Here is a 57,530-nt window from a genome sequence, read left to right on the forward strand (position 1 = left end):
TCGGTGCGACTTTTCCTCGATTTGGTGCGACTCTCAAAATTCGGTGCGACTTTCTTTGATTTAGGAGCGACTTTTCCGAATTTCGGTGCGACTTTCCTTGATTTAGGAGCGACTTTTCCGAATTTCGGTGCGACTTTCCTTGATTTAGGAGCGACTTTTCCGAATTTCGGTGCGACTTTCCTTGATTTAGGAGCGACTTTTCCGAATTTCGGTGCGACTTTTCCTCGATTTGGTGCGACTCCTGAAATTCGGTGCGACTTTTCCTCGATTCGGAGTTAATCTTCGGGGATCAATCCATGTCTTGAGAGATCAAGCTTTCCCGTAAGCTTAACTTGCCTCAATCATTAGAGAAAGGTGGTGATTTGGCTGATAATCAGCCGCAAGCCGAAGAAAACAAATAACGCGCCAAGTATGTAATCAATGACCGGGGTGTTCGCCACCTTGAGCCAGCGTTTGACGAAACTGCCAAACAAGCATACGAGGCCGAGAAAAAACACGGTGGAAAACAGGCAACCTGAAGCATAAAGAATGGGTCCGCTGGCGTCTGTCCATTTTTTCAGAGCCATTGCTGAAGCAAATATCCCGGACCAGAAAATTATCGACATTGGGTTCAGTAGGGTAATCTTCAGTCCTGAGAAAAAACTGTTACCGAGCACTGCTTCGCCTGACTCTGAACGCTGGCGGGCATTGCGTATCATTCGAATGCCCCAAATCAAGAGGACGACAGCACCTGTCAGACTGATTATCAGGCGCAGTGCGGGAAAATGAAAGAGCGCGGTCAGCGTTGTCATGGAAAGCGCGATATAAATGCCGTCTCCTAGGGTTACGCCGAGGGTCATCTTCATCCCTTCTCTGAACCCGCGCGTCAAAGCGACATTAATCACGCCGAAAAAAACAGGGCCAATCGAAAATTGCAATAGCATGCCAAGCCCAAAACCAGAAATAAAAGACATATTCATCCAGCCTCCTTGATGCAGGAAAGTGCGATCAGCGTATTCGTCCGGCGGATACCGCTTATCTTTTTCAGATAACTGGATAGAAACGTCTCCAGCTCTTCAGTGCCAGAACTTGCGACTTTGAGTAGATAATCATATTCGCCGGCAAGATGGTGGCAAGCGAGTACATGCGTCGATTGCAACACCTTTTCGGTAAATTCCGGGATTGCTCGCGGCGAATCGAGTGTAACGAAAATAAATGCCATTAGCGGTCTACCCACTTTTTTTTGATTTAGACGAACTGTATAGGATTCAATGATCCGCTGCTGCTCCAATTTGCGAATCCGCTCGGAAACAGCTGGCACTGTCAAATGAATATGACGGCTGATTTCTGACAATTGCATCCGAGCATTGCTCTTTAATAAATCAATGATTTTTTCATCTATTGCATCCATGGCAACGGACCTTTCTTAATATTTTCAGATAATTATACCTATTTTCATCATGATATTAAATAGGTATCGGTAATAAATTAATATTATTTTTTTTTATAAAAATATAGTTTAAATATTTAAGTGTTAATTTTCCTAGATAGATCAAGCCCTCGAACCTGATGACTCACGCATGAATTCACTAGATTTTAAAAGATGTCTGTTGTTTGGTTTCTATTATTCATGCTATGATGGAAGCGGTATATCACCTATTTTCGTGAGAATCGAGAGATGAACAGATTGGAAGTTTATGTGGCGCGTCAGCCTATTTTTGACAGAGAAATGAATCTTTATGGCTATGAGCTGCTGTATCGCAAAAGCGAGAACAATTTCTTTGAAGGCATTGACGATGACCGAGCGACAGCTGCCGTACTGGCAAACTCTGTACTCGTGATGAATTTTAACCATTTAATTGACAGAACACGTGGTTTCATCAATTTTCCTCAGAATTTCCTGACACATGAACTGCCACGTCTGCTCCCGCCTCAGAAAGTGGTTGTTGAAATACTCGAAACCGTCGCCGTCACAAAGGAAGTCATTGCCGCCTGCAAAATGCTGAAGTCTTACGGTTATACGCTGGCGCTCGATGATTTTACGCTGCATCCCGATTATTTCACGTCGGGTCTCATTGATCTGGTGGATATTATTAAAATTGAATATCCGCGCATTAGTCTATCGGACCAGCAAGCCTTGATCCAGCGCTATCAGTCGCGCATCCTTTTCCTTGCGGAGAAAATTGAGTCCGCTGAGGATTATGAACAAGCAAGAACTATGGGTTATAAATTGTTTCAGGGCTATTTCTTCAGCAAACCGATGATTCTCAATCGCACGGATATTCCCACGTTGAACGAATCCATTCTCAAATCTTTGCGCGAATTAAAACGCAAGGAACCCGATTTTTATAAAATGTCGAAATGGCTAGCAGGCGATGTTGGCTTATCTTATAAGATCATCCGCTTGTCCAATCTCGCCGGTTATGGCAGTATTCTCCCGATTCGCTCCATCCGTCAGGCCTTGGCGCGAATCGGTATTTCCGATCTGCGGCAATGGATGAATGTCATGCTTCTTCAGGATCTGAAAAGCGCCGAAAATAACGAATTAATCAAAATGTCAACGATTCGCGGAAAGATGCTGGCGCAACTCGCCCATGAATGCGGACAAGAGAAGCGCGAACCCGTTTTCCTGATCACCGGATTGTTCTCATCACTTGATGATTTGTTGAATGATTCGATGGCGCATATTGTCCAAAAGCTGTCGTTGACTGATGAGGTGAGTCGCGCCTTGCTTGGTGAAAAAAACGACTTGCGCATGCACCTTGACGCGCTGCTTTCTTTTGAACGGGCGGATTGGCCGAGTTTGGGCCGCTATCTCAATGAATCGGAAATTCCGTTTGAACGCTATATGCAGATTTATTTAAATGCCCTGAATTGGCAGCAGACGCTGAGCTTTTAAGCGGTCGAATGGTGCCTCAACTCGAAAACAGGCGTATTTTCGCGCCCCGTTTTCCACGCAAAATCCACCTAAGATAAACTTGGCATAGCCAAGTCTTTTTTTGCAAAAATTACGCTCCGGTTGCTCGCTTGCCGCGGGCGCCGCGCGTCTCCTCAGACAAGCGAGAATCTGCGGGGTCTCACTTGGCTCGCTTTTCCCGCAGGGTCTCGCACCTTCGCTCCATTTTTGTGCAAAATCTACATACACTTTATCTTAAAAAAAAGGCCCAGTCCCACTTGAGGACTGAGCCTTTTTGATGATTGCTTTACTTTTTGTAAACTTTGACCAGTTCGTTGCCGGAATCTGTTGCACCGGTTTGCGGTGCGACGGCTGCGAATTCATTTGTATTGGTTACAAGAACCATCGTTGTACAGTCAAAGCCGGCTTCTGCAATCTTGTCTGGTTCGAAGGTGCCGAGAAGCTGGCCTTTGTGAACCGTGTCGCCAGCTTGTACGGAAGCCTCGAAATATTTACCGTTCAATTGAACCGTATTAATCCCAATGTGAATCAGCACTTCTGCACCGTCTTCCGACTTAAGCCCGTAAGCATGTCCGGTCGGGAAAACGACACTGACTTCGCCATCAACCGGGGAAACAAGTTGACCGGTCGACGGAACAATACCAACACCTTTACCCATCGCTTCGGAGCTGAATACCGGATCGTTCACTGTCTTCAGGGCAACTGCTTGGCCATCAAGCGGACTGAACACTGTATCCACGAGTTGCAGGCCTGTCGTATCAACAGCCGGTTCTTCTTCAACTGCTACCGCGGCTTCGCTTTTCGCCGCTTGTTTAGCGTTTACCGCAGCTGTCTTTTTCTCGGTTAGGCTTTTCTTACCGGAAGTGACTTTGGCAAACAATTTCTCAGTATTGCTTTCATTAAAGCCGAAAGCGAGAACGAGCGCAAAGGACGAGAGCCACGCAATCACACCAGCAATTCCGGCCATCATGACACTCGAGTTGTGCCCGATAAACAGCGGCATTTCGAAGATGTTCATAATCGGTGTATATTGGAAACATTTTACTCCAGCAGCACCGATCACGGCGCCACCGATCGCACCGCCAATCAAACCGAAAATAAATGCTTTTTTATACTTCAAATTGATACCGTATATCGCTGGCTCTGTAATTCCGAAGAAGGCACTGATCAAGGCGGAAATGGCGATTTCTCGATTTTTCAGTTTCTTCGCCCGAATAGCTGCAGCAGTGACCGCGCCGAACTGGCCGATTACCGCAACGAACATGACTGCGAGCAAAGTATCATAGCCGTAGGCTTTGATATTGATCAGAGAAATTGGCAGGATTCCCCAGTGCAGACCAAAAATAACAAAGATTTGGAACGTGCCGCCAAGGATAGCGCCTGCGACAAGCGGGCTCAAATTATAAAGAAATTTATAACCGTAAGCCAGTACCATGCCCAGGCCATTGCCAAGTGGTCCGATGATGAAGAACGTCAGCAGACCAGCGACAATCAAAGTAAGAAAAGGTACAAAGACAAGCTGCATGACGTCTGGAATATGTTTTTTAAACCAGCGTTCGATATAGCTTTCCAGCCAAATGGCGAGGATCGTCGGAATAACTGCGCCGCCATAAGTTTTGAAATTAACGGCATAACTTCCCAAATGCGTTAAATCAGGAATTTTCGCGTCTGTCAGCGGATAAACCATCGCCGCAGCAAGAGCTACTGCGATAAATCGGTTGGTATTAAACTTATCCGCGGCCGTAATCGCAATAAATATTGGAAGAAAAACAAATACGCCGGTAGCCAACGCATCAATACTGATGTAAATCGGTGAACGGGCCGGCAGCAGATTAAACGTGGCGATCAAGATTGCAAGACCTTTGAGTACACCCGCCCCTGCCAAGACGGAGATAAATGGCGTAAAAATACCAGACAGAACAGCGACAAATTTTTCAAACCATTTTTCTTTCTCGGCGGCTTCTTCGACTGGATCAGTGCCGTCCGCACGCAATCCCGTTGACGTTTCACTGTCAACCGCGCTAAAACGATACGTATCCATAATTGTATCAAAGACTGGGACCACTTCGTCGCCAATAACCACTTGATACTGTCCGCCGGCGCTGACCGCGGTTAAGACCTTCGGCAACTCTTCAAGTGCCGCTTTATTCGCCTTCGACGTGTCTTTCAGGCGAAAGCGCAGGCGGGTGGCGCAATGAATCAATGAATTCACATTATCTTTACCCCCAACGTTGGCAACAATATCATTTGCCAACTGGGTGTAATCTTTCTTGGCCATCTCATATCCTCCTATAAAACGTTTGCAAAATATATTTTACATTATGAGGTTTATTTTATCAAAATTTTTTTCATATTGATGTGACGGCAAAGTGACCGTTTCCGGTGAAAAACACCGAGTACTTATTTGTTGCAAATAGGCTCTGGCTGCTCGCTTGCCGCGGGCGATCCGTGAGCCTCCTCAAACAGGCTAGAATCTGCGGGGTCTCACTTGGCTCGCTTTTCCCGCAGGCGTCTCGCACCTTCGCTGTAATTTTTCTTGGAAAATCATATCCGTTCTTTTTTGTCGAGAAAAACGAGATACTTTCTTGTAACAATTACGCTCCGGTCGCTCGCTTGCCGCGGGCGATCCGTGAGCCTCCTCAAACAGGATAGAATCTGCGGGGTCTCACTTGGCTCGCTTTTCCCGCAGGCGTCTCGCACCTTCGCTGTAATTTTTCACGCAAAATCATATCCGTTCTTTTTTGTCGAGAAACACAGTGTACTTATTTGTTGCAAATAGGCTCTGGATGCTCGCTTGCCGCGGGCGATCCGTGAGCCTCCTCAAACAGGCTAGAATCTGCGGGGTCTCACTTGGCTCGCTTTCCCGCAGGCGTCTCGCACCTTCGCTGTAATTTTTCTTGGAAAATCATATCCGTTCTTTTTTGTCGAGAAAAACGAGATACTTATTTGTAATAAATAGGCTCTGGCTGCTCGCTTGCCGAGCTTTTACCCTACCACCGGTTGCAGCAATTTTTTTATAGTTTTTCCTGAAACAGTTGATTTATGTTCTTTTAGAACCTTAATGGCGTGTTATCTACCGGTTTGATTTACCCGTTGACTTGCTTCAGCCATACCTAGCAACGATCCAATGGCCGATCGACTGAAAACCTAATTTTTCATAAATGCGTCCGGCATCCGGGTTGTCATAAAATAGACACGCGGTCTTGTGTTCCGCGCGGAGTGCCGCAAGGATTTTAATCAGACAGCTTGTCGCCAGACCTTGGCGCTGATAATCTGGAAGCGTGCAAACCCCAACAATCATCGCTGCCGATCGTGTTTCCGCGCTCGTCGATGCCGCACTAATCGCCCGATCATCTTTTTCTACATAAAAAGAACGCGAAATCCCTTTCTCCATATTTCGCTGCAACAAGTGGTGATCTTCTGAAAGGGCATGGAACGCCGGGATAGAAGCACGAAGGCGAACCATTTTTTCTGCCTCTTCAGGAAACAGCATACGAACGTCTTTCTGCTGTCCTTGCCCGTTCAGTGGCAGCGCCGCCTCCCGTTGCGCGTAACAGCACGTCTGCTTGGTCTTGAGTGGTTGCCAGATATAAGGCATCACCTGGCGCACCAGCATGTCCAGACCGGAAAGCTGTCTCATCCGTCCGTCCAAATTAATGATGCGGCCCCATCCCTCGGCATCTAGCTTTTCAAGCGATGGTGCATAGGGGATAAAATGATTAAAATAGCGCATCAGTACCGCAACCAACTGGCCATCCCCGTTGAAATCACCCCAGAGCGTCACTGGATCGTCAAATCCGTACGCTTCAATATCGCCGATGATAAAAAGATTTTCTGCCGGCTGTCTGTTCAAAAGTTCAAGAACCGTCTCTTTATCCGCGTTTGCCAATTTTCGAATCATTTATATCCCCCGTTTCTGCCCAAATTCCTGTCCCAGCAACCGCCAGGCATTCTTTTTATTTATTTTAGGCATCTTGATTTCAGAAAAAAGTGAGAATAAGCACAGCACGATTGCTCGATTTTCTATGTTTCATTAAGATTAATTTTTTCAGATCCAATCAATAATTTATAATTTTCGTGGACCAAGCTGTTATAATTTAATTGGAAAATTTCTGAGGAAAGGACAATGTGCGATGCGTGTTCTTTTGGAACAACCGGTCTGGCGAGTCATCGATCAATCGTCTTTTGGACCCTCTTTTGATGGAAAACAATCTTTTGCGATTGACGATGCGCTGTGCGCGTCCTGCGGCAGCGGACTTGCTCCGGCAACTGCCCGGTTGTGGGTTCATGACCAAACGATCATGCTTGGTATTCAGGACACACGCCTGCCTCATCTTGCCGACGGGCTTCGTGTCCTGCAAAACGCCGGGTATCGATTCGTTGCTCGGAATTCCGGCGGACTCGCCGTTGTTCTTGATCGCAATGTACTCAATCTCTCGCTGGTTTTTTCAGAGAAAGATCGCGCGCTCTCCATTGATGAGACCTACCAAGCGATGGCCGATTTAATCGAAGAATTGCTCAGTCCGTATCATCTTCAGCCGCAAACGGGTGAGATCACCCATTCTTACTGTCCTGGGCGCTATGATTTGAGTTGCGACGGGCGTAAATTCGCCGGAATTTCGCAACGCCGCGTCAAGAAAGGCATCGCCGTCCAAATCTATCTTTGCGTCGCAGGCAGCGGTTCGGCACGCGCCGAGCTCATTCGCGCTTTTTATCAGGCAGGTTTGCAAGGCGAAAGGACGCCATTTGTCTATCCGGATATTTTCCCCGAATCGATGGCTTCACTGGAGGAACTCTCCGGACTGAAGCTGACCGTTGCAGAAATTTCCGCAGCGTTGCTACGCATTCTTCGGACACACGGCCGGCTTTCGGCTGAATCACTGACGCAAGAAGAAACACAATTGTTCGGCTATTATTATGAGCGGATGATTCGTCGGAATGAAAAAGCATTTAACAGTCTCGGAGAGTAATTGCTGCCACCTGAATCTGCCCATTGCAAGCGAAAGATTATAAAAAGCATAAACCGGAAACCCTTTTAATACCCATCACAATCAGCGCTAGCCCCGGAAATTTCACCGCATAGAGAGGAAGCAGTAAACACCATGAATTATGTTGCACGAAGCGGGTTTGCTCTGTCTGCATTGCTTATCGGATTGAATCTTGCTTCATGTTCTTTAATGAATCCCAATGCACAAATTGACCAAGCCTCTACTGTCAAACACGCTCAGACAGCAACGAAATTAGAAGCGACCAAAACCACTCCAAAAAAAGTCCAGGAAAAAAAGGTGACCGTGAACTGGAACAAGCCATCTGGAGGTCCTTATCCGAAACTTAAAAGCGGCGAACCTATCTGGATCGACGTGTCGATTAAAGACCAACGCGTCTATATAAAAGACGGCGACAAAACGATCTATACGATGATTGCTTCGACTGGTCTCGATACCGATCCGCAAACAACGACGCCAACGGGTACCTATTATATTCAAGGCGAACGCGGTAAATGGTTTTATTCGCCGCGCTACAAAGAGGGTGCTGAATACTGGGTTTCCTGGAAAAATCATGGCGAATTCCTGTTTCACAGCGTGCCAATGAATGAAGATAAAAAGGTTCTCGCGGCAGACGCCGCACGGCTCGGGGAAAAGGATTCTCATGGCTGTGTGCATTTGACGGTACCGGATGCCAAATGGATCTATGAAAATATCGCCTACAATACAAAAGTCGTGATTCATTAATGAATCACGACTTTTTTCTTTGCATCCATTCTATGCTGCTTTAAAAGGCTGGGTTCGGCAGCGCTTGCGGCAGTAGTCTTGCGGCTAGGTGCTTTAACTGTTTTGTATGCTCGCCTTCGATAACAATCAAGCAATCCTTGTCCTGTGAAAAGGTAAGGAGTAACACGGAGAGCAGCTGCGGCAGCTTATGAATTTGTTCCAAATAATTTTTCCCAGAGACATAGACGGTCACGCCTAATTTTTCGCAAGCTTTGTAGAAATGGATCATATTTTTCAGGCGAAAGGCGTAGGGACGCGCTTTGAAAGAGAAAATATGTTTCAATAGAATTCCCCTCGAATCTTGAATAGTTTTGGTAATATTGTCCTTATCGCACAATCTGATCATAGCGCGACAATATGAACGAATGATTAAATTCAGGTATCTTTACAAATAAATCGTAAAAATACTGTTTTTACTCGGCAACAAGACGACTGTTCCTCGGTTGTCGACGTTATGTGACTGATCTAGTCCTTGTTTGTATCGAATGCGCTCCGGCTGCTCGCTTACCGCGGGCGATCCGTGAGCCTCCTCAGACAGGCTAGAATCTGCGGGGTCTCACTTGGCTCGCTTTTCCCGCAGGCGTCTCGCGCCTGCGCTCATTTCTTACGCAAAAAACATGTTGCAATTTTATGCCTCGGCTGTTGATCGGTATGCGGCTGATGTCCAGTCCTTGTTTGTATCGAATGCGCTCCGGCTGCTCGCTTGCCGCGGGCGATCCGTGAGCCTCCTCAGACAAGCTAGAATCTGCGGGGTCTCACTTGGCTCGCTTTTCCCGCAGGCGTCTCGCGCCTGCGCTCCTTTCTTACGCAAAAAACATGTTGCAATTTTATGCCTCAGCCGATGCCTAGCGCTCTACTCTGTCGATGTTCATGCCTACTCTGTCGATGGTGCATCCTACTCTGTCGATAGTGCGTCCTACTCTGTCGATGCTACGCCCTTCTCTGTCGATGGTGCGTCCTACTCTGTCGATGTTACGCCTTACTCTGTCGATGTTCATGCCTACTCTGTCGATGGTGCGCTCTACTCTGTCGATGCTACGCCCTACCCTGTCGATGTTCGGCTCTACTCTGTCGATGTTCATGCCTACTCTGTCGATGGTGCGTCCTACTCTGTCGATGGTGCGCTCTACTCTGTCGATGTTCATGCCTACTCTGTCGATGGTGCCCCCTACTCTGTCGATGCTACGCCCTACTCTGTCGATGGTGCCCCCTACTCTGTCGATGTTCGGCTCTACTCTGTCGATGCTACGCCCTACCCTGTCGATGTTCGGCTCTACTCTGTCGATGTTCATGCCTACTCTGTCGATGCTACGCCCTACTCTGTCGATGTTGTGCTCTACTCTGTCGATGTTGTGCTCTACTCTGTCGATGGTGCGCTCTACTCTGTCGATGGTGCGTCCTACCCTGTCGATGTTACGCCTTACTCTGTCGATGTTGTGCTCTACTCTGTCGATGTTACGCCTTACTCTGTCGATGTTGTGCTCTACTCTGTCGATGCTACGCCTTACTCTGTCGATGCTACGCTCTACTCTGTCGATGTTACGCCTTACTCTGTCGATGCTGTGGCTGACATTGGGATCTCACTATCTGATTTTCGTCCAGAAAGCGGATGAGGAAAACTTGACGTGACCCAATCCTTTTTCTGATTTCTTTTCAATTGATTGCTACTGCAGCTGCATTTTTCGCATAAATCCTATTCAAATTGAAAAAAGTCCTGATGCAGCAGTTCACATCAGGACTTTTTCATATTTTCCAAGATCGCTTAAGCTTTAATATCGCGTCTTGTAAAAAAGACCCAGCCCACGAGCACGAAGACGCTATAATAAACTGCGAGCACGGCGATCGAGAAACCGAGGGTCATCTCGCTACGCAGGGGCACACCGTTCGTATATTGCGTTAAGTCTGTATTGGCGAACAGAATATATTTTACCCAATCAAAACGACTGAGGAGTTGTACAGCGATTGGACCGGCCATCATCATGAAAATTGAGAGACCTATCGCGAGTCCGCCGTTCCGGAAGACAGCGGCAATCAGTCCGGCTGCCGTGACAGTCATCACCAGTGACACACAGTCGAGCAGATAAGTTTGCCAGACGGCCAAGGTCCAACTTGTTTGGTGTACCACGCCATTTGAATAAACTAGATGTGCCTCAGAAGCGCTATCGAAACCGAAGCAAATGCCGCCGACAATCCATGAAGCGACAAAGAGTACGATCAAGCTCAGGACAGTAAATAAAAGTGCGGACACATATTTAGAAAGCAGAATCTCCGTCCGGTAAATCGGCCGGATCAGCAGCAATTTAATCGTTCCTGAATCAAATTCACTGGCGATCGACGTCGCCACGACAATAACCGTGAATACACCAATAATTGTGATCATATTGCCGGCGACTGCCATAACAAACTGCCACAACGTTTCGCTCGATGACGGTTTGAGATTATGCTTGATTCGGTATTGATTGATCGCGATGTTCTTTTTAAATGTTTCATAGACCTGTTTATCGGCTTTGAGTGAAGGCAGTTGTTTTTTATCCTGGTTGATCTGCGCTTGAAGTTGCTGTTTCCAATGCGTCGTTGCCGTAGTGCTTGGCTGTGGCGTATTGAAACGGAGAATCATGCCAACGAGAAGAACAAGTCCGATTAAAATCGCGATCATGACTTTAAATGAACCGCGGCGATAGATTTTCATATTTTCATTTTGAAGCAAGCCAGCGAATTTATTCAACACTTTTCCCTCCCGTCACTTCAAGAAAGCGTTGCTCCAGTGATTTCTTCACGGCAACAACCGCATAAATTTTGACTTTCGAAAGCACTAACGTGTCAATAATAACTGGAATCTTCTCTTTTTCGAGCGTCATCTCTAGCGTATCGTCATCGGCAAGCACCGCTTCGAGCGACAATTTGTCTTTGATAACTTTTGCTGCAAACGCACAGTCATCGACTGTGAGCCGTACCGTTTGGCCCCCTTCGTTGACAAAGGTGTTGACTGTCTCAACGCCAACCAGTTTTCCTTTTTGAAGAATGCCAATGCGATCGCACATCAACTGCATCTCCGACAATAGGTGGCTGGAGACAACCACGGCCACATGCTCTTCACGTGAAAGTTGGTGCAGATAATGACGCAGATCATGGATGCCTTGGGGATCAAGACCATTTGTCGGTTCATCAAGAATCAGGACAGCGGGCCGATGTAGCAATGCCTGCGCCACGCCAAGGCGCTGCCGCATCCCGAGCGAGTATTTCTTCACCTTGTCGTGAATACTGTTTTCCAAGTGTACCCGTTTCACGACCTCGTCAATCCGCTCCTTGTCGACGCCGGAAACCATCCGCGCATAGTGGACCAGGTTCTGGTAGCCGGTCAGAAATTTGTACATCTCCGGGTTTTCAACAATCGCCCCAACCTGGCGAATCGCCTCCTTGAATGCCCCGCGTATGCTGTGTCCTTGAATATAAATATTGCCTTTTGTCATCCGCATCAAGCCGACAATCATTCGGATCGTCGTTGTTTTTCCGGCGCCATTTGGTCCAAGGAAACCAAATACTTCGCCGCGGTTAATTTCAAAGCTAAGATCATCAATAATCGTTTTTCGACCGATTTTCTTCGTCACATGCTCAAGGCGCACGGCCGGATCCGTGGTGGTGTTATTGCTCATAATTTTTCACCATCCAATCGACTAAATTTAATTTTTCTTTGTCTCTGATCGATTCGATACGCTCTGTTGCCACAACGGTGCCGTCTTTGAGCAGAATGACCGTATCGAGAAGTGGTTCAATTTCCGCAAGCTCGTGGGTCGTCAGAATAATTGTTTGTCGCTCGAGATCAATAAAGGAGAGCAAACCACGAATAATCGACTGCCGAACCATCGGGTCAAGTCCGGAAAGCGGTTCGTCCATTAAAATGAAGGGGACATCACGAGCCAGCGTCACGACAATCTTCAGACGAGCGCGGCTCCCTTTCGAGAGATCCTTCACTTTCTGCGCACGATCCAGTTTCATAAATTGTAGAATTTCTTCTGCTTTCTCGCGATTGAAATCGCTGAATGTCCGTGCATAGAAATCTACCGTCTGTTCAACTGTAAAAAAAGAATAATAGGCATCCAGCTCAGATAGATAGGCCACTTTAGCGCAGATGCGCCGATTGGCTAATTTCCCCTCGACAAGCACAGTTCCTTTGCTCGGCCGTATCAGACCTGCAATCAGCTTGAGCGTTGTCGATTTCCCGCTACCGTTGGACCCAATTAAGCCGATAATATGCCCTGGTTCTATTTGCAGGTTGACATTATTCAATGCCTTCTTGACCAGATAGCGTTTTGATACGTTTTCCAGCTGGATCATGATTGACCCTCTCCCCCTTCATTCTGTTTGAAATAATCGTTCAGACTTTTCACAATTTCCGCCTCCGTGCAGCCGATATCCTTCATTTGACGGACAAAATGATTGATGTGACGGCAGAGCAGCGCACGGCGCATCTGCTCAAGAATCTCAGGATCTTCTGTCACAAAGGTTCCCTGTCCTCTTTTTTTCACTGTTACACCGGATTCTTCCAGTTCGTGATAGGCGCGTTGCACCGTATTCGGATTGACCCCTGAGTCAATGGCCAATTCCCTGACAGACGGAAGCCTGCTGCCTGGTACTAGCGATCCGCGAATAATTTTGTTCTTGATGCGTTCGCACAACTGCAGATAAATCGGCGAAGACGGGTTAAATGGTTCTATCATATCTGTCACTCCTCATTACCGCATCGCTCTCATGAAACCTCAAGCCAGTGGTCCATAATCCAAGCAGAAAGGATGAATAAAACCGTTATTAAAAGGCCTTCAACAACAAAACTGCCAAAATAAATCGGAGTATGGAAAGCGTTGCCGATCCAGAATTTTGAAAAGCTGCGCGGCAGCGGTGCCCAATTATTGACCAATTTCAGCACGCCCCAGTCATTGAGCTTTTTCAGTAAATAAATGGCGGCGATCACTAGAGCAATCCCAATTAGGTATGCCCATTTCCCGGTTCTTGTCCGCAGGCTTGCCACAAGCAGCCAGAGAAGAATGGTCAAAATACCGAGGCCAAGCGCCACCCCGTAAATATAGATGACAACAATCACAGCTGCCCTGTAGCTATGCAAGTGTCGTAAATGCTCCTGGATCGTTATCGAATACAGATAGCCCATCCAAGTATAGGCACCTGCAATCAGTAAAGACGCGGTCATATTCACTAAACCAGCTGCCAACTTGGCTGCAAGTAGCTCGCTTCCGGGCAGCGGACTATGCAGCCAGAGATACATTGTCTTTCGCTCCAAGAAGGCGTTAAACAGCATATACCCACATAGATAGAAAGAATGAAAGACAATCAGCATAATACCTACGTAGGCAATCGTATCCAAACGATAGCTTCGATAAGCCACATAAATACCCATACCCATCAACAATATCTCAAACAAAAGAAAGGTTAAGAAAGTCAGTCCACTGAGTCTGAGTTCTTTCTTAAATAGAGCGATCCATGCCATTTCTTCTTACCTCCATCATTCACGTGTCTCTGTATTAGTTAAATAGTACACTGAACGTGTAGATCTGTCAATGGCCACTCTCGACCTGCCAACGGCCCAGTGTCCGAATGACGGCCATTTAACGATAATTTTTGGCTGAAAAAGCCAGTAAGAAAAGCTTGGCAAGTCTTTGTTTTGCAAAAATTACGCTACAGTCGCTCGCTTGCCGCGGGTGCTGCGCGTCTCCTCAGACAAGCTAGAATCTGCGGGGCCCACTTGGCTTGCTTTCTCGCAAGGTGCCAGCGCACCTCCGCTTCATTTTCTCGGCCTTATCTATAAAAAAAGACGGCGATCTTATGCATCCCCGATCGTCGTCTTTATTTCTCGCTCTAGAAGGCTGTTTTTACAATTTTTCAATTCCAAGCATTGTGCTAATAATATTGGAAATAATTAATATCAGAATAGGGATCGATGTATAAAACGCGACAAAGGCAGCCTTATTGGGCCGGTTCTCCCTGAACCAAGCACGAATCGCCAGGCGATAATGCCAAATCAGCCAAATGGCGACGGCAACAGGCAGAATAGAGCATACGAGATTCAGACTTGTACCAATCAAACCGGAGCTCGGCACAAGGTCAGAGAAAAGCTCGCCCAATGTGTTATTCGCGATATGGATCAAGATGGTGAGCTTGATCGAATATGTTTTCGCCAAATAGCCGAATATCAGACCAATGCCGAATGCATAGGGAAGCTGGATGATATTTTCATGCATCAGGCCGAAAAGAAGCGCCGAGGTGACAATGGCAAAAAAGCTTCCGAACTTCTCCAGACTGCGGAGGATAAAACCCCGGTACAGAAATTCCTCAAGAACAGGGGCAATAAGACAAGTGTAAACAAGCATACTGATCGTCGTTGAGCCGTCCAAGACTTGTTCAGAAGGTTTCGCCGTAAAGCCGATCGCATGCAGCAGGGCATCCGTTGGGTAGCTAAGCAGTCCGAGTACCGTGTTGACGCCGAGAACGAGAAAGAGCGAGACAAGAAAGACTTTCACCGTTATCTTTTTATTTCTTGCTGTGAGGTCGTCTGTAAAAAACCGCTTGCGCCGGAAACAGAGAATCGGAATGAATGCAAAGATAACTGCAAAAATCATCGGCCAGCCGTTTTGAGACAATTTATTCTCTAATTGATTGAGATTGACATGTGATCCTTGGATCTGATAAGCCGCTATCGCGGCACCGATTCCGTAGGCAAAAACAACGAGCAGCAGGAGAAGATGCTGGGCATTCAGAATCCAACCGAACCCGCGAATCCCCTTCTTGATGGCGCGTCTTTGTTTCGTTTTCTCGCTCATCTATCCAACCCCAATCTAAGAAAAGCTTGGCTTGGCCAAGACCACTTTGCTTCGGGCACTTGGTTGCCATGGGCGCCAGAACGCCTTCGCTGTATTTTTCGCGCAAAGTCTTATACATTTTTAACTAATGAGAAAAACTTAACTTAGCCAAGTGTTCTTTTCAATAAATGTGCTTCAGGCACTCGATTGCCGTGGGACTATAATTGGCCCAAAGGGCATCCCCACGCCCCGCATCGATTTGCTCTTCTCCCTATGCTATAATGAACCGAAGAAATCCGTCAAATAGGAGTTGATCACTTTTTTATGCTTGATTATCAGCAAAAGTTAGCCATCATTGCGTCTTTCCCAGAACTTTCGCGAAAAGAAGTTTCGCTTGGACGCGTCAATTTTCAATACAGCGGCAGTGCGTCAGAAAAAAAGAACGTTGTCTATCACTTGCATCCAAACGGCAATGGTTTTGTCTATGCCAAGGGTCTCGACGGTTATGATGCCGACAGCAAGGGAATGGTCAATATTCGTGAGTTTTCAGAGGACGAGCTGCGAACGATTTTAAAGCAAGCGATCCATGCGCTCTCACCTGAAGGCGTCTATGAGGTAGCCACCCAGGGCGGGGTTGATCGCGAGATCTGGTCAACCCGCAGCGGACAACAGCTGCAAATCATCTATGAAAATGAGCTTTGGAATGTCTATGCCGGCGACTTGCTCGACGGAACGTTCCGAACGTATAACGAAGCCAAAGAATATTTGATTGAAGAAGGCTTCCATCCGCTTTCTTAAAAAATACGTGAATGACTCGCTACCCCATCCAAAGACTGTCCGCTGCGGGCAGTCTTTGTCTCTATTCCTTACATTTTGAAAGATGTAGTTAAGGCTTCGCTTGCGATCATTCAAAAGCAAATACCTTTGCTCGTTAGAAAAATTTGGCGTAGCTAAGTCTTTTTTCAACAATTGCGCTTCGGCTGCTCGCTTACCGCGGGCGCCGCGCGTCTGCTCAGACAAACTAGAATCTGTGGAGTCTCACCCGGCTCGCTTTTCCCGTAGGCATCTCGCTCCTGCGCTCCATTTTTTGTGTAAAATCTTATACATTCTTATCGCTTAAAAAAATCATCGAAAGAAAGGTCCTTCGATGATTTTAACGTATTCATTTTCGCTGCATCAATAGTGGAAAATACTTTTGGGACGGCCTTTTTTATTGCCACTCAGACGTGATGATGTTCCAAGGCCATGATCGCTTGTTTGGCTGTAATCAATGCCAATTTATAGACGTCATCGGCTGAGCAGCCACGCGACAGATCGTTCACCGGCTTATTCAGGCCTTGCAGAATCGGTCCGACTGCCGTATAGCCGCCGAGGCGTTGCACCATTTTATAGCCAATATTTCCGGCATCGATATTTGGAAAAATAAAGACATTGGCCTTGCCGGCGACGGGTGATCCCGGCGCTTTTTTATCGCCGACTGCCGGAACGTAAGCCGCGTCAAACTGCAACTCGCCGTCAACGAGCAACTCAGGATGTTCCGCTTTGACAATCGCGAGCGCGTGCGTAATTTTATCGACTTCCGGCCCTCTGGCTGATCCTTTCGTCGAAAAACTGAGCATGGCAATACACGGATCAATGCCAAATGAACGCGCCGTTTCTGCAGATTCAACCGTAATCTCAGCAAGGGTTTCGCTATCCGGCGAAATGTTGATCCCGCAGTCCGCGAAAACAAGCTCTTCGTTTCCCTTGACGAGAATGAACGCGCCGGATATACGCTTCTTTCCCGGTTGCGCTTTGATGATCTGCAGTGCCGGTCGAACCGTATCCGCTGTCGAATGCGCCGCGCCGCTAACCAGGCCGTCGGCTTCGTGCATATAAACCAGCATCGTCCCAAAATAGCATGGATCGTTCAGCCATTCCGCCGCCTGTTTGGCATCGGTCTTTCCCTTGCGCCGCTCAACCAATGCCTGAATCAGCTTCGGCATTTCCGGTTCATTCTGCGGGTCGCGCAATTTCAAAAGATCCTTATCTGCTAGGGCGCGAATTTCAGCGTCCATCGCTGTCTTGCTGCCGATCAAAACTGGAACAATCAATTCTTCTTCAGCCAGTTTCTTAACCGCGCAGATAATCCGCTCATCGTCACACTCCGGAAAAACAATGGATGGTTTCTGAGCCTTGACTTCTTCCTTCAATTTACTAAACAAATCTGCCATTTTCTTAAAAGCCTCCCATAGAATTATTTTGCCGGGCAACGTTGTCTTTATCTCACGTGTCCTAAAAAAACATCCGCATCATAATACTTATGTCTAGTATAAACCAATTTGATGATCAGAGCTGAACAATATTACAGGCGTTACGCGTCGAATCCTGTATTAAAGATATGTTATAGTTAGGAGGTGAGTGAGACAAAAGGAGTGAATCGAATGGCAGAAGCAGCGGAAACACTGGATGGGTGGTATTGTCTTCACGATTTCCGTACCATTAATTGGACTGAGTGGAAAGCATTTTCATCCGCTGAAAAACAGGAGGCAATCGCCGAACTGAATCAACTTTTTTCGGATTGGGATCTGAATCATCAGGTTCATGAGGGGAGCTACGGCATCTATTCGATTCTCGGACAGAAAGCCGATTTTGCTTTTATGCTCCTTCGTCCGACGATGGAAGAATTGTCTACTATTGAAACACAGTTTAATAAATCGAAATTTGCTGAAATCACGGAACCTGCCTATTCGTTTGTTTCTGTGGTCGAATTAAGCAATTATCTCGGATCCAAAAATGGTGATCCGTATGCGCATCCGCTCGTTCAAAAAAGACTGAAACCGACGCTTCCGGATATGGGCTACTTTTGCTTCTATCCGATGGATAAAAAGCGCCAGTACGGCGACAACTGGTACATGCTCCCGATGGAAGAACGCAAAAATCTGATGCGGAGCCACGGCCAAATCGGACGCAGCTATGCGGGAACGATTACTCAGATTATCACTGGCTCCGTTGGCCTCGATGACTGGGAATGGGGCGTAACTTTGTTCGCCAATGACCCGTTGCAATTTAAAAAGATTGTTTACGAAATGCGTTTTGATGAAGCGAGCGCGCGCTTTGGCGAGTTCGGCCCGTTCTATGTCGGCCTGCATCAATCGCCGGATGCTTTCATTCAATCGCTTTCGCTTTAATCGCGCATCGATAAACTGCGGATGTCTCAAAAGCCGATTTTTCGACTTTGGGACATCTTTTTTATTTTATGCAGTTAATCTGTTCTAAATGTACGTCTGGGGCTTGTTTACCACAGCCAGGGCTGGACCTCCTCCGACAAAGCGTCTGCAATGTCGCTGCAAATTTTCCAATTCGCTTCCCCTAAAAAAGTAAAATCCTGTAGCTCGCTTAACCATTTATAATTGTCCCGTTTACCGGGTAGTTTAAGGATGAAGGGTAATCAAACCGGCTTTTTTTGAGATTCTCCCTCCGCGCGATGGGAATAAAGCAGCCGCCAAAAGGAGCGAAACAAATGGAATTTTATCATGGAACCCCATACTGGCCGACAATGGAGAGCCAGCCGTCATCTACTCTTCAGTCCCGTCTTCCCGCCTCCCACTATGATGTGCTGATTGTTGGCACGGGCATGTCCGGGTCGTTATGCGCTCTGACGCTCGCACGCAGCGGTCTGCATCCGGTCATGCTGGATGAACGGGCGCTCGGTACCGGGAGCTCCTCTGCCAATACTGGACTTCTGCAATATTCGAATGACGTCATGCTTTGCGATCTCATCCAGCAGATTGGCGAAAAACCAGCCGTACGTTTCTATCGTCTTTGTCTCGAAGCTATCAATGAGTTGGAACAAACGGCGCAGTCATTGAATGGTTCCTGTGATTTTTTTCGGAGGAAAAGCTTCTATTATGCAAGCGCCTTGACTCACGTGGCAAAATTGAAAAAAGAATATGCCACTCTGCTTACGCACGGTTTCCCTGTCCGTTTTCTGAATCCGGCACAAATTGAGTCTGCCTATGGTTTTTCAAAGCATGGCGCCATGCTGACCACGGGTGATGCTGAAGTCAATCCGTTGAAATTCTGTCGAACCATTCATGAAACTTTGCTTGAGCATCACGAGGCAGACATTCTTGGCCAAACATCACTGCTAGATATTCACGAGGATGAAGACGGTGTCTCCGTGCAAACAACGGCCGGCAGTTTTAGAACGTCGGCGATCATCTTTGCCACTGGTTACGCGCCACCGCCTTTTTTAAATGAGAACAGAGCATTGATCAATCGAACATACGCGATCGCCACAGCCCCCGTCGCTAACCTTGACCGCTATTGGCCGGAGCAGGCTTTAATCTGGGAAACACGGCGCCCTTATCTTTATCTGCGTACGACCGTCGATCAGCGGATTATCGCTGGCGGTTTGGATGAGAAAAAAAATGAGTTGCCGGATCAACAAACGATTGACACTCATGCCGTGCGCCTGAAAAAAGAGATTGAAAAGTTGTTCCCCAACCTGCCTATCACTGTCGACTATGCATGGGGTGCTCTGTTCGGCGAATCCAACGATAATCTCCCTTATATAGGCCGTCACCCGAAGCGAAAACACCTGTATTATCTGCTTGGTTATGGCGGAAACGGAACCGTGTACAGCATGCTTGGCTCGATCATTTTGCGGGATTTGCTGCTTAAAGGAAATAGCCCGGATGCCGATTTGTTCCGACTCGATCGTTAGTCGAAGCTCGTTTGAACGGGTTTGGCCTAACTTTCGCGGACTCCTGAAATTCGATGCGACTTTTGTTGATTTAGGTGCGACTATTTCAGGATTCGGTGCGACTTTTGCTAGATTTGGTGCAGCTCTCAAAATTCGGTGCGACTTTCCTTGATTTAGGAGCGACTATTTCAAGATTCGGTGCAACTTTTGCTCGATTTGGTGCAACTCTCAAAATCCGGTGCGACTTTTCTTGATTTAGGAGCGACTATTTCAAGATTAGGTGCAACTTTTGCTCGATTTGGTGCGACTCTCAAAATCCGGTGCGACTTTCCTTGATTTAGGAGCGACTATTTCAGGATTCGGTCTAACTTTCTCGGTTCGGTCTAACTTTTCCCCGATTCGGTCTAACTTTTCCTTGCTTCGGCCTAACTTTTTCACGGTTCGGTCTAACTTTTCCCCGATTCGGTCTAACTTTCTCGGTTCGGTCTAACTTTTCCCCGATTCGGTCTAACTTTCTCGAGGTTCGGCCTTACTTTTCGCAGGTTCGGCCTAACTCTCACGGTTCGGCCTAACTTTCTCAAGGTTCGGTCTAACTTTCTCGAGGTTCGGCCTTACTTTTCGCAGGTTCGGCCTAACATTCACGGTAACGCATTAAAGGGACGGATTGACTACCGCAACGACCTTGACACTGAAAACGCGTGTTGGAAAACTCAATCTGAACGTTCCGCGACTGCGGAACGACCATTTTTCAACGGATCTTTTTTAATGCTATCAACGTAGTGAACTAGCACTTGACCTGGCCCTTGTGGAAATGGTTATAAACGGTTGATCCAAGCGCCACATCTGAGCTCTTTCCAATGCTTTTCGATCGTTGGCTTCCACTTTGAGCAATTTCAGCTTGGTTTTGAACCTTTCCCACTAGTTTCGAGCGCTCGCTTTTGTTTCGAGTACTTACCCAACTTTTGCGTGCTTTCTGTCTGGTTTCAGACGCTAAATTTCACTTCAAACGCTTCGGTTGATTTTTTAGCATCCGCCAAATATAGATTATTTCATCTCTTGTCATCTTTTCCGATCCGTGGCATAGGTTTAGTGTATCGAACGCTTATGGCTGATTTTGTTGTGGAAAAGGGAGGCGGCTCATTCATGCCAGCCGTGCAATTTACAAACAGTGACGTGTCGCTATTAGCTCGATTGATGCGTGCTGAAGCTGAAGGTGACGGGCAGCTCGGCATGCTGCTTGTCGGAAACGTCGGCGTCAATCGTGTGCTTGGAAACTGTCTCGATTTTGATAATATCCGCTCGATCTCACAAATGGTTTTTCAGAGTCCGGGGGGCTTTGAAGCCACGCAGAAGGGCTATTTCTACCAGGCCGCGCGTTCGCAGGATAAGCGGTTGGCCCGGCGTGCACTTAGTGGTGAACGCTTTAATCCGGCAACCAATGCGCTCTGGTTCTTTCAGCCGTCCGGCGCCTGTCCCGCCCAGTGGTTCAATCAGTGGAATTCGGGGCGTTTTAAAGCGCATTGTTTCTTTCAACCGACTCCGGCGAATTGTCCAAATGTTTTTTAAACACTGCGCCTTATCAGATATTTTTTCTGTTTGCCTGGAAAATAAAATCAAGGAGTGATTTTTGTGAGTATGCAGAATCCACCGGAAAACTGGCCGTACGGTGCTACATTTTCCGGCGACCAAGCGGAACAAGCACGCCAGATGCAAACACCGGCAACAAGTGCTTCAGCGCCGTTTCAAAGTCAATTCGCGCAGCCTATCGGCAGTGGTGCAGCGCCGGCCCAGCCTCTCCCTTATATATTTCCATCCTATTCAACCACACCGCCAGCGACTGCCCCGACTCCAGCTGCTCAAATGCCAGGCCAAATACCCGCCCAAATGCCGGTTCAAATGCCGGTTCAAATGCCATCACCTGTAGCCCCCCCGCTGCCGCTTGTTGAACAATCTTATATGGAAAATATTCTGCGACTGAATCTCGGCAAAACAGCGTCTGTCTATTGCACTTTTGAGGGAAATACAGAGTGGAATGCTAAGGTGTTCACTGGATCAGTTGAAGCAGCCGGACGCGACCACGTGATCATCAAGGACTCCGGATCAGAGACACGTTTTCTGATTCCAATGATCTTCGTTAACTACATTACTTTTACCGGACCGATGGAATACAGTTATCCTTTCGCACCACCAACACAGCGATAAGCCTGCATTCCTTTTTATCCAGGTATACTCAACACCCCCTCCGTCAATTAGCGAGGGGGTGTGTGTGTTGTGGCAATCTTCGCCTCGTCTTCAACTCTTGACGACGGCGGCAATGACACATGCCCAGGCGGCCAGAAAAGCGACACCACCAAAGGGGGTAATCGCGCCAAGCCAGTTTATCCGGGTGATGCTAAGCACGTATAAACTACCTGAAAACAGAACTACTCCTGCGATCAGCAACATCGCAGCGGTTTGCAGGAGCCCAGTCTGCGCGCGGCACACGGTCAAGGCAAGCAAACCAATTAGCATCAGGCCAAGGCTGTGGAACATCTGATACTGCACGCCTGTCTGATAAATGGTCAGATAATGTTCACCGATACGCTCTTTCAGCACATGTGCGCCAAACGCGCCCAGTGCCACTGATAAGAATGCAAGTGCGGCGCCAATCACAATAAAATTTTTCATAGACACGCCTTCTCTCAATCATGAGATTTGTTGATTCACTCCATGCTACCGCTTACGAACAATGCGGCCAGACAAAGGGAAGCCCAAACGGCTCGTGAAAAGTGATAATCCCCACTGAATGGTTAACAAAACGATAGCATTTCGGATGCACCTCGATCAATGGGCAGGTGCCCGCGTTCCTGTTCCAAGTGTACCATGATCTAGCCAGAAAACGTCGCAAAATGTTTGATACGTGTTACAAATGTTACTTACAAGATTTTCCCACCTTGCTAGAATCAATTTGATTATTCATTTTGTCCACTTAATATCTGTGAAAATAGCGAAAAGAGGTTTTGCAAAATGAGAAGAATCATCAGCCTGAATACGCTGGATCTGCGGGAAACAGCGAAACACGGCGGACATGGCGAATGCCAGACATCCTGCCAGTCTGCTTGCAAGACATCCTGTGGTGTTGCCAATCAAGATTGTGCAGCTCCTGCTGAACGATAAGCATGGCAGGCCATCGACCGCCCAGCTGATTCTCAGATGGGCGGTTATTTTTTGGAATAAACGCATTTATTTTTTTTGCAAACGGTGATCTTATCTGATTTTCCAATAAAGGAGTGCAATACCCCAAATGATCCATCAATATAAATTGAACGGCTACAATATCGTCATCGACACGTACAGCGGTGCCGTTCATGTTGTCGACGATCTTGCCTACGACATGATCGCATTATTTGAAGAAAAATCCGAAGCCCAAATTCATGCGGCTATGGCGGAACAGCATCCGGAAATTTCCGAAGCGGATATTCAAGAAACCTATAATGCTATTCGCAAGCTGAAAGAAGACAAGCAGCTTTTCACCGAAGACAGTTTCAAAGATTTGTCGTTCAATTTGAAGAAACGCAAAACCTACCTCAAGGCGCTCTGCTTGAATGTCGCGCATACATGCAATCTGACCTGCGATTATTGCTTCGCGAGCCAGGGCAAATACCACGGCGAACGCGCATTGATGAGCGAAGAAGTCGGCAAGCGCGCGATCGATTTTCTGATTGAGAACAGCGGCTTTCACCGCAATCTTGATGTCGACTTTTTCGGCGGCGAGCCGCTGATGAACTGGAAAGTCGTTAAGAAAATCGTTGCTTATGCTCGCGGCAAAGAAGCAGCATCCAAGAAAAATTTTCGTTTTACGCTGACAACAAACGGGCTGTTACTCAATGACGAAGTGATCGATTTTCTGAACAAGGAAATGCATAATGTTGTCCTCAGTCTCGATGGTCGCAAAGAAGTGCATGATCGGCTCCGGAAAACAATCAACGGGAAAGGAAGCTACGACTATATCGTGCCGAAATTCCAGAAATTCGTCCAAAAGCGTGGCGACAAGGAATACTATATTCGCGGTACCTACACCCACAATAATGTCGATTTCACCAATGATATTTTCCACATGGCTGACCTTGGCTTCGATCGGCTGTCGATGGAGCCGGTGATTACCGATCCAAAGGAACCGTATGCACTGACAAACGAGGACTTACCGGAAATTTACCATCAGTATGAAATTCTGGCGAAGGAAATGCTACGCCGCAACGCTGAAGGAAATGGCTTCATTTTCTACCATTACATGCTCAATCTATCGGAAGGCCCCTGCATCCAGAAGCGAATTTCCGGCTGCGGTTCTGGCACGGAGTATCTAGCAGTTACGCCGACGGGTGAGCTCTTCCCTTGCCATCAATTTGTCGGCGATGCCTCGAGCAGCTTGGGCAATGTTTGGGACGGTCTGAAAAACACCGAACTGCAGGAACAGTTCAAGGAAAGCAATTGCTATTCAAAGCCGGAATGTCAGGATTGCTGGGCGAAACTGTACTGCAGCGGCGGTTGCCCGGCCAACTCCTATCATGTGACGGGGTCGATCAACGGCAATTATCCGTTCAGCTGTGATGTGTTCCGCAAACGGATCGAATGTGCCATGATGATTAAGGTTGCGGAATCGATGCACGAATTAGAAAAATCCGATCAAGTCGTGCAGTAAATAGATCTTCATGATCACAAAATCTTCGCCGGCTATGCGGCGAAGATTTTTTTATGACCTTGTTAAAATCTTTATGGTCAATAGCCATGTGTTCGCTTGCCCCGGGCGCTACCCTCGAGCCTCCTTGAGCAGGCAAAAATCTGCGAGGCCCGTCTAGCACGCTGTTCCTGCAGGTGTCTTACACATTGTCTTTTTCGGGAAAATCAACATTAAAATTTAACAATGCCTTTTTCAATGGCAGTTAACAGTCAATATTCTGCCGACACAAGCTTGTCCCGCTCCTCCATTCAGTGACCAACCAGAAAAATACAATAAAGGCCGCGAGAAGCACCATCATTGATCCAAAAATAGGGGTATACGCAAGTCCCATTTGAGCAGTAATTCTTCCGCCAAGTTCAGAACCCAGTGCAATGCCAATATTAAAGGCTGAGATATTCAATGCGGAAGCCATCGGGATTGCTCCCGGCGTATATCTTTCCGCCAACTGTACCGCGTAGAGCTGTAAGCCGGGGACATTCATAAAAGCAAATAGCCCCATTAGCAAAACCATGATCATCCCCAAAATATGGCTGTTGATAAATATGAAAATGCCGAAGATGCTTGCTGCAAGTGCCAGAAACATGAAGAAAAGCGAGAACAGCGGCCGATTATTCGACAGATGTCCACCCAATGTATTGCCAATGGCAACAGCAATTCCGTAGACAACGAGCAGAATGACAATCGCACGCGCCGAATAGCCCATAAATCGGCTTAATATCGGGGATACATACGTGTAGCTAACAAAAGTTCCCCCGTAGCCAAGAGCCGTGATAATCAGAATCAGGAGAAGGCGGAAATTGCTGAGCACCTTTGCGATATCCTTCAGAGAAATCGGTGCTGCTTTTGAAAGATTTCCGGGAACCAAAAAGATATTTGCAATTAAAGCCAGAACGCCGATCAGAACAATGAACAAAAATGTCATTCGCCATTGCGTCATTTGGCCAATGAATGTGCCAAGCGGGACTCCGGTCACCGTAGCGACCGTTAGCCCGGTAAACATGATTGCGATTGCACTCGCCCGTTTATTCGGTGCCACAACATCGGCTGCAATGACTGATGCAACAGACATGAATACACCGTGAGCTAGTGCTGAAATAACTCGTCCGGAAAGCAGCACAGGAAAGGACGGCGAAACAGCCGCCAACAGGTTCCCGCCGATAAACAGCAGCATCACAAATAAGAGGACTGCCTTTCTTGATAATCGAGCGGTCAATACCGTTAACAAGGGCGCACCGATTGTAACACCCAAAGCATACATCGACACAGTGAGACTGGCGCTACTTAACGATATGCCGAAGTCTTTGACTATTAAAGGCAGGAGACCGACGCTGATAAATTCCGTAGAACCAATTCCAAATGCACTGATCGCCAGAGCAAGCAACGTCAACCGAGAATGAATTTGATAAACCTTATGCATTTAAATCGTAACCTCTTTACTTTCTTTTAATAATGTATAGTATTATTTATACTGTTCTTTTAAACAAGTAGATACTTTTTTGTTATATAGGTACCTTTTGGTTACATATAGAGTTAAAGGGGTGTTTATCGTGGTTAAAAAAATCTATAATATCGGCGTAGAAGCGACACTCGAGGTCATTGGTGGAAAATGGAAAACAGTCATCCTCTGCCATCTGCGGACAGGGGCCAAGCGAACAGGCGAGTTAAAACGATTAATTCCGGAAATCTCGCAAAAAATGTTGACCAAACAATTGCGGGAACTGGAACAATCTGGAGTAATCGATCGAAAGGTTTATAATCAGATTCCGCCAAAAGTAGAATATTCTTTGAATAATTACGGCGAGAGCTTGTCTTTAATTTTGAATAAGCTGTGTTTATGGGGGGAGCATCACGTCGATTATCTGGAAAAGGAGGGCAAGGATGTCGCGCTTTTGCGGCGGGAGAGCAGCAAAATGAAAGAAAGGGATTGACTGTGCGGTTCATTTGAATGATTATGCCGCTTCGGCTGCTCGCTTGCCGCGGGCGCCGCGCGTCTCCTCAGACAAGCGAGAATCTGCGGGGCTCACTTGGCTCGCCTTCCCCGCAAGGCGCCAGCGCCCTCGTTGCATTTTTGTGTGAAAAACTTTCTTATCTCTCAAAAAAAGAAAAATCCTCCTTATTCGGGGGCTACTGCCCTGACCGTCTAAGGAGGCTGATGCTGCGTTTATTGATATTTCTTAAAAATCGCCTGGGTGCCGCTATTGGCTTCACCTTTTTCAGCAAGTGCATCATAGATTTGTTTGGAAAGCGCAAGACCTGGCGTCTCGAGTCCCATTTGTTTCGCTGAATCAAGCGCAATTCCCTCGTCTTTGATCAAATGCTTGATATAAAACCCGGGCTCAAAATCGCCTTTCAACATTCGGCGGCCAAGATTGGTGAGCGACCAGCTACCTGCCGCGCCGGTTTCAATGCTTTCCATTACTTTATCAGTATCCAGTCCTGCATGCTGCGCATAAGCCAGCGCTTCAGCAACGCCAATCATGTTCGAGGCAATGGCAATCTGGTTGGCCATCTTCGTATGCTGACCGGAACCGGCCTTGCCTTGATAGACAATCTTTTGACCGATTGCTTCAAAAACCGGCAGCAACGCTTTTGCGTCCGCTGCATCACCGCCGATCATAATCGACAGTGTCCCGTTCTTTGCCCCGATATCGCCACCGGACACTGGCGCATCCAATGCATGTAAACCTTTTTCACGCGCCGCTTGGTAAATCTTTTCCGCCAGCTGCGGCGATGAAGTTGTCATATCAATCAGAAATGCACCGCTTGTCGCGTGTTCCAGAATGCCGTTGTCAAAATAGACAGCTTCCACATCCTTCGGATAGCCAACCATTGTGATCACGACATCCGCGCCGGTCGCAGCTTCCGCCGGACTATCCTTCCAAACGGCCCCTTCAGCAAACAACGCTTCAGCCCTGCTTTTGGTTCGATTATAAACTTGCAATATAAAACCATGTTTCATCAAATTACGGATCATGCCTTGCCCCATCACGCCTGTACCGATAAATCCAATTTTTTGCTTTACCACCCGTATCCCCCGCTTTCTGCTTTTACGATAGCATGATAGCGGTACTTTTTCACGTCAGAAGCAAGTTCAGTTCAGCTCAGACTTTACGAATTTGAAAATAATGGGTGAACACCCATGGATATTGCGGCATCGCATAATTGATCTGCCACGTACCAATCCCGCCAAGCCCGCTGCGAACAACAATCCGTGATTTCGCGAACAAGCTACGCACGTCTTCAAACCAGACGACATGGTTCCGACCGCTGTCATCCGTATAATAGAAATAGGCTGCTTGATCGGGTTCGGAGAAATGAATCGGCACTTGCTCGCTCATTGCCAAGTTAATTGCCGCTTGACTTGTGATCGCCCGCCCTGGAACAGAAGAATTATAAGGGATCACCCAATCATAGCCGTAAAAGGGCGTTCCCATAATGATCTTCGACCGATCCATTAAACGGGCTGCGTAGTTGACGGTCGCCTGGACATCGACAAGCGGTGCAGTCGGTCCTGGTTCGCTGCCCGCGTGGTGGAAATCATAGGCCATGATGAAAAACTGATCAACGATCGCGCCAATCGCTGCATAATCATAGCCACGGACCCAAGGCACTGTATCATTGGACTTGGCTGGGACAGCGATACTGAGATTGAGCCCAGCGGCCTGGGTCCGCGCCTTCAGCACACGCAGAAATTCAGTAAAAGCATCACGGTCTGAGGCGAGCACGCCTTCAAAATCAATATTGATGCCGCCGTATCCCCTGGAAACCGCGCGATTAATCATATTGTTAATCAGCGCTGTTTGCGCGTCCGGTGTATTGACAATATGCTGAACCAAAGCGGCGTTAAAGCCGCTTGCCGTCAAGTTGGTGACCGTCATAATCGGCGTCACGCGCCCGCGCCAGGCGGCGAGAATCGCGGCACTGTCGTCAAGCGGGCTCAGATCGCCGTTCCAGTTAAAATGAGTTTCAAAAGTGCCAATATACGTTAAGTATGGCGCGTTGTCCGAGATAACCGCCTGATCCAGCTGTGGCGTCCGTAGCTGCGAGTAGCTGAAATGCGTGGCCGGTCGCGTCGGGTTCGCCGGTAAATTTATTTTCATCCCCGGTTGCAAATTTTCCGGATCTTTACCTGGATTGGCCTTCAACAAAGCATCTAGCGATACGTGCGCAGCCCGGGAGATCGTCCAGAAGCTGTCTCCCGGCTGAATCGTATACACGTTGCTCGTAATGAGCAGCGCCTGGCCGCGAACAATATTCGTTGCCGTCAATCCATTAACCAATCGCAATGTATCCACGGGGACATTGAATTTTTGGCTGACACCGAACAGCGAGTCCCCGGTTTTTACAATATATACAAACATTTTTTCACCCTCTCCGTCCGAAATACCGCTTGCGGACGACGCTTTTCACCTTCTCTGAAAGGACTATCCGGCGGGTCGGCTGGCTTAATCCGTTCAACTAGGCGTTTCACTCTATCTTATTCAGTCGCCGCCGCGGTGTGACTCATCGCAAGTCAGGCAGTTTAGGGGCGCGATCAGTTTTGATGCTAGTGCCTGCTTCGCCGATTTAACGAACACTTGCTATCTGGGCACCTTCCCCACGAACTCCGAATAGAATGATTCTGAAATGTTCTCTTCTTTTGCGACTCCCAATCATTTTCTAGCCATCCGGCACTTCGAGGAATCACTTTTGTTGCTCCGCTTCCCGCTTATTAAAGTCTGCTTCTAGTGGTTCGTTGGCGTGAGCGCACTGCGCGCCTGCTCGAACAATCAAGTTCTGCAAGACTCCTGAACGCGTTACCTTTTTGGTCAGGAAAAAACAAAATTTAAGGTGAATAGAGCCTATTTTTTTTTAGAAAAGGAGGATTATTCGATGACTGATTTCATTTCATCGAATCTGCTGCGCGGCATGCCCGGAAATTTTTTCACAAAAATTGATCGAAAAATTGACGCCTACACTGCCAAGGGCATTGATTTAATTCGATTACAGACGGGCAGTCCCGACCAGCCGACACCGGAGACGCTTGTACGCGCCCTGAATCATGCGGCAAAACAAATGGAGAATCAGGGCTATCCCCCGTGCGGCGGCAAATCCAATCTAAGACAGGCGATTGCTGAATTTTATCACCGAACGTACGGCGTCACGCTCGATCCGGAGACAGAAGTGACGATATTTGCTGGCGCAACCGTGGCTATTGCTGCGTTGCCTCAAGTTCTGCTCAACCCAGGTGATGTGATGCTGACCGCTGATCCTGGCTATCCGATGTATTTTATCTGTCCGCTGCTGGCTCGGGCTTCGGTTTACGGCATACCGGTCGACGCAGCCGATGCTTTTTTGCCTGATTATGCGACAATTCCCGCGAATGTATTGAATAAGGCTAGAATGCTGATGCTGAATTACCCGAATAATCCAACTGGCGCTGTCGCAACGAAAAAATTCTTTGCCGATACAGTCGCTTTTGCAAAGAAACATGCGATTCCCGTTGTTCATGACTTTGCCTATGCCGCTTTCGGATTCGACGGCAGGATTCCGCTTAGTTTCCTACAAACGCCTGGAGCAAAACAACAGGGCATTGAGATTGGCACATTCTCAAAAACCTATAATATGGCGGGCTGGCGTCTTGGGTTCGCTGCTGGCAATGCGTCAATAATTCAAGCGTTCAGCAAATACCACGATCTCGCGCATAGCGATGTATTCGGCGCGGTACAAGACGCTGGGGTTCAGGCGCTGCTCGGCTCTCAGGAATACGTGCGCCATCTCCAAACTTTGTACCAGCGACGCCGCCATGTGCTCGTCTCCAGTTTGCGCGCGATCGGTTGGGATGTTGCCGCGCCAAAAGGTTCCTTTTTCGGATGGTTCCGCGTGCCGGATGGCTTCACTTCGGAATCGTTTGCACAAGTGCTGCTTGATGAAGCCCACGTGGCGATGGCTCCGGGCAGCGGCTTCGGTCCGCATGGCAGTGGTTATGTGCGCTGTAGCCTGCTTGAGCCGGAAGCACGTCTGCGCGAAGCGGCCGCTCGCATTGAGGCAACCGGCATTCTAAAACGCTTTGATTCGATCAAAAACAAGGCCTGACCCGGCCTTGTTCTTGTTATTTCTTCTTTTTTAACTGCAACGCTTGCACGAAGAAAACAATCGCGCAGAAATAAAATAAAAATGCGAAAGTCACATGACTGATTGTCTGCACGATGCCAATCACAAGAAAAAGCACCGTCATCAGAAAATAAAAGCCCGGTTTGTGTTTCATCTTAGAGCCTCCTAAAAATCTTTCGCTTGATAAAGGTATTGAGAGACAGCATATGAAATGGCTGTGATCACAAAAGCGCTCACTAGGCAGAAAATCAACGGATGCTGAAAGATAAGTGCGATCTCTTTGGTCTGGTTCGCGAATTTAATTAATTTGCCCAAACCAAATGAGAAGCCAAAAAAGAGAAAAACGCCTGTCATTTGCGCCGCCTTCCAGCCGAATTGATAAGCAACCGGATAGGCAACTGAGCTAAAAATATAAGTTAGGCAGAGCGAAGCAAGCAGAATCCTGCCGTCAAAAAGAGGTTGTGCTTGCCGCAATAGAATGCGCGCCACCAAGCCATATAATATGAGAAAACTCGCATAGGCCGCTAGCCACCAAACAATAATCATCATGTATTTAGCAGTGACGATTTTCCGCCTGCTGACCGGCAGCCCCAGCAGTAGCCAATTTTGATTCTGCTCTGTGCCATCTGCTGAGAAATTCGAAAAAAGCACCATCATATAGCCGATAAACGCAATCGCCAAACTGAATCCCATAACATAGAGTACAGGCGACCGGTTCAGATCTTTCTCCGCCTCGAAAAGGAAAAGAATGAGGAACAGTGGAGCGATCAACGCCGTTTTCCGCTGTGTCAGTATGTCTTTGCGCATCAATTGAATCATTTTACCTGACCCCTTCCTGTTTTACCCAGGTAGTACATAATGTCTTCGAGTGTCGGCCGTTCAAGCGCCAGATCAGCAGCATGAAGTGTTCGGGCGCTTACCGATTCAGCAAAAGACTCGAAACCGAAAGCCGTCTGTTTCATAGCAATCGGTGTTATTGCCTGAACCGCCGTCATCGAAGCTTTCGGCCCGCGAATCAGAACATAGCGTTCGAGCAGCTGATCGGTTTCTTCACTGAGCATGATCTCCCCATTGTGGATGAAGGTGATATAATCCGCTACTTTTTCGAGATCGGCTGTCAGGTGGGTTGAGAAAAAAATCGCCTTGTTTTCGTCCTGTATCACATCAAGTAAACTATCGAGGAGCTCCTTGCGAAAAATCGGATCGAGGCCTGATGTCGGTTCATCCATAATAATCAGTTCTGCGTGATGCGAAAGCGCGACAGCCAGTGCCAGCTTCATCTTCGTTCCTTTTGAGAGATCTTTGACTTTCTTATCAAGCGGCAGATCGAATCTTTCACAATAGTTCCGAAATGCGGCTTGATCCCAATTTTTATAAAAAGGTGCGATGACGCGTGCATTGCCAGCAACCGTTAGTGCACTGAAAAAGACGTCTTGATCAAAAACAAATCCGATTCGCTGTTTCAACGCCTGCAGATTGCCGTTGGCCTTTTCACCGAATAAAAAGATTTCCCCACTGTTCGGATGGATGAGGTCAAGGATGCAGCGGATCGTCGTGCTCTTGCCGGCACCATTGGCACCGATAAAACCCATAATGAAGCCTTTCTTCAAGCTAAAGCTGACGTCTTTCAGCGCAAAACCTTTAAAGGTCTTGCAGACATGGTTCAATTCCATAATTGTTTCCATTCCCTACCCCTCCTCATAAAAGTGGCGAACAAGAGCCAACACCTCTTCCAATTCCATGCCCGCTCTCCTGATTTGCGCGATGGTCTGACGCAATTCCTCCGTAACCACCGCCTGTTGCTGGCGCTGTAATTCGGTACGATCGCGGCGCGAAACAAATGTGCCTTTTCCAGGAACTGTGTCGATATAGCCTTCATTCTCAAGTTCCTCATACGCACGTTTTGTCGTAATCACACTGATCCCGAGCGCTTTCGCCAGACCGCGAATCGACGGGAGCTGCTGGCCTTCTGAAAGCGTGCCGCAGAGAATCTGGTCGGCCATCTGATTTTTAATCTGCTGATAAATCGGTTGATCCGCATTATTTCTCAAAACAATATCCATGTACAACACTCGTTTCTGTTCTTACTGTACATATTCAATATATACAGTTAAGTATCAAGATGTCAAGAGACTTCACTTCTACGGAATAAGGGACAGGGCTTACGCAATAGAATCTAAATTGAGAGGCGGTGAAAGGATTGGGAACCATCGAAGTTTATACGGATGCTTCTTCCCGTTATCATCAGTGCCGGAGGCGGGCGCGTCATCCGGTATTCCCTTCTTCAATCGGTATCATCATAAAAGAAAATCAGCAAATTATCGACGGTATGGCGCTGAAAGTTGGGTATCAGAACTCGAATTATGCTGAGTTTCTGTCCCTGTACCTCGCCTGTCGTCATTTGAAAGCGCAGGGTGTCACACAAGTCTGCTGCTATGCGGACAGCATGAACCTCGTCTGCATGATTCACCAGCGAAAAATCAGCGATAAAGCGGAACTGAAAAAACTATCGGAAAAACTGCTTACGCTTATTGAAACCTTTGAAGAATTTTCAGTGACCTGGATCCCGCGCCGGTTCAATCGAGCTGCTCATGGCATGGCTGCCAAGGCTTTCCGCCGCGCCAAAGCGGTTTCGAATCAATTGGACGCTTAGATTCCTAGGCGTGAACTGGGAGTCGGTACAAGCGTTTTATCCTTTCGACGGCTTGCGTTCGCGCTTTGGAGAAAAATGCTCCAACTCCGCTCGAATCAGCCTATTTTCGGTTTAGATAAACCAAACTATGCCTAGTCTTTATTTTGCAACAAATGCGCTTCGGCTGCTCACTTTTCCTGGAAGGCGCCAGAGCGCCTTCGCTCCATTTTTTGTGCAAAATATTATACATTCTTATCATTTTAAAAAAGAGCCTTACCAAAATGGCAAGGCTCCTTTTTCTGCCTGATTAAATAACTCGATAACCAATCAACAGCACGAATACAAAGACGATTGCAGCGATCACAAGAAAAGGTACAAATGATTTCTGTTTGCCGCGACGTGCAAGCGTCATCTCCATTAACCCGATCAGCAAAATGGCGAGGATGCCCTTTAGCATTAGCATCGGTGGAAATTGTTTAAAAGTAAGTAAAATAGCGCCGCTAAGAATCATAATCAGATAAGATAGGCGAAGAATCATGTTCCAGGCCTTTTGTTTTGGCAGAGCGACTGATATCAAGAAAAATAAAATCATAACCGGCCAAACGAAAGCGTGCACGTGTGCTAAAATTTCTCGCATGAATCAATCCTCCAAACCATTCACATTCAACATTCTTTTTTACTATAAACCATTCTTGTGAACGACACATGAATGGCGCTCAATCTTCTTTCGCAGCAGCGGTTTCGCTGCTATCCTTCTCATAGGCGGCGATTGCTTCCATAAACGCTTGACCGTATTTCTCAAGTTTCTGCTGCCCGACGCCTTTAATCATTAGAAAATCTCGGTCGGTCTGTGGCAGTTGCGCACTCATTTCGCGCAGCGACTGATCCGAGAAAATGATATAAGGCGGCACGTACTCCTTCTGAGCCAATTCCTTGCGAATCTTTTTCAAAGTCTCAAATAATTGATTATGCACTTCAAGCTGGACGGCGCGCACCTTCCCTTTTTTGAAGACTTTCGTCTCGCCTTTAAGCACCGGAACGGCTCGCTCCGTCAACTTGAGCACCGGATAAGCGCCGCCCTGCTGCGTTAAATAACCTTCAGCGGTTAGAAAATCAATCAGTTCGCTGATTTGGCGCTGCGGCTGCTCTTTCATAATGCCGTAGGTCGAGACGCGATCAAGCTTGAAACTGAGTACCTTCTGATCGGACGCTCCCGCCAATACTTTGGTGACCATTGTTTTTCCATACCGCTCATGCAGACGACGAACGCAAGACAGAATCTTCTGCGCGGTTTCACTGATATCGCTCTTGCCGCGCGTATCCAGACAATTTCCGCAATGCCCACAAGACACCGCTTCACGCGCGCCAAAATAGCGCAGAATATAGCTTTGCAAACAGGTCTCTGTATGACAATAGCCAATCATCTGTTCCAGTTTTCGGTACTCTTCGCCTTTCAGGGCATCATCCATTTCAGACTGATCGATAAAAAATTTCTGCAAACGAATATCCTGAGGCGAAAAAAGCAAGATGCAATCACTTTTCCCGCCGTCACGTCCAGCACGACCGGCTTCCTGATAGTAAGCCTCAATATTGCGCGGCATATTATAGTGGATCACGTAGCGGACGTTGCTTTTGTTAATCCCCATGCCGAAAGCATTTGTCGCAACGAGCACGGACAAATCATCATAAAGAAAATGTTCCTGATTCGCCGCGCGCGCTTCTTCAGACATGCCCGCATGATATTTTCCCGCCGCAAAACCCTCTTTTTGCAGCGCATCATGCAATCGATCCACTTCCTTGCGCGTCGCTGCGTAAATGATCCCTGGCTGATCGCGGTTTGCTTTCAGGTAGTCACGCAGAAAACGCGCCGGATTCTGACCGCTGACGACTTGGAAAAATAAATTATCGCGGGCAAATCCCGTAGCAACCACATGGTCTTGCGGAATACCAAGCAACCGGCAAATGTCTTCAGTGACCCGTGGCGTCGCCGTCGCGGTCAAAGCCGTGACGACCGGTCGTTTGGGGAACTGGTCAATCATCGTCGCAATCTGCCGGTAACTGGGACGGAAATCATGCCCCCATTGCGAAATACAATGGGCTTCATCGACAGCAACCAAATCCACGTCCATTTGCTCCAACGTATGCATGAATCCTGGCAATTCCAGGCGTTCCGGCGCGATATAGACGAGTTTGTAGCGGCCTTGACGCGCGCCGCTCAGTCGAATGCCGCTTTCCTGAAAGGTCAGTGAACTATTGATGTATGTCGCTGGAATCCCGCTGTTCGTCAATGCGTCTACTTGATCCTTCATCAGTGCGATCAGCGGTGAAATCACAAGCGTCACGCCGCGTCCCAGCAGAGCCGGGATTTGGTAGCAAAGCGATTTACCGCCACCGGTCGGCATTATGCCAAGCGTATCCCGTCCAGACAAGATCTGATCGATGATTTGCTGCTGACCCGGACGAAATGCGTCATAGCCGAAATATTGTTTTAAAATTTGTTGCGCCGCAGCTTCCATCCGTCAATCACCTTTCAAACAACGCTTGCTCTATCTTCTATTTTAGCATGGATACGTCCAGTGTAGATATAATTGCCATATAGATGAATCGAGGTTTAGCTTTCGTGAGAAAAACTTGGCATGGCCAAGTCCCTTTTTAACAATGGCGCTTCGGCTGCTCGCTTGCCGCGGGCGCACCGCGAGCCTCCTCAAGCAGGCTAGAATCTGCGAGGCCCGTCTGGCACGCTGTTCCCGCAAGGCGCCAGAGCACCTTCGCTCCATTCATACGCAAAGGCCATGCTGCAGTTTTATACCTCGGCCGATTACATGGCCTACTCTGCTGATAACTCGCGCTACTCGTTGATTGACCGGCACTTTATTCTTAAAAAAACAGCGAGCTATCTGCTTTTCGCAGCACTCGCTTCCTTTAATCATGATTTTATTGTCACTGCCAATTCACGTGGGCAGATTTTAACTTTTTTTCTTATAAGAAGGGATAATGGTGAGCGAAATGAGTAGTAAACCGATAGAACAGGCGACTATTACCAAAAAATAGTCGCTAATGATTGTTTGGCTGCCAAGGAAAAACCCAAGGAGTAGGTCGATTGTTGTCCAAACGATGCCAGATGCAATATTGTAGCACATGAATGTACGACCGTCCATTTGACTGAGACCTGCAGCAAAGGGGATCAAAGAACGGAGCACGGGAATAAATCTAGCGAGAAAAATGAACACACCACCGCGTCCATTAAAAAAGCGTTGCAGCATTTGTAATCTCTCGTCGGTCAACAGATTCTGAAACAAGTGATAGTAGGACGATGTGCGTCCCAGTTCTCTGCCCATCCAGTAATTCAAGGCATCGCCGAGGATAGCTGCTAGGGCTGTTATCGCGAGCAACCAGCCCATACTGATCCCCAATTCAGCATGAGCCGTCAGTGCACCGACTGCGAGAAGCAGTGAATCTCCTTTTAAAAATGGAAAAATGATTAAGCCCATTTCAATCAAAACAAAGAGAAAGAGGATGCCATAAGCCCATGTCCCATTATGTCTAATCATGGCAGCAAGGATTTTATCGCTATGCAATAGCACATCTATTAAACCTGTCATCTTTTTCATCGCCCCAGCCGAATCTTCTTTAGCCGTTCATTTCACCTGTTTCATTATAATTTTAGGCTTTGTTCTTTAAGGGGTCATTGATTTTCAATGAGGTCTTGATGAGTATTTTCTCATGATTTGCAGACATGCATTTAGAAAGATTTGGCATAACCAAGTCTATTTTTGCAAAAATTATACTACGGCTGCTCGCTTGCCGCGGGCGCCGCGCGTCTCCTCAGACAAGCTAGAATCTGCGAGGCCCGTCTGGCACGCTGTTCCCGCAAGGCCCAGAGCGCCGTCGCTGCATTTTCCGTGCGAAATCATATACAACCTTTACGTACGAAAAAGGGTGTCTCAAAATTCAACCAACTTTTCAGACACCCTTCGTTTTCTTATTCAGTTTTCAGATCGCTCATTATTTCAGATAGCCGATGATGCTCACTCCAGCAAGCACGGAGGTCCCATGCGGCGAGTTCTGAATCGCCTGCGTTAGATCTTGCCCGGCTTCAATGCCATGGTGGAAGCCGTTATGCCAACCATTTGCATGGGTCACATCGTACACCTTGCCGCTAATCGCTACATAAGCAGGCTGTCCATTTTGGCCATTATACTTCTTTAATTCGCTCAAAGTGAAGGCGCGCCCAGACTGTTGGCTGCTCGATGATCCTTGCGTTGCAGATGAGCCGCTACTGTTACTACTACTGCTACCGCTGCTTGTCGCCGTTTGTTTCGTTGTTTTCTGACCACTTGGCGTCGCTTTTGTCGTGTTGGTTTGTATCAACTGTCCCACAATCGGAACCGCTGAGAGAACCGATGTTCCATGCGGCGACTGAACGATTGCCTGTGTGAGATCCTGCCCGGATGGAATGCCGTGATGCTGCCCATTTTTCCAGTCAGGCGCGTGTGTCACATCGTATACTTTTCCGTTTACAGCAATGTAAGCAGGCTGTCCGTTTTTCCCGTTATAATGGCTTAATTGAGCGGGCGTAAACGTGCGGTTCGAATTCAGATGTTTAGCAAGGGTTTCCGTATGCACAACTTTTTTTGCTGTGTCCTGGACCACTGATGCCGTACAACCGGTAAGCGCGAGGCTCAACATCAGGATCGGGACCATCATGTATTTTTTTATACTCATGGCTTGCTTCCCCTTACATTGAGAAATTTTCAAAATGAATGCGTTTTTTATTCACATCAAGATCGCGTAAACTGTCGATCACGGAATCCATCATTCGCGTCGGACCGCAAATGATGAAATGCGCGTGCCTTGATTGGTATCGATGGTGTGCGAGTAAACGGGCCAATTTCTCATAAGTGATACGTCCCTTTTCACCGTTGAAATTCTTGTCACGCGATAGAATTGGAATAAAGGTAAAGTTCGGCATGTATCGCGCCAAGGCAGCCAATTGATTCTGAAAAATCAATTCAGCTCTTGTCGGCACATTCCAAAGCAGGATGACCCGACGTTTTGGATCTTTGTGTCTTAGATCTTTCAATATGCTGATCATCGGCGTGATGCCGATGCCACCAGCGATTAAGACCAATTCGGAACGGGTGCGATGCACACTATTGCCGAGAACGCCATAGGGCCCGTCAATGATTGCCGAGGCGTTTGTGGTGAGAGCCGGTATCTTGCTTGTATAATCACCGACCGATTTAATCGTGACAGAAAGTGTCGAACGATCATTCGGATCGGATGTAATCGAAAATGGATGTTCTTCAGAGGAGATTCCGTCAGCCAACAAGCGGATGAAAACAAATTGCCCCGCTTTATATTTCGGCGAACGCATTCTCCGTTTCAAGACAAGCGTATGAACATTCGGCGATTCCTCACGAACCTCGACAACGCGGTACGGACTCAGTTTTTCCAAGCTAATTCTCACGCGTTTATGATAAACATAGTAGGCAAACGCAATCGCAAAATAAATCGTGTAAATGCCGCAAATCCATATATTTTTCTGATAGAAAGCACTGAGTATAAACACATGAAGAAACACCAAAAGGATTGCCAGGATATTAAAGTTGTGAATCAAGATGCTTAAATTAAAGTCAACAATTCTTTTCTTCTCAAGAAACTGGCGAATCGCTGCAAGAAAAGGGATATGACGAATCAGCATACCTGTCATGAAAAACAAGGACAACCCTGCCAAGCCGACAAAAATCACAAAAGCATAATTACCTAGATTGCTAATCAGCGGAATAAAGTCTCTCCAAATGGCATCTTCAAGCTGTTTGTGAAAAAAGGAAAGGACAATTGCGCCGATCGCTGTCAGGGCATGGAAACGGTAGAATTGATTCAAACCAAAATACTTTTCAATAAACTTTGGTCGCGCGCTAATCACTAATTCAGCCATCAGCCAGGTATAGGCAGCTGCTCCGAGAACCATCGGCAGAAGCCCTTTCATCGTCCCATATGCCGTTGGATTGGCGAGAAAAGTGATCGCAATGGCCGGCAGCGGGCTTAATAAATAGCCAAGCAAAATGACTGGTCTCATGATTTTGTCCATTGTCTTTGATCCTCCAAAATGATGCTGTCTCAATTTGCGTTTTACATGGTTTAATTGTAGTGTGCAAAGTTTAATAAATCATTAATCGTAAATGAGAATTATCACATAAATGCACCATTCATATGGACTTATCAATAATTATTTTTGAACAATAGCTTCATAAGCGCTCTTTTAAATAAAGTGACCGACTGTATAAGTGAGCGCCATAATCAAAAGACCGACAACGACATTTCGGATGATCGCCGGAAGCTTTGGCGCACCGCCTAAGGCCGCACTGATATAGCCTGTCGCTATCAGCGCGAGAAACACAGAAACACCTGTAAATAAGACACGTGTGGCCGGCGGCATCAGCACAATAGCGAGAACCGGAAGAATGGCGCCGATAGCAAAAGAAAGCATGGATGAAAAAGCCGCGTGCCAAGGATTTATGAAATCGTCCGGATTGACACCGAGTTCAGCCTGCGCATGGGCACGGATCGCATCTTTTTTCATTAATTCATCAGCCACTTTGATTGAGAGTTCTTCGGAAAGCCCATTGCCTCTATATATACTGGCCAACTCATTGCGTTCCCCTTCATAGTCATCGTGGAGTCTGAGTTTTTCCGCTTGAACAACAGCCTTTTCTGTGTCTTTTTGCGTGCTTACTGAAACATACTCGCCGCCGCCCATTGAGAACGCACCGGCAATGATTCCTGCGAGACCCGATATTAGCAATGTACGTGTATCGGTTGTTGCACCTGCAACACCCAGTACAAGGCCCGCCGTCGACATGATCCCATCGTTTGCTCCGAGAACGCCTGCGCGCAAAACATTTAATTTCTGATTGATTCGTTCCGTGCCATTTTCATTTTGAGACATCGCGTAACCCTTCCTTTTTTTCTATTTATCGCAAATATAATTGAGAATGACAATCAATTTCGAAGTCCTTAAAACGCAATATGCTGCCTTCCAAAGGGAAGACAGCATATTGGACATTTTTAATTATTATTATTTTATAATGAATTCAGCTATTCGTCTATCATTTGTTCAGAAAAACTTGGCATAGCCAAGTCCTTTTTTAACAATTGCGCTTCGGCTGCTCGCTTGCCGCGCGCCTTCGCTACTTTTTTTTGTGCAAAATCTTCTACGTTCTTATCCGATCCATATTCACCTCACCGCTGATCGCTTCTTCAAAGGTTGTTCCCATCTAATTCCGACTGCTCACGTGTATCCGCCTGGAGTACATTTTCCATCATCCGGAGCGCATAATGATTATCTTCCGGGACATTTGACGCGCAGCAGTCACGCGGAACAATGAGGCGGTAGTCACGCATATAGGCATCATTTGCGGTAAACAGCACGCAAATATTTCCGGCAACACCGCAAAGAATCAGCGTCCGAACCTCAAGGCTCGTCAGGAGTGCCTGGAGCGGCGTCGCAAAGAAACCGGAATGTTTCGGTTTGACAATAAAATAATCGCTGGGCTGCGGTAGCAGTGCTTGGACACATGAAGCAGCCGGTCCGCGCAGCGCACAATGAATAATATCATCTTTATCTGACCGCCATTTGCCTGCGTTATCATTGACATAAACGATCGGCAGCCCTGAAGCGCGCATTTGCGCGCTGAGTGATCGAATTGGCTCAATGATCGGCTGCATTTGCCTTAAAAGCAGCGGACCTTCGCCAAAATCAAGTGTGTTCATCATGTCGATAATGAGCAAGGCGCAATTATTTCGCGAAGCCCCGTTTAATTCCATTCGCCCTTCCCCCGATAGTGTTTTCCTTAGCTTCTCCTGGATAGCGGCGGCCTAACATTACTTTTTGATTTGCGCGATTGCGTTGCACGCTGCCTTTTCCCGTATTTTTCACGTGGCGCCATTAATTTGCCCGAACGGAACTCATTTTTTTTCATATGTTGGAGTAGATTGGTTAAAAGAAGGAGGAATGACTATGGATCAGCAGGATCCAAGGCAGCAAAAGAAGCCTGCTCCCCGAAATCTGATGAATGATCTTGACGCTTTTTTTCAGCAGAACCCTTTTCAGGATGTGCTGAAATCCATTGACGCGTTCTTTGAAAACCACGGAGCGTTTCCGAAAACCTTTCCAGTTCGATCATTTGAAACGAAGCAAAACTGGATTGTTGAAGCGGAATTACCCGGAATTCCGCGCGAATCGATTCATATTGAATTACTCGACAGCAGAATCCGTATCATCGTCGAGAATGACCTGGAGTTGGAAGCGACGCACAAGGAAAATGGAACGCATTCGCGAGAGCGGCGCTTCGATCATACAGAGCGAATTGTGAGCATTCCGTACACAATAGATCGTTCGCGCACCCGCGCTTCTTTTGCCAATGGCATTCTAAGAATCCAAGGACCAAGATTTCCGAAAACGAGCAATACCTTGACCATTGAGTGAAAGAAAAAACTTGGCTAAGCCTAGTCTTTCGCAGTAAATACGCTGCGGCTGAATGCGGGTTTGCGTATCTCGCTTCTCTTCATCACACTTCAGCCACTCACTTACCGTGGGCGTCTCACACATTGCCTTTTGCTCAGAAAAACAACATTAAATTTAAACATCGCTTAAAAGAAAACAGGCAAGAGTCTATGTACTCTTGCCTGTTTTTGTTTATTAATCCGTATTAATTTTGACGAGCAGCAAGCGAATCGACATAGCGTGCCAATCGATCCAACCCTTCTTTCAGTTCCTCCATCGAATAGGCGTAGGTGAGCCGCAGATACCCTTCGCCATATTCGGAAAACGCGGTGCCAGGGACAAGAGCGACGCGCTCTTTATCAAGCAGATCAAGCGCAAACGCCTCGGATGTCTGACCAAATTTGGCAATCGACGGGAAAACATAGAACGCGCCGTCCGGGCGCACAGTATCTAATCCCATCTCGTTCAACCGACCGATCACATAATCCAGTCGTCGTTCATATTCTTGCCGCATCGGCACTGCATCGTCTTTCCCGTTGATCAGCGCTTCAATCGCTGCATCCTGCGTAATACTGGAGATACAGGCTGTGCTGTATTGATGGATTTTCACCAACTCGCTGATCAACGGCGCGTCTGAGAGAATATAGCCGAAACGCCAACCGGTCATGGCATGCGACTTGGACAAGCCATTAATGACCAGCGTTTTCTCACGCATACCTGGAAATGTCGCAATCGACACGTGTTTGACGCCATAAGTCAGTTCGCTGTAAATCTCATCGGATATAACGAAGATGTCTTTGTCCTTTAAGAACTCAGCGATGCGCCGCAATTCCTCTTCACGCATCACCGCTCCGGTCGGGTTGGCTGGAGAAGGAATGACAATCGCTTTTGTCCGATCAGTGAGTTTGTCCTTGATCTGTTCCACAGTCATTTTAAATTGGCTATCACGCGTGTCGCAGTAAACCGACACCCCGCCAGCGAGCTGAATCGGCGCCGGATAACCCGGGTACACCGGCCCAGGTATGATCACTTCATCACCCGCTTCGAGCAGTGTACGGAACGAGAGGTCAAGCGCTTCGCTGGCACCAATTGTGGTCAGCACTTCGGTTGCCGGATCGTAATGCAGCTTATATTTCTCCGCGGCATACGCAGCAATCGCCTGGCGAACTTCCAGTGTGCCGGGTGTTGATGTGTAAGCTGTATGGTTGTGATCAATCGCTGTCTTTGCCGCTTCTTTCACATGCTCTGGTGTCTGAAAATCCGGTTGGCCGATCGTCAGCGAGATAGCATCTGGATATTCTTTAACCCGCTCAGAAAAACGACGGATGCCGCTGATTGAAATGGCCCGCACTGAGCTGTTGACTTTTTCACGCATTCTGTTCATCCCTTCAGTGTCTGCTGACTTTCTCCTATTATTCCGTAACAGCCGCCTCAGAGACAACATCAGGGGTTCCAGCCGGCTCAGCTGCTGCATCAGAAGTCGAAGCGGCGACAACCTCCTGAGTCCAACCCATATCATCCTTTATCGTACCGTTTTGAATACCCGTCAGTGTCTCATATAATTTCTTGGACAGTTTACCTGTTTCTCCGTTGGCGACTTTAACGACCCGATCTTCCCATTTCAGGAAGCCGACGGGAGAAATCACAGCTGCTGTTCCCGTACCAAAAACTTCTTCCAGTTTCTGTTTTTCTGCCTTTTTGAAAAGCTTCTTCACTGAAATTTTCTTTTCCTTGACGGGTACGCCCCACTTTTTGAGCAATTCAAGCACTGAATCGCGTGTTATGCCTGGAAGAATACTGCCGTCCAGTTCAGGAGTCCATACTTCTCCGTCAACTTTAAAGAAGATGTTCATACTGCCAACTTCTTCAATATATTTATGCTCCACGCCATCGAGCCAAAGGACTTGATCAAAACCTAGTTCTTCAGCTTTTGTTTGAGCCCGCAAGCTGGCCGCATAATTACCGCTCGTTTTGGCAAAGCCAACACCGCCTTTAACCGCGCGGACGAATTCATCTTCTACATAGATTTTTACTGGTTTCGTGTTCCGCCCGAAGTAAGAGCCGACCGGGGAGCAAATGACAAGCAGTTTATAACTTCCCGATGGATGCACACCGAGAAACGGTTCCGTACCGATAATAAACGGGCGGATATATAGCGACTGTCCTGGCTCAGTCGGTACCCAGTCCTTTTCAATAGCCACCAGTTTCTTGATAGCTTTAATGACAAATTTTCCATCAATTTTCGGGATATTCAAACGCGCGCAGGACTGGTTCATCCTTTTCATATTCTTTTCCGGACGAAACAGTAGAATGCGACCGTCCTTTGCCCGATAGGCTTTCAATCCTTCAAATACTTCTTGCCCATAATGAAAGATCATCGCCGCTGGATCAAGCGCAACAGGCGCATAGGGGGCAATCCGCGGATCATGCCAGCCTTTTTCAAGTGAATAGTCCATTTCAAACATATAATCTGTAAAGTACTTTCCAAAGCCCAGTTGCACCGATTCCGGTTTTGCCTTCAGCTGATCTTTTTCAGTAAAAGTAATTGACTGATCCATAGGGGCCTCCCGAAATATTTTTTTCTTTTGATAAATTAATTATATCAATACTATTAGCAGTTCGCTATACTTCATTAGCGTGCGTTCTTGCGGCAATTTATTGAAAGTGCGGCAAAACTCTTTCATCTTAGCGTCAATCCTGTTACAATTTTATCGGATAACGCGCGTCGGTATTTGTTTGCGCGTCTTTTTTATTTTTATATCTACCCATAATTTTTTCGTGCGATCGGGCCTTTCTTTCCGTAGGTGCCCGATCGCTGACGTGTTTGCATGCGAAATTTTTCAAACTGGAAACCGCTAAGCTTTCGCGTAAACGGAGTTCTCTTGTGAGAAAAATCAGCCTCGTCCTTTTTTACAAAAATACGCTGCGGTCGCACGCTGGCAAGCTTCTCCCGCAGGCGTCTCGCGCCTTGAGAAAGACTTGACTTGGCCAAATCTTTTGTGCCTCAACGTGCTTTGGCTGTTCGCTCTTTTTGCTTAGCTTCCTTCGAATTTTATGTATTCTTGGCGTATAAAGCTATACGGTTCTTTATTAATCGCTTGTTTTTTGATGAAAGGAGTCCCTTCATGCGTTTGTTTACTCTTGCTTCTTGCGCCCTCTATTTTCTGACCGGCCTGACATCCATTTCTATTGGATCGGTTCTGCCCGAGTTGCTCGGCCATTACCAACTCTCCTATACAGTCGGTGGACAAATGATATTTATCGGCGCAATGGGCTTCATGACTGGTGTGCTTATCACATCCTGGCTAAATCGCCGTTTTCCGCCGCGGCCTATCCTGTCTCTGTCAGCGTTGGTGATTGCTGTTGCCCAATTTTCGATTCTATTCCTGCCGCCTTTCCCGATTTTTGTCGCCCTGTTTTTTCTGAACAGCATCGGTTCTGCCGCGATTGGCATTGTCGTTGCAACAATGTTCATTGAAGTTTTTATTGGCAGGCAGGCTGTTGCGATGAGCTATCTTGAAGTTGCCTTCGGACTCGGTGCTTTTCTGATGCCGCTGCTCGCTAGCTTCTTTATCGCGCTCGGTATCTGGCGCTATCTATTCCTGATCACCGCGCTGATCGCCGCTTTTCTCGCATATATCTGGACACGTGTTCCTTATTCGCGTCAGAGCGAAGCAGGGAAAGAACCACTTGACGCATCAGGTTCTTCGAAACCAGTCGTGCTCTCGGCACGGAAAAAGGCGATTATTCTTGGTCTGTTCGCTGTGATTATCTTCCTGTATGGCGGACTCGAAGGCAGTCTAAACAATTTCATGTCGTCTATTTTCATCCATTATCTGAATCAAGCTGCATGGTTCGCTTCGCTCAGTGTTGGCGTTTTCTGGGGCTCTATGGTTATTGGACGCGCGCTAACCGGTTGGATTATTCGCAAAATCACATACAGCAATTATCTACTAATCAATATTTCCGGAGCGATTGTGTCGCTTGTTCTCTTCATTCTTCTGAAAAACGCGTGGCTTGGTTTCGGATTTGTCGCCATTCTCGGTTTGATGATGTCCGGTATCTATTCTATTACTCTTGTTTTTGCCAATTATTCGATTCCAAACAGTGCAAGTATGGTCACACCGATCATCTCCGGGTTGTCCGGGCTGGGCTCAGCCTTCTTCCCGGCCATTACTGGACTTGCGATTGACCAATTCGGCATTCACGCCACGCTCTGGTATATTGTCGGCATCGCCATCGGCTACTTGCTTTTCCTTTTGATTATCGATCGCATGCGCGGCGGGCATATGCCACGTCTGCGATTTCGGCTTGCCCATTTCCGCGCGCAATAATGAGCTGCTTTAACAATTTGGGAAACAGATTTCTCGGTTCAGAAGTGGTGCAACGCATCCCTTTAGCAGGAGAATCTGTTTTTTTGATCGAGCGGAATAGGCAAAGGTTCGAGCGGGCCATAGTTACTCAACTGGGTGCATGTAAATTTTCCCATGCAAAAAATGAAACCGTTTGGCTCCTTTTGTATAATGAAGGAAAACAGAACAAACTCTTGTATAAGAAGTGATTGAATATGATCGACGTACCGAACGAAAAGGAGCACCGGCAGTTAATCGACACCGTGCGTGGACTTCAAACGCCAACTGTGCTTATTCCCGATGTTCGCCTACTGAACACCTATTCCGGTCGGCTGAGCCGGGCAAACATCTGGATTTCCGGCAAATACATCGCTTACGTCGGTCCGGATCAACCGGCTACGGCTGATAAACTATGCAAATTGGACCCGGGCCAAATCGTCGTTCCTGCCTACATCGAACCACATAGCCACCCTTTTCAGCTCTATAATCCCTATTCGCTCGGCACATACCTGACGCGCGCGGGCACGATGATCTCAGTTAACGACAACGGACCGCTCGCCCAGTACCTGTCTCCTGAAACGCAATCTGCTATGGCGCGTGCTCTTGACCAGACAGGCACTCATGACTGGCTGTGGTGGAGCTATTTCGAAGAGGGAATGCCGCGAGATAACAAGGCTTTCGCAGCCTGGCTGGAAAACGACGCCGTTGTTCAAGGCGGCGAACTGAGTCATTGGCTGCCTTTTAAAAAGGGATCCGACGATTTGACTGAAAAATTATATCTTGTTCGCCATAGACTCGCGCGAATGGAAGGCCATCTTCCCGGAGCCTCAGCAAATACGCTTAATCTGTTCGCGGCAGCAGGTATCAGCGCCGACCATGAGTCGATGACCGCAGACGATGTCATCCACCGGCTGGAGCTTGGTTACTATACGGCACTGCGTTACTCTTCCATTCGCCGTGATCTGCCGGATATTCTGTCCGCGCTTGCGAATAACCACTCGCTCGACTGGTCGAAGCTGATGCTGACGAACGACGGGGCCACATTGCCCTTTTTACAAGAGGCGACTCACGCGCGTATGATCCAGCTAGCGATCCGTTGCGGCGTACCGGTTGCGGTCGCCTACCGAATGGCCACAGTCAATCCTGCAGTCTATTATCATCTCGATCATCTGGCCGGCGTGATTGCCCCCGGACGACTCGCTCATCTGAATGTTCTTGCTGCGCTTGAAGAGCCGCAACCCGTCCGCACGATGTTTGCCGGCAAGTGGACGGACGAGCGGCAGGCATCTGGCAATCTTGCGGATTTGCTTCATCGCGTTTTCGCTAACGCGCATCCCGTCCATCTGCCGAGTCAATTACCACCAACAGACAGCGCAACGATCGGCCTTTCGTTGCTTAATGATGTGATCACACGTCCCTATACTTTTGAAAAAGGTGCCGCGCTCGCCGCGAATGAGCACTTTCTGTTTGCTTTCAATCCGAACACATGCAGCTATTTGACCACACGGATCCGAGGATTTGCCACGGGTGTTTCTGCTCTTGCTAGCACGTATAGCGCCTCTGGAATGATTCTGTTCATCGGTAAGGATAAAAAACAACTGCACGCACTTTTTCAACAAGTAAAGGATGGCTTTCATGGCATTGCATCGCGTTTTTCAGATGGCAGCCACTGCGAAGTTCAACTCGATATCATGGGTGTTATGAGCAGCCAACCTGTTGAGACACTGTCTCGTGACTGTGCGCAGTGGCTAGAGGCGATGAAGTGCAATGGCTACCGATTCGGTGATCCATTTTTCACCCTGCTTTTTTTAACAGCCGTGCATTTACCGTATGTCCGACTGACGGCAGCCGGACTAGAAGAAATCCGTTCGGGACAATTGCTTGCGTCTGCTCTTCCTTACTGCGAGTAAAACCTTGAGCAGGATCTTAATCGCTGAAGACAGCCGGCCAAATATGCTACAATAAAAATGCAATTTTCGACAAAATCGTGAATCTTGAAAGGGAGCGTCACAACATGTCATCTATCGAATGGACAAAAGTCCGTGATTATGAAGATATCTTTTTCGAAACGTACGAAGGCATAGCCAAAATTACCATTAATCGTCCTCAAGTGCGCAACGCGTTTACACCAAATACGGTTATGGAAATGATCGATGCGTTCGCCCGAGCGCGCGATGACAGCTCAATTGGCGTGATCATTCTAACAGGTGCTGGCACCAAAGCGTTCTGTTCTGGCGGTGATCAGAAAGTGCGCGGGAACGGCGGCTATGTCGGCAAGGATAATATTCCGCGTCTCAATGTGCTCGATCTTCAGCACCTGATCCGCATTATTCCGAAGCCGGTCATTGCGATGGTTGCCGGTTACGCGATTGGCGGCGGCAACGTGTTGCAGATCGTCTGCGATTTGACAATCGCGGCGGACAACGCCATCTTCGGACAAACCGGACCGAAAGTCGGCAGCTTTGACGCTGGCTACGGCGCTGGTTACCTGGCGAGAATCGTCGGCCATAAAAAAGCTCGTGAAATCTGGTACCTCTGCCGTCAGTATAATGCGCAGCAAGCTCTTGATATGGGCCTTGTCAACACCGTTGTGCCACTCGATCAGCTTGAAGCGGAAACGGTCAAATGGGCAAAAGAAATGCTTTCCAAAAGCGCGACTGCGCTACGCTTCCTGAAAGCTTCATTCAACGCTGATTCCGACGGACTTGCCGGTCTTGCGCAGCTCGGCGGCGACGCGACACTGCTCTATTACACCACGGATGAGGCTAAGGAAGGGCGCGACGCATTCAAGGAAAAACGCGATCCGGATTTCAGCAAGTTCCCGAAATTTCCGTGATCCCGATGCAAGAAACCAGGATGCCGCTCTGGCTGCATCAACGCGCCCTGCTGACACCGGAGCGGATCGCTTATGAAACAGAAAACAGCCGACTTACTTTCCACGAACTCGATCAGTCGGCACGGCAACTCGCCTGTATTCTCAGCAGCAAAGGTATCGCCGAAGGCAGCCATATCGCGGTCTTGCAGGAAAACACATTGAATTTTGTACGGACACAGCATGCACTGATGTACCTGCACGCGATCTGTGTCCCACTTAATTTACGCCTTGCTAAGCGTGAGTTGTCGTTTCAATTGGCCGACTGCGCCGCAGGTTTTTTGATTGCCGATTTGGCAACTTATGAAAAAGCACAACAGGCGAACACCAACTGCCAATTGCTGACAATTGAACAATTGCTTGAAGAAGCGACAGACACGCTGCCACAGCCAGTGCTACAACGTGAAATCAGTCTCAACGATCCATGCACGATTATCTATACATCGGGCACGACGGGTCGGCCAAAAGGGGTTGTCCTCACTTACGGCAGCCATTGGTGGAATGCCAATGCTTCATTGATTAATCTCGGGCTAAGGGAGACGGACGAGTGGCTGTGCTGCGTCCCGCTTTTTCATGTCAGCGGTCTGTCTCTCTTAATAAAAAATGTGATTTACGGCATGCCGGTCTTCTTATGTCGCCATTTTCATGCGGCTGACGTCCATCAACAGATACTTGCAGGCAAAGTCAGCCACATTTCGTTAGTCGCGTCCATGCTGCAACGTGTCTTGGATGATGCAGGCGCGGCGCGTTTTCCAGATACGTTTCGCTGCGTCCTGCTTGGCGGCGGCCCTGTCCCGCCAGTCCTGCTTAAGCGTTGCCTGGAGCGGCGAATTCCCGTTTATCAGACCTATGGGATGACTGAAACCGCTTCGCAATGCGTGACCTTGCCACCTGAATATATGCAGGCGAAAGCCGGGTCCGCCGGGAAAGCGTTGTTCCCGCTCCAGATTCAGATCGATTCAGGCACCCGTCCCGCTGAGGCAGGGGAACCTGGTGAAATTCTTGTCAAAGGGCCAACCGTTTTCAGTCATTATCTCAACCGGGAAGACGCGACCCGTGATGCATTCACTGATGGCTGGTTCCGAACTGGCGATATCGGTTATCTTGACGCGGATGGCTTCCTTTTTGTACTGGATCGACGCAAGGACTTGATCATTTCTGGCGGCGAAAATATTTATCCCGCTGAAGTAGAGGCTGTACTGCGGCTTGATACGAATGTGACTGGTGCCGGTGTCATTGGCATTCCCGATAGTGCTTGGGGCCAGAAACCGATTGCGTTCGTCACTGTCCATCGTTCCGATGCCTTTGACGCTGACGATTTGATCGCCCTTTGCCGCAGCCATTTGGCGCATTATAAAGTGCCGAAGCAAGTAATCTTATGTGACGAATTGCCGGAAAATGCCGCACACAAGCTGCTCCGGCGCAAGCTTTATGAGCGCTGGTTGCAGGAGAATCCTTCGAACCCACTCTAAGAAACAGCAGACGGAATCCTATCTGCTGTTTCTTTTTTGCTTGTCTCCAAACCTCAATCTTTTATCCGAACCATTTCATTTACATAAGTTTAGCTTAGCCCGGTCCTTTTTTGTACCCCATTGCGCTGCGGCTGCTCGCTTGCCGCGGGCAGGACGGAAGCCTCCTCGGACAACCTGGAATCTGCGGGGTCTCCCTTGTCCTGCTCTTCCCGCAGGCGTCACGCGCCTTCGCTACATTCTTATGCAAAAGCCGTGCTGCAATTTTATGCCGCGGTTTTAAGTCTGAATGTGTTTTCTGAGCGTCGGACTTAGCCTGGCCACTAGTCAACTGCTGTTTGCCGGGGATGCAGCGCGGCGCTACTCTGCTGATAACACAGCCTACTCTGCTGATTCACAGCCCTACTCTGCTGATTCACGACCCTACTCTGCTGATTCACAGCCCTACTCTGTTGATTCACGACCCTACTCTGCTGATTCACGACCCTACTCTACTGATGTTCATTCCTTGTTTGCATCGAATATGCTGCGGCTGCTCGCTTGCCGCGGGCAGGACGGAAGCCTCCTCGGACAACCTGGGAATCTGCGGGGTCTTCCTTGTCCTGCTCTTCCCGCAGGCGTCTCGCGCCTGCGCTGCATTTTTCGTCAAAAGTCATATACACTCTTATGTTTGGAGAAAGACATGGCTTAGCCTAGTCCTTTTTTGTACCCATTGCGCTCCGGCTGCTCAGGGGGTTTTTCGTTTTCTGAAATGTCTAACAAGCGTTATAAAAAATCTATTGTATTTAGTGTACTATATGATATAATACACTTGAATCATTTATAGCACACCTATTGGAGGGCTGCCTTTGAAGGCGTATCAGGTTGACAATTTGACATTTCAGATTGATTTCAGTCAACCTCTCTATGAACAAGTACTGATGCAAATGCGCAGTTTAATTGCTAAAGGAGCGATTGGCTTGGGTGAGAAGATTCCATCGGTCAGAGATATGGCTCATGATTTGAAAATTAACCCAAACACCGTAATGCATGCTTATCAGGAGTTGGAACGTGACGGTCTGATAGAGAAACGACGTGGGCAAGGCACATTCGTGACACAATCAGGCAGCCGCATACAGCAATTTCGCAATCATTTTGCGGCGGACTATACCCAAAACTATCTCGACAAAATGCATGCGCTCGGCTTCAACTTACGTGAAATAAACGACTATATTAAGACACAACAAAGCGGGGGGCTGTCGCAATGAGCGAACCTGTTATTGAGGCGAAGGTCTTAAGCAAGCGCTATGGCCAAAAACAAGCGATCGATCAATTAACGCTTCAGGTAGAAAGGGGGTCTGTAACTGCTCTGCTCGGTGCAAATGGAGCAGGTAAATCAACATTCTTCCGGATGGTGACAGGGCTTGTCTCCCCCGACAGTGGTGAGTTAACCGTTCTTGGCCGCGCACCTGGCTGGCAGACGAATCGTCAGATCGCCTATCTGCCGGATCGCGCGCGCTGGTATAAACAGTACACGACCGAAGGCACGTTGCGCTTTGGCGAACAATTTCTCCCTGGCTTTGATAGCGGCCTGGCAAAAAAAATGGCGGAGCAAATGCATCTGCCTTTCGAAATGCCGGTCCAGGGCATGTCAAAAGGCCAGGAGGCACGCCTGATGCTTATTCTCTGTGTTTGCCGCGACGTTCCTTTGATTATTCTCGACGAACCGTTTTCCGGAATTGACGGAGCCTCGCGCGCCGCGATTATGGATGGTCTGATTGATGCGATCAGTGAACGCCAGCAGACATTGCTGCTGAGCACACATGAGATTACCGAAGCGGAAGGCTTATTTGATAATGTACTTTTTCTCAGCAAGGGGCATCTTCGTTTTTCCGGATCTGCTGAAGCGCTGCGTGCCGAATTCGGTTCAATTGACCGCCTCGCACGCCAGTTAAGTGAGGAGGAACAGCTATGATTTCAGATAATGGGAAAAAATTGTTTTTTCTTCCGCTTATTTGTCATGAATTCAATCGCAAGCGCTGGACACGCGGAACCGGTCACCGTTCCATTTGGCGGCCAACTAATTTAATTTTCTATGGCCTAATCGCAATAATTGTTCTCTTCCTTCTCAACAATAAAACCCATTTCCATGATCTAGGACTCATTTGGAATGTCTGCTGGGGGCTTCCTTGGATCGCTTTCGGTATTTCTATTGGTGCTATCAGGCATGAATTGCGTCAGGATACGGTTGGCTGGTGGCTCGCACTACCGTACGCACGACTAACCTTGATTAGCTCAAAATTCTGGGCGATGATGCTTCGCAGCGTTCAGATTATCAGCGTCATTTTTCTTGCGATTATCGCCTACGTTGCGATGGCGTTACTATTGAGCCAGAGTGGCAGTCTTTCGGCCTTCCTTCACTTTTTGCAACGCGGTATTGAACCCGTTCTGCTTGATCTTCTTGTCCTGCCGCTGATGGTCAGTTCTGGGCTTACGCTTGGCACCATTTTTCTGACACGTTGGCGCCATGCATTGAACAAATTCTGGGTTCTCTGGGGCCTTTTCTGGTTCTTTTTTTCCTCATTTGGCGGATATACATTTTTCTTGACTAATGGGCAGACGTTTTTCTTTCTCATTTCTTGCAGCCTGATTATCGCCCTTTTGCTGCTGATCTTCTCGGCATGGCTGCTGGAGCATAAAGCAGATATTCAATGAAAGTGCATGATTGCTGCGGCGTCAAAAGACAGCTGTTATCTGATGAACAAATGGGGGAATTGTCATGAAAACCATTCTTGATGTCGATGATCTGACTAAGACATTTGGCACAAACACGGTACTTGATCATATCAGCTTTTCCATTTCGCGTGGGTCATGCTACGGCCTTCTTGGCCCGAACGGCGCTGGAAAGTCAACGACGATGAAGCTTTTGACAGGCATTCTTGAGACACCGACCGGCAGCATTAAAATACTCGGCCATGACGTCGCCACAGCGCGGGACATGGTTCAGAAAGTGGTTGGTTATGTGCCGCAAGAGATCACGCTTTATGAAAAATTAAGTGCGGAAGACAATTTAATCTTTTTCGGTGGCCTCTACGGACTTAAAGGAAAACAGCTTAAAGAACGAATCCGCACCGTTCTCACTGATACCGGACTCCTCGACCGGGCGAATGATTTGGTTAAGACATTTTCAGGCGGCATGAAGCGGCGGATCAATATTGCCAGTGCTTTGCTACACGAGCCGCAAATTCTGATTCTGGATGAACCAACAGTCGGTATTGACCCGCAATCACGGAACCACATTTTCGGGATGATTCGGCGTTTACGTGATGCCGGTGTGACGATCATATACTCTACGCACTATATGGAAGAAGTCGAGGCACTTTGTGATGAACTGGCTATTCTTGATCACGGAAAAATGATCGCCCAAGGATCGCTCAGCGATATTCTTGACCGTTTTTCGCAAAAAGCAGTCTATATTGAGAACCAGAATGCGCTGGGTGCAGAAGCTTATCCGGCAATTAAGAAAATCACACCGCACCACCAAGGGTTGATTCTCGAATGTGATCAACCGCTTAGCCTCATGCGTCAACTGTTGGACGATGCGGCTGCAGGGAAAATCGGTCCCCTACATGCCATTGAATTAATGAAACCTTCTCTTGAGGACGTGTTCCTATCGTTAACCGGTACGCGTCTTCGCGATGAATAATAAAAGAGGTGAATCCGTGATGATCGCAATGGTAATTAAAGAACTCAAATTGATGGCACGGGAAAAAGGGAACTTTTTCTTTCTTATTCTAATGCCACTGATCTTCATCGTCGTCTTCGGATCGATTTTCAATCAAGCCAATTCACAGACACTGACGGTTTCCGTTCACGATCTCGATCAAACCGCGGCATCCAAGGCGCTAATTAAGCAAATTGATACGATTAAGGGATTCAAAGTAACACAGGAAAATCACACAAGCGTAGCCAATCAAGTCAAGCAGATTAAAGCGGGTAAACTGTCTTCCCTCGTTGTGATCGACCGAGGTTTCAGCGCAGGTCTTCGAAATGGCAAAGCCAATCTGCATTTTTATTCGGATGCTGCCGAGTCCAGTGAAACGGCGCCAATTCAAGCCGTGCTGAAAAATATTGTCACTGGCTATCAGCAGCAAAAGCTTGCTCATGTGCTCCAAGCACATGGCGAAACCGAGGCGCAGATCAAACAGACCTTGATGGCACCGATTCAAATCCAGTCCGTTACGGAGAACAGTAAACACGTCGACTTCATGTCACAAATTGTCCCGGGCTATACCGTTATGTTTGTCTTTTTCATTATGAATTCGATGGTCCGTCGTTTCTTTCAGGAAAAAGATTCAGGCATGATTGCTCGGCTGCAGAGCACGCCGCTTTCACCGATTAGCTATCTCATCGGCATGTGGGTACCGGCCTTTCTCTCCGTCATTATCCAATGCACGGTCCTCTTGGCTACCGGCTATTTCTTTTATCACTTGCATCTGGGCAATCCGCTAGCCGTGACGCTGATTGTCCTTTGTCTGGCACTTTGCGGCACAGGGCTCGGCCTTTGCCTTGCGCTCGTTGTCCGCAGTGAGAACCAAGGGCTCGGCATCACACAATTACTGACCCTTGGCGGTGCTATTGTCGCCGGACTCTGGTTTCCAAGTGACATACTCCCGTCATTCGCTCAGAAAATTGGTTATTTCACACCTCAGTATTGGGCAATGAGTAGCCTTCAGGACGTGATGATCCGTGGCTATGGCCTGTCCGAAATCTGGTTGAATCTGCTCGTGCTTCTTCTTATTGGTCTTGCAGGACTCGCTGTTGCCCTGATTCGTTTCAAACCGTTTCTACGGGCGGCGGCCCACTGATTCGTTGAATAGAAAAAATGATCTGGCAGATGCCAGATCTCTTTTTTTTTGCTGTCAGACTCAGATTGAAACGCTCGGTTCTTCCAGCGATATGGCCCAATTAATCGGTTCCTCGCCGGCAGATTTGAGAAAGTGATTGGCTCTGGAAAACGGATGGCTGCCGAAAAAACCGTAACGCGCCGAAAAAGGACTTGGATGCGACGATTTAATAATAAAATGATGCGCATTCGTAATTAATTCTTCCTTAGCCTGCGCGTGCCTTCCCCAGAGTATAAAAACAATTGGTTGTTCGCGTGCGTTCAGGTCGCGGATCACTGTATCGGTAAATTGTTCCCAGCCCATCCCTTTATGTGAATTGGCGGCCCCGCGCCGTACGGACAGAACAGTGTTCAGCATCAGCACGCCTTGGCGCGCCCATTCGATCAGGCAGCCATGACGCGGAATCGGACAGCCTAAATCGTCGTTTAGTTCTTTGAAAATATTCTGCAGGGATGGCGGTTGGCGCACACCTGGCCGCACTGAAAAGCTCAGCCCGTGCGCCTGACCCGGTTCGTGATAGGGATCCTGCCCCAGAATTACCACCTTCACCTGGTGATAGGGCGTATAGTTAAGTGCATTAAACAAATCATACATATCCGGATAAATCGTTTGATTGCTGTACTCTTCTTTTAAAAAGGAACGCAGCTTCTGATAATAGTCTTTTTGAAATTCTGGTTCTAGAAGCGATTCCCAGTCATTAGTCAAAATGTGTTTCAAATTACTTGCGCGCCTCCGTATGTTACATCTTGTCTCTCATTCTATCATTTTTATCGAGATTCTTCAGATTCAATGGCCCAATCAACGGGGCGGGTGTATTATCGAAAATCCGGTAATCGGTGCATCCGCAGTCTGTTTTTCCCCGTCAAACGTAGCAGTTACAGCAGCAATACCAAGCACAGTGAGCATAAATCCAATGACAAGTCGCCTTTTCATTTGGTTCAATGTTTTCACTCCTTGAGCATCTTTTTTGAAGCCGTTTGACTCAGTTCAAAATAGTAGATAGACTCTTGGTATTCCCCGCGTTTGGCAAGCGATCGGGCAACGATTAGCGCATACTCTTGCACCCAAGAAAATAAATTTAAATCCATGAGTGTTTGAAAGGCTGCTCTAATGACTTGATGATCCCCTTTTGCTGGAAACAACTCATGAATAATTGATAGCTTGGCAAGATATTCCTTATCCTTCCAGACCTCCGCGGATTGACGTGCTGCGCGATAGTGAAGCTCTGCCTGTTCTTCTTTGCCTTGCATGATCAAAGATTCGACAAAGCTGCAGAGTGCCTTTGGCAAATGATGCGAATTGTGCTTTCGAAAGGCTGCAGCTGTCTGTTCAAAATAATGTTCCGCCTCCTGATAGTGCTTTTGATTCATTGAGGCTATGCCAAGATTAAACCGGGCGATTGCAAGCAGAAATTCATCCTGATAGTGAGATGCTAATTCATAAGCTTCTTCATAAACTTGCAACGCTTCATCGACATGCAATCGAAGTAGAAAATTACTGCCAATCAAGCTTTTGCACAGAAATCTGTAGCGGTAGTAATCCGGATTTTTGCCGAAGACTTCAAGAGCTGCCCGCGAATAACGAATCGAAATTAACGGGTAATTCAACGTATAGTAGACTTCGGCTAAATGATAGTAGCAATGAGCTGCCTCAATTTTGTCATTCAAGCGAACCACTTGGTCTTCAGCGTATTTATAATGGGCGAGCGCTTCTGAAAATTGCTTTTGCTTAAAGGCATACATTCCCTTAAATAGCCAGAAATAATAATCAAGCATTCCAGTCAGATCCGAGTAGTTCTCCCCAACATGCGTAATTGCCGCGCGCATCTCGTCTTCAT

57 protein-coding genes and 2 pseudogenes (1 of these 59 running past the window's edge) are annotated in these 57,530 nt (G+C 47.7%); 27 read left to right on the forward strand and 32 right to left on the reverse strand.

The window, feature by feature from the left end; all coding sequences use genetic code 11:
* A partial coding sequence (locus JOC27_RS09395) for a hypothetical protein (RefSeq protein ID WP_205007043.1) occupies positions 1–279 on the forward strand: 279 nt, incomplete at its 5' end.
* Between the two features lie 65 nt (positions 280–344).
* Here JOC27_RS09395 and JOC27_RS09400 read toward each other — a convergent pair.
* Complete coding sequence (locus tag JOC27_RS09400; RefSeq protein WP_205007044.1) at positions 345–953, reverse strand: LysE family translocator; 609 nt, start codon at positions 951–953, stop codon at positions 345–347.
* 2 nt (positions 954–955) lie between these two features.
* Complete coding sequence (locus tag JOC27_RS09405) at positions 956–1,390, reverse strand: Lrp/AsnC family transcriptional regulator (RefSeq protein WP_205007045.1); 435 nt, start codon at positions 1,388–1,390, stop codon at positions 956–958.
* 267 nt (positions 1,391–1,657) lie between these two features.
* On the opposite strand from JOC27_RS09405, the gene JOC27_RS09410 reads away from it, so the two are divergent.
* Positions 1,658–2,878: an EAL and HDOD domain-containing protein gene (locus JOC27_RS09410; RefSeq protein WP_239530232.1), complete on the forward strand. Its 1,221-nt coding sequence runs from the start codon at positions 1,658–1,660 to the stop codon at positions 2,876–2,878.
* Positions 2,879–3,182: 304 nt separating this feature from the next.
* Here JOC27_RS09410 and JOC27_RS09415 read toward each other — a convergent pair whose 3' ends face one another.
* Both JOC27_RS09415 and JOC27_RS09420 read right to left on the reverse strand, forming a co-directional pair.
* Positions 3,183–5,174, reverse strand: a complete 1,992-nt coding sequence (locus JOC27_RS09415; protein WP_205007046.1) for a beta-glucoside-specific PTS transporter subunit IIABC — start codon at positions 5,172–5,174, stop codon at positions 3,183–3,185.
* Positions 5,175–5,999: 825 nt separating this feature from the next.
* Positions 6,000–6,797 (reverse strand): GNAT family N-acetyltransferase, encoded by a 798-nt coding sequence (locus JOC27_RS09420; RefSeq protein WP_205007047.1) that lies wholly within the window; start codon positions 6,795–6,797, stop codon positions 6,000–6,002.
* A 232-nt stretch (positions 6,798–7,029) separates the two neighbouring features.
* Between JOC27_RS09420 and JOC27_RS09425 the strand changes: the two genes are divergently transcribed.
* Positions 7,030–7,866, forward strand: coding sequence for a lipoate--protein ligase family protein (locus tag JOC27_RS09425; RefSeq protein WP_205007048.1), 837 nt, complete (start codon positions 7,030–7,032; stop codon positions 7,864–7,866).
* Between the two features lie 132 nt (positions 7,867–7,998).
* Positions 7,999–8,628 (forward strand): L,D-transpeptidase, encoded by a 630-nt coding sequence (locus JOC27_RS09430; RefSeq protein WP_239530233.1) that lies wholly within the window; start codon positions 7,999–8,001, stop codon positions 8,626–8,628.
* A 40-nt stretch (positions 8,629–8,668) separates the two neighbouring features.
* On the opposite strand, the gene JOC27_RS09435 is transcribed toward JOC27_RS09430, so the two are convergent.
* Positions 8,669–8,950, reverse strand: coding sequence for a hypothetical protein (locus JOC27_RS09435; RefSeq protein ID WP_205007049.1), 282 nt, complete (start codon positions 8,948–8,950; stop codon positions 8,669–8,671).
* 277 nt (positions 8,951–9,227) lie between these two features.
* Between JOC27_RS09435 and JOC27_RS09440 the strand changes: the two genes are divergently transcribed.
* Positions 9,228–10,280: a hypothetical protein gene (locus tag JOC27_RS09440; protein WP_205007050.1), complete on the forward strand. Its 1,053-nt coding sequence runs from the start codon at positions 9,228–9,230 to the stop codon at positions 10,278–10,280.
* Between the two features lie 149 nt (positions 10,281–10,429).
* Here the strand turns inward: JOC27_RS09440 and JOC27_RS09445 are convergent, their stop codons facing one another.
* The 6 genes from JOC27_RS09445 to JOC27_RS09470 all read right to left on the reverse strand — a co-directional run bounded on the left by JOC27_RS09445 (position 10,430) and on the right by JOC27_RS09470 (position 15,497).
* The gene (locus tag JOC27_RS09445) at positions 10,430–11,392 is read right to left on the reverse strand and encodes an ABC transporter permease (RefSeq protein ID WP_205007051.1); all 963 of its coding nucleotides are present in this window, start codon (positions 11,390–11,392) and stop codon (positions 10,430–10,432) included.
* Positions 11,385–12,320, reverse strand: a complete 936-nt coding sequence (locus tag JOC27_RS09450; RefSeq protein ID WP_205007052.1) for an ABC transporter ATP-binding protein — start codon at positions 12,318–12,320, stop codon at positions 11,385–11,387. The genes JOC27_RS09445 and JOC27_RS09450 overlap by 8 nt, the downstream gene beginning before the upstream one ends.
* Positions 12,310–13,002, reverse strand: coding sequence for an ABC transporter ATP-binding protein (locus JOC27_RS09455; protein WP_205007053.1), 693 nt, complete (start codon positions 13,000–13,002; stop codon positions 12,310–12,312). Before JOC27_RS09455 ends, JOC27_RS09450 begins: the two co-directional genes overlap by 11 nt.
* Positions 12,999–13,385 (reverse strand): GntR family transcriptional regulator, encoded by a 387-nt coding sequence (locus JOC27_RS09460; protein WP_205007054.1) that lies wholly within the window; start codon positions 13,383–13,385, stop codon positions 12,999–13,001. Before JOC27_RS09460 ends, JOC27_RS09455 begins: the two co-directional genes overlap by 4 nt.
* Positions 13,386–13,414: 29 nt before the next feature.
* Complete coding sequence (locus JOC27_RS09465) at positions 13,415–14,167, reverse strand: hypothetical protein (RefSeq protein WP_205007055.1); 753 nt, start codon at positions 14,165–14,167, stop codon at positions 13,415–13,417.
* A gap of 382 nt (positions 14,168–14,549) precedes the next feature.
* Positions 14,550–15,497 (reverse strand): CPBP family intramembrane glutamic endopeptidase, encoded by a 948-nt coding sequence (locus tag JOC27_RS09470; RefSeq protein WP_205007056.1) that lies wholly within the window; start codon positions 15,495–15,497, stop codon positions 14,550–14,552.
* A gap of 303 nt (positions 15,498–15,800) precedes the next feature.
* Between JOC27_RS09470 and JOC27_RS09475 the strand changes: the two genes are divergently transcribed.
* Positions 15,801–16,274 (forward strand): hypothetical protein, encoded by a 474-nt coding sequence (locus tag JOC27_RS09475; RefSeq protein WP_205007057.1) that lies wholly within the window; start codon positions 15,801–15,803, stop codon positions 16,272–16,274.
* A 422-nt stretch (positions 16,275–16,696) separates the two neighbouring features.
* Here the strand turns inward: JOC27_RS09475 and pta are convergent, their stop codons facing one another.
* Positions 16,697–17,689: a phosphate acetyltransferase gene (gene pta, locus JOC27_RS09480; protein ID WP_205007058.1), complete on the reverse strand. Its 993-nt coding sequence runs from the start codon at positions 17,687–17,689 to the stop codon at positions 16,697–16,699.
* A 183-nt stretch (positions 17,690–17,872) separates the two neighbouring features.
* On the opposite strand from pta, the gene hemQ reads away from it, so the two are divergent.
* The 5 genes and pseudogenes from hemQ (at position 17,873) to gerQ (ending at position 22,365) form a co-directional block, all read left to right on the forward strand.
* Positions 17,873–18,646, forward strand: a complete 774-nt coding sequence (gene hemQ / locus JOC27_RS09485; protein WP_415641055.1) for a hydrogen peroxide-dependent heme synthase — start codon at positions 17,873–17,875, stop codon at positions 18,644–18,646.
* A gap of 332 nt (positions 18,647–18,978) precedes the next feature.
* Positions 18,979–20,184 carry an NAD(P)/FAD-dependent oxidoreductase gene (locus JOC27_RS09490; RefSeq protein WP_205007060.1) on the forward strand — a complete coding sequence of 402 codons (1,206 nt, stop codon included), beginning with the start codon at positions 18,979–18,981 and terminating at the stop codon, positions 20,182–20,184.
* Between the two features lie 664 nt (positions 20,185–20,848).
* A pseudogene (locus JOC27_RS13665) lies at positions 20,849–20,989 on the forward strand (transposase); the annotation flags it as partial.
* A 317-nt stretch (positions 20,990–21,306) separates the two neighbouring features.
* Positions 21,307–21,729 (forward strand): cell wall hydrolase, encoded by a 423-nt coding sequence (locus JOC27_RS09495; RefSeq protein WP_205007061.1) that lies wholly within the window; start codon positions 21,307–21,309, stop codon positions 21,727–21,729.
* A 69-nt stretch (positions 21,730–21,798) separates the two neighbouring features.
* Positions 21,799–22,365, forward strand: coding sequence for a spore coat protein GerQ (gene gerQ / locus JOC27_RS09500; protein ID WP_239530236.1), 567 nt, complete (start codon positions 21,799–21,801; stop codon positions 22,363–22,365).
* Positions 22,366–22,455: 90 nt separating this feature from the next.
* Here gerQ and JOC27_RS09505 read toward each other — a convergent pair whose 3' ends face one another.
* Positions 22,456–22,830 carry a DUF423 domain-containing protein gene (locus JOC27_RS09505; RefSeq protein ID WP_205007062.1) on the reverse strand — a complete coding sequence of 125 codons (375 nt, stop codon included), beginning with the start codon at positions 22,828–22,830 and terminating at the stop codon, positions 22,456–22,458.
* 339 nt (positions 22,831–23,169) lie between these two features.
* Here JOC27_RS09505 and scfA point away from each other — a divergent pair, with 339 nt between their 5' ends.
* On the forward strand, positions 23,170–23,319 hold the full coding sequence (scfA, locus tag JOC27_RS09510) for a six-cysteine ranthipeptide SCIFF (RefSeq protein ID WP_205007063.1): 150 nt from the start codon (positions 23,170–23,172) through the stop codon (positions 23,317–23,319).
* A 127-nt stretch (positions 23,320–23,446) separates the two neighbouring features.
* On the forward strand, positions 23,447–24,841 hold the full coding sequence (gene scfB / locus JOC27_RS09515) for a thioether cross-link-forming SCIFF peptide maturase (RefSeq protein WP_205007064.1): 1,395 nt from the start codon (positions 23,447–23,449) through the stop codon (positions 24,839–24,841).
* Positions 24,842–25,082: 241 nt separating this feature from the next.
* Here scfB and JOC27_RS09520 read toward each other — a convergent pair whose 3' ends face one another.
* Positions 25,083–26,297 (reverse strand): MFS transporter, encoded by a 1,215-nt coding sequence (locus tag JOC27_RS09520; protein WP_205007065.1) that lies wholly within the window; start codon positions 26,295–26,297, stop codon positions 25,083–25,085.
* A gap of 130 nt (positions 26,298–26,427) precedes the next feature.
* On the opposite strand from JOC27_RS09520, the gene JOC27_RS09525 reads away from it, so the two are divergent.
* Entirely contained in the window at positions 26,428–26,808 is a 381-nt protein-coding gene (locus tag JOC27_RS09525; RefSeq protein ID WP_338062801.1) for a winged helix-turn-helix transcriptional regulator, read from the forward strand.
* Between the two features lie 233 nt (positions 26,809–27,041).
* On the opposite strand, the pseudogene JOC27_RS09530 reads toward JOC27_RS09525, so the two are convergent.
* Positions 27,042–27,920 (reverse strand): annotated as a pseudogene (locus tag JOC27_RS09530) (NAD(P)-dependent oxidoreductase); the annotation flags it as partial.
* A gap of 61 nt (positions 27,921–27,981) precedes the next feature.
* Positions 27,982–29,241 carry a glycosyl hydrolase family 18 protein gene (locus JOC27_RS09535; protein WP_205007066.1) on the reverse strand — a complete coding sequence of 420 codons (1,260 nt, stop codon included), beginning with the start codon at positions 29,239–29,241 and terminating at the stop codon, positions 27,982–27,984.
* Positions 29,242–29,752: 511 nt separating this feature from the next.
* On the opposite strand from JOC27_RS09535, the gene JOC27_RS09540 reads away from it, so the two are divergent.
* On the forward strand, positions 29,753–30,955 hold the full coding sequence (locus tag JOC27_RS09540) for an aminotransferase class I/II-fold pyridoxal phosphate-dependent enzyme (protein WP_205007067.1): 1,203 nt from the start codon (positions 29,753–29,755) through the stop codon (positions 30,953–30,955).
* 16 nt (positions 30,956–30,971) lie between these two features.
* Here the strand turns inward: JOC27_RS09540 and JOC27_RS09545 are convergent, their stop codons facing one another.
* From JOC27_RS09545 to JOC27_RS09560, 4 genes are read right to left on the reverse strand one after another with little or no spacing between them, the layout of a single operon-like run.
* Entirely contained in the window at positions 30,972–31,127 is a 156-nt protein-coding gene (locus JOC27_RS09545) for a hypothetical protein (protein WP_205007068.1), read from the reverse strand.
* Positions 31,128–31,138: 11 nt separating this feature from the next.
* Positions 31,139–31,792 (reverse strand): ABC-2 transporter permease, encoded by a 654-nt coding sequence (locus JOC27_RS09550; protein ID WP_205007069.1) that lies wholly within the window; start codon positions 31,790–31,792, stop codon positions 31,139–31,141.
* Positions 31,789–32,658 (reverse strand): ABC transporter ATP-binding protein, encoded by an 870-nt coding sequence (locus tag JOC27_RS09555; RefSeq protein WP_205007070.1) that lies wholly within the window; start codon positions 32,656–32,658, stop codon positions 31,789–31,791. Before JOC27_RS09555 ends, JOC27_RS09550 begins: the two co-directional genes overlap by 4 nt.
* Before the next feature lie 3 nt (positions 32,659–32,661).
* Entirely contained in the window at positions 32,662–33,036 is a 375-nt protein-coding gene (locus tag JOC27_RS09560) for a GntR family transcriptional regulator (RefSeq protein WP_205007071.1), read from the reverse strand.
* A 137-nt stretch (positions 33,037–33,173) separates the two neighbouring features.
* Between JOC27_RS09560 and JOC27_RS09565 the strand changes: the two genes are divergently transcribed.
* The gene (locus JOC27_RS09565) at positions 33,174–33,626 is read left to right on the forward strand and encodes a reverse transcriptase-like protein (RefSeq protein ID WP_205007072.1); all 453 of its coding nucleotides are present in this window, start codon (positions 33,174–33,176) and stop codon (positions 33,624–33,626) included.
* 286 nt (positions 33,627–33,912) lie between these two features.
* On the opposite strand, the gene JOC27_RS09570 is transcribed toward JOC27_RS09565, so the two are convergent.
* From JOC27_RS09570 to JOC27_RS09605, 7 genes are all read right to left on the reverse strand, one after another.
* Positions 33,913–34,242 carry a DUF1516 family protein gene (locus tag JOC27_RS09570; RefSeq protein ID WP_205007073.1) on the reverse strand — a complete coding sequence of 110 codons (330 nt, stop codon included), beginning with the start codon at positions 34,240–34,242 and terminating at the stop codon, positions 33,913–33,915.
* A gap of 79 nt (positions 34,243–34,321) precedes the next feature.
* The gene (recQ, locus tag JOC27_RS09575; RefSeq protein ID WP_205007074.1) at positions 34,322–36,121 is read right to left on the reverse strand and encodes a DNA helicase RecQ; all 1,800 of its coding nucleotides are present in this window, start codon (positions 36,119–36,121) and stop codon (positions 34,322–34,324) included.
* Positions 36,122–36,571: 450 nt separating this feature from the next.
* Entirely contained in the window at positions 36,572–37,207 is a 636-nt protein-coding gene (locus tag JOC27_RS09580; protein WP_205007075.1) for a VTT domain-containing protein, read from the reverse strand.
* A gap of 403 nt (positions 37,208–37,610) precedes the next feature.
* Positions 37,611–38,330 carry a cytochrome b5 domain-containing protein gene (locus JOC27_RS13455; protein ID WP_239530235.1) on the reverse strand — a complete coding sequence of 240 codons (720 nt, stop codon included), beginning with the start codon at positions 38,328–38,330 and terminating at the stop codon, positions 37,611–37,613.
* A 13-nt stretch (positions 38,331–38,343) separates the two neighbouring features.
* Complete coding sequence (locus JOC27_RS09595; protein WP_205007076.1) at positions 38,344–39,699, reverse strand: ferredoxin reductase family protein; 1,356 nt, start codon at positions 39,697–39,699, stop codon at positions 38,344–38,346.
* A gap of 171 nt (positions 39,700–39,870) precedes the next feature.
* Complete coding sequence (locus JOC27_RS09600; protein ID WP_205007077.1) at positions 39,871–40,557, reverse strand: VIT1/CCC1 transporter family protein; 687 nt, start codon at positions 40,555–40,557, stop codon at positions 39,871–39,873.
* A 311-nt stretch (positions 40,558–40,868) separates the two neighbouring features.
* Positions 40,869–41,435, reverse strand: coding sequence for a cysteine hydrolase family protein (locus JOC27_RS09605; RefSeq protein WP_205007078.1), 567 nt, complete (start codon positions 41,433–41,435; stop codon positions 40,869–40,871).
* Between the two features lie 193 nt (positions 41,436–41,628).
* Here JOC27_RS09605 and JOC27_RS09610 point away from each other — a divergent pair, with 193 nt between their 5' ends.
* A complete protein-coding gene (locus tag JOC27_RS09610) occupies positions 41,629–42,096 on the forward strand; it encodes an Hsp20/alpha crystallin family protein (protein ID WP_205007079.1) in 468 nt (155 codons plus the stop codon).
* A 223-nt stretch (positions 42,097–42,319) separates the two neighbouring features.
* Here JOC27_RS09610 and JOC27_RS09615 read toward each other — a convergent pair whose 3' ends face one another.
* Complete coding sequence (locus JOC27_RS09615) at positions 42,320–43,489, reverse strand: aminotransferase class I/II-fold pyridoxal phosphate-dependent enzyme (protein ID WP_205007080.1); 1,170 nt, start codon at positions 43,487–43,489, stop codon at positions 42,320–42,322.
* Between the two features lie 37 nt (positions 43,490–43,526).
* Entirely contained in the window at positions 43,527–44,672 is a 1,146-nt protein-coding gene (locus JOC27_RS09620) for a branched-chain amino acid aminotransferase (protein WP_205007081.1), read from the reverse strand.
* Positions 44,673–45,239: 567 nt separating this feature from the next.
* Here JOC27_RS09620 and JOC27_RS09625 point away from each other — a divergent pair.
* From JOC27_RS09625 to JOC27_RS09670, 10 genes are all read left to right on the forward strand, one after another.
* Positions 45,240–46,448, forward strand: a complete 1,209-nt coding sequence (locus JOC27_RS09625; RefSeq protein ID WP_205007082.1) for an MFS transporter — start codon at positions 45,240–45,242, stop codon at positions 46,446–46,448.
* Positions 46,449–46,681: 233 nt separating this feature from the next.
* On the forward strand, positions 46,682–48,376 hold the full coding sequence (locus JOC27_RS09630; RefSeq protein ID WP_205007083.1) for an adenine deaminase C-terminal domain-containing protein: 1,695 nt from the start codon (positions 46,682–46,684) through the stop codon (positions 48,374–48,376).
* 104 nt (positions 48,377–48,480) lie between these two features.
* A complete protein-coding gene (menB, locus tag JOC27_RS09635; protein WP_205007084.1) occupies positions 48,481–49,302 on the forward strand; it encodes a 1,4-dihydroxy-2-naphthoyl-CoA synthase in 822 nt (273 codons plus the stop codon).
* A gap of 20 nt (positions 49,303–49,322) precedes the next feature.
* Positions 49,323–50,810 (forward strand): o-succinylbenzoate--CoA ligase, encoded by a 1,488-nt coding sequence (locus tag JOC27_RS09640; protein ID WP_205007085.1) that lies wholly within the window; start codon positions 49,323–49,325, stop codon positions 50,808–50,810.
* Between the two features lie 286 nt (positions 50,811–51,096).
* Positions 51,097–51,498, forward strand: coding sequence for a hypothetical protein (locus JOC27_RS09645; protein ID WP_205007086.1), 402 nt, complete (start codon positions 51,097–51,099; stop codon positions 51,496–51,498).
* 157 nt (positions 51,499–51,655) lie between these two features.
* Positions 51,656–52,054, forward strand: coding sequence for a GntR family transcriptional regulator (locus tag JOC27_RS09650; protein WP_205007087.1), 399 nt, complete (start codon positions 51,656–51,658; stop codon positions 52,052–52,054).
* A complete protein-coding gene (locus JOC27_RS09655; protein WP_205007088.1) occupies positions 52,051–52,761 on the forward strand; it encodes an ABC transporter ATP-binding protein in 711 nt (236 codons plus the stop codon). The genes JOC27_RS09650 and JOC27_RS09655 overlap by 4 nt, the downstream gene beginning before the upstream one ends.
* A complete protein-coding gene (locus tag JOC27_RS09660; protein WP_205007089.1) occupies positions 52,758–53,501 on the forward strand; it encodes a hypothetical protein in 744 nt (247 codons plus the stop codon). The genes JOC27_RS09655 and JOC27_RS09660 overlap by 4 nt, the downstream gene beginning before the upstream one ends.
* Before the next feature lie 64 nt (positions 53,502–53,565).
* On the forward strand, positions 53,566–54,492 hold the full coding sequence (locus JOC27_RS09665) for an ABC transporter ATP-binding protein (RefSeq protein ID WP_205007090.1): 927 nt from the start codon (positions 53,566–53,568) through the stop codon (positions 54,490–54,492).
* A 19-nt stretch (positions 54,493–54,511) separates the two neighbouring features.
* Positions 54,512–55,654: an ABC transporter permease gene (locus JOC27_RS09670; protein ID WP_239530237.1), complete on the forward strand. Its 1,143-nt coding sequence runs from the start codon at positions 54,512–54,514 to the stop codon at positions 55,652–55,654.
* A gap of 60 nt (positions 55,655–55,714) precedes the next feature.
* Here JOC27_RS09670 and JOC27_RS09675 read toward each other — a convergent pair whose 3' ends face one another.
* The 3 genes from JOC27_RS09675 to JOC27_RS09685 form a co-directional block, all read right to left on the reverse strand.
* A complete protein-coding gene (locus JOC27_RS09675) occupies positions 55,715–56,410 on the reverse strand; it encodes a uracil-DNA glycosylase (RefSeq protein WP_205007092.1) in 696 nt (231 codons plus the stop codon).
* Positions 56,411–56,491: 81 nt separating this feature from the next.
* Positions 56,492–56,635, reverse strand: coding sequence for a hypothetical protein (locus JOC27_RS09680; RefSeq protein ID WP_205007093.1), 144 nt, complete (start codon positions 56,633–56,635; stop codon positions 56,492–56,494).
* 5 nt (positions 56,636–56,640) lie between these two features.
* Positions 56,641–57,530, reverse strand: partial view of a Rap family tetratricopeptide repeat protein gene (locus tag JOC27_RS09685; RefSeq protein ID WP_205007094.1) — the 3' portion only. The gene runs 211 nt beyond the window's last position; the window shows 890 of its 1,101 coding nt (coding positions 212–1,101); its start codon lies off the right edge, out of view — the gene reads right to left on this strand; it ends in the stop codon at positions 56,641–56,643.

It is taken from the genome of Sporolactobacillus spathodeae, assembly GCF_016908935.1.
In the GTDB taxonomy this organism is placed as follows: domain Bacteria; phylum Bacillota; class Bacilli; order Bacillales; family Sporolactobacillaceae; genus Sporolactobacillus; species Sporolactobacillus spathodeae.

What these genes read in the sequence shown, in the direction of transcription:
- JOC27_RS09400 (WP_205007044.1), bottom strand. Translation starts at nt 953, where the DNA reads ATGTCTTTTATTTCTGGTTTTGGGCTTGGCATGCTATTGCAATTTTCG.
- JOC27_RS09405 (WP_205007045.1), bottom strand. Translation starts at nt 1,390, where the DNA reads ATGGATGCAATAGATGAAAAAATCATTGATTTATTAAAGAGCAATGCT.
- JOC27_RS09410 (WP_239530232.1), top strand. Translation starts at nt 1,658, where the DNA reads ATGAACAGATTGGAAGTTTATGTGGCGCGTCAGCCTATTTTTGACAGA.
- JOC27_RS09415 (WP_205007046.1), bottom strand. Translation starts at nt 5,174, where the DNA reads ATGGCCAAGAAAGATTACACCCAGTTGGCAAATGATATTGTTGCCAAC.
- JOC27_RS09420 (WP_205007047.1), bottom strand. Translation starts at nt 6,797, where the DNA reads ATGATTCGAAAATTGGCAAACGCGGATAAAGAGACGGTTCTTGAACTT.
- JOC27_RS09425 (WP_205007048.1), top strand. Translation starts at nt 7,030, where the DNA reads ATGCGTGTTCTTTTGGAACAACCGGTCTGGCGAGTCATCGATCAATCG.
- JOC27_RS09430 (WP_239530233.1), top strand. Translation starts at nt 7,999, where the DNA reads ATGAATTATGTTGCACGAAGCGGGTTTGCTCTGTCTGCATTGCTTATC.
- JOC27_RS09450 (WP_205007052.1), bottom strand. Translation starts at nt 12,320, where the DNA reads ATGAGCAATAACACCACCACGGATCCGGCCGTGCGCCTTGAGCATGTG.
- JOC27_RS09455 (WP_205007053.1), bottom strand. Translation starts at nt 13,002, where the DNA reads ATGATCCAGCTGGAAAACGTATCAAAACGCTATCTGGTCAAGAAGGCA.
- JOC27_RS09460 (WP_205007054.1), bottom strand. Translation starts at nt 13,385, where the DNA reads ATGATAGAACCATTTAACCCGTCTTCGCCGATTTATCTGCAGTTGTGC.
- JOC27_RS09465 (WP_205007055.1), bottom strand. Translation starts at nt 14,167, where the DNA reads ATGGCATGGATCGCTCTATTTAAGAAAGAACTCAGACTCAGTGGACTG.
- JOC27_RS09470 (WP_205007056.1), bottom strand. Translation starts at nt 15,497, where the DNA reads ATGAGCGAGAAAACGAAACAAAGACGCGCCATCAAGAAGGGGATTCGC.
- JOC27_RS09475 (WP_205007057.1), top strand. Translation starts at nt 15,801, where the DNA reads ATGCTTGATTATCAGCAAAAGTTAGCCATCATTGCGTCTTTCCCAGAA.
- pta (WP_205007058.1), bottom strand. Translation starts at nt 17,689, where the DNA reads ATGGCAGATTTGTTTAGTAAATTGAAGGAAGAAGTCAAGGCTCAGAAA.
- JOC27_RS09490 (WP_205007060.1), top strand. Translation starts at nt 18,979, where the DNA reads ATGGAATTTTATCATGGAACCCCATACTGGCCGACAATGGAGAGCCAG.
- JOC27_RS09495 (WP_205007061.1), top strand. Translation starts at nt 21,307, where the DNA reads ATGCCAGCCGTGCAATTTACAAACAGTGACGTGTCGCTATTAGCTCGA.
- gerQ (WP_239530236.1), top strand. Translation starts at nt 21,799, where the DNA reads ATGCAGAATCCACCGGAAAACTGGCCGTACGGTGCTACATTTTCCGGC.
- JOC27_RS09505 (WP_205007062.1), bottom strand. Translation starts at nt 22,830, where the DNA reads ATGAAAAATTTTATTGTGATTGGCGCCGCACTTGCATTCTTATCAGTG.
- scfA (WP_205007063.1), top strand. Translation starts at nt 23,170, where the DNA reads ATGAGAAGAATCATCAGCCTGAATACGCTGGATCTGCGGGAAACAGCG.
- scfB (WP_205007064.1), top strand. Translation starts at nt 23,447, where the DNA reads ATGATCCATCAATATAAATTGAACGGCTACAATATCGTCATCGACACG.
- JOC27_RS09520 (WP_205007065.1), bottom strand. Translation starts at nt 26,297, where the DNA reads ATGCATAAGGTTTATCAAATTCATTCTCGGTTGACGTTGCTTGCTCTG.
- JOC27_RS09535 (WP_205007066.1), bottom strand. Translation starts at nt 29,241, where the DNA reads ATGTTTGTATATATTGTAAAAACCGGGGACTCGCTGTTCGGTGTCAGC.
- JOC27_RS09540 (WP_205007067.1), top strand. Translation starts at nt 29,753, where the DNA reads ATGACTGATTTCATTTCATCGAATCTGCTGCGCGGCATGCCCGGAAAT.
- JOC27_RS09545 (WP_205007068.1), bottom strand. Translation starts at nt 31,127, where the DNA reads ATGAAACACAAACCGGGCTTTTATTTTCTGATGACGGTGCTTTTTCTT.
- JOC27_RS09550 (WP_205007069.1), bottom strand. Translation starts at nt 31,792, where the DNA reads ATGATTCAATTGATGCGCAAAGACATACTGACACAGCGGAAAACGGCG.
- JOC27_RS09555 (WP_205007070.1), bottom strand. Translation starts at nt 32,658, where the DNA reads ATGGAAACAATTATGGAATTGAACCATGTCTGCAAGACCTTTAAAGGT.
- JOC27_RS09560 (WP_205007071.1), bottom strand. Translation starts at nt 33,036, where the DNA reads ATGGATATTGTTTTGAGAAATAATGCGGATCAACCGATTTATCAGCAG.
- JOC27_RS09570 (WP_205007073.1), bottom strand. Translation starts at nt 34,242, where the DNA reads ATGCGAGAAATTTTAGCACACGTGCACGCTTTCGTTTGGCCGGTTATG.
- recQ (WP_205007074.1), bottom strand. Translation starts at nt 36,121, where the DNA reads ATGGAAGCTGCGGCGCAACAAATTTTAAAACAATATTTCGGCTATGAC.
- JOC27_RS09580 (WP_205007075.1), bottom strand. Translation starts at nt 37,207, where the DNA reads ATGACAGGTTTAATAGATGTGCTATTGCATAGCGATAAAATCCTTGCT.
- JOC27_RS13455 (WP_239530235.1), bottom strand. Translation starts at nt 38,330, where the DNA reads ATGAGTATAAAAAAATACATGATGGTCCCGATCCTGATGTTGAGCCTC.
- JOC27_RS09595 (WP_205007076.1), bottom strand. Translation starts at nt 39,699, where the DNA reads ATGGACAAAATCATGAGACCAGTCATTTTGCTTGGCTATTTATTAAGC.
- JOC27_RS09600 (WP_205007077.1), bottom strand. Translation starts at nt 40,557, where the DNA reads ATGTCTCAAAATGAAAATGGCACGGAACGAATCAATCAGAAATTAAAT.
- JOC27_RS09605 (WP_205007078.1), bottom strand. Translation starts at nt 41,435, where the DNA reads ATGGAATTAAACGGGGCTTCGCGAAATAATTGCGCCTTGCTCATTATC.
- JOC27_RS09610 (WP_205007079.1), top strand. Translation starts at nt 41,629, where the DNA reads ATGGATCAGCAGGATCCAAGGCAGCAAAAGAAGCCTGCTCCCCGAAAT.
- JOC27_RS09615 (WP_205007080.1), bottom strand. Translation starts at nt 43,489, where the DNA reads ATGCGTGAAAAAGTCAACAGCTCAGTGCGGGCCATTTCAATCAGCGGC.
- JOC27_RS09620 (WP_205007081.1), bottom strand. Translation starts at nt 44,672, where the DNA reads ATGGATCAGTCAATTACTTTTACTGAAAAAGATCAGCTGAAGGCAAAA.
- JOC27_RS09625 (WP_205007082.1), top strand. Translation starts at nt 45,240, where the DNA reads ATGCGTTTGTTTACTCTTGCTTCTTGCGCCCTCTATTTTCTGACCGGC.
- JOC27_RS09630 (WP_205007083.1), top strand. Translation starts at nt 46,682, where the DNA reads ATGATCGACGTACCGAACGAAAAGGAGCACCGGCAGTTAATCGACACC.
- menB (WP_205007084.1), top strand. Translation starts at nt 48,481, where the DNA reads ATGTCATCTATCGAATGGACAAAAGTCCGTGATTATGAAGATATCTTT.
- JOC27_RS09640 (WP_205007085.1), top strand. Translation starts at nt 49,323, where the DNA reads ATGCCGCTCTGGCTGCATCAACGCGCCCTGCTGACACCGGAGCGGATC.
- JOC27_RS09645 (WP_205007086.1), top strand. Translation starts at nt 51,097, where the DNA reads ATGTGTTTTCTGAGCGTCGGACTTAGCCTGGCCACTAGTCAACTGCTG.
- JOC27_RS09655 (WP_205007088.1), top strand. Translation starts at nt 52,051, where the DNA reads ATGAGCGAACCTGTTATTGAGGCGAAGGTCTTAAGCAAGCGCTATGGC.
- JOC27_RS09660 (WP_205007089.1), top strand. Translation starts at nt 52,758, where the DNA reads ATGATTTCAGATAATGGGAAAAAATTGTTTTTTCTTCCGCTTATTTGT.
- JOC27_RS09665 (WP_205007090.1), top strand. Translation starts at nt 53,566, where the DNA reads ATGAAAACCATTCTTGATGTCGATGATCTGACTAAGACATTTGGCACA.
- JOC27_RS09670 (WP_239530237.1), top strand. Translation starts at nt 54,512, where the DNA reads ATGATCGCAATGGTAATTAAAGAACTCAAATTGATGGCACGGGAAAAA.